57 protein-coding genes and 1 pseudogene (2 of these 58 cut by a window edge) are annotated in these 56,218 nt (G+C 62.7%); 24 read left to right on the top strand and 34 right to left on the bottom strand.

What is annotated here, in order from left to right; translation table 11 throughout:
- Positions 1–571, bottom strand: partial view of a glutathione S-transferase family protein gene (locus tag CO657_RS04875; RefSeq protein WP_054181707.1) — the 5' portion only. The gene continues 41 nt to the left of window position 1, outside the view; the window shows 571 of its 612 coding nt (coding positions 1–571); it begins with the start codon at positions 569–571; its stop codon lies off the left edge, out of view.
- 146 nt (positions 572–717) lie between these two features.
- Here CO657_RS04875 and CO657_RS04870 point away from each other — a divergent pair, with 146 nt between their 5' ends.
- Positions 718–1,644, top strand: a complete 927-nt coding sequence (locus CO657_RS04870) for a LysR family transcriptional regulator (RefSeq protein WP_054181706.1) — start codon at positions 718–720, stop codon at positions 1,642–1,644.
- On the opposite strand, the gene CO657_RS04865 is transcribed toward CO657_RS04870, so the two are convergent.
- Positions 1,614–1,982, bottom strand: coding sequence for a DUF983 domain-containing protein (locus tag CO657_RS04865; protein ID WP_003587713.1), 369 nt, complete (start codon positions 1,980–1,982; stop codon positions 1,614–1,616). The genes CO657_RS04870 and CO657_RS04865 overlap by 31 nt on opposite strands.
- 213 nt (positions 1,983–2,195) lie before the next feature.
- Complete coding sequence (locus tag CO657_RS04860) at positions 2,196–3,599, bottom strand: aminotransferase-like domain-containing protein (RefSeq protein ID WP_054181705.1); 1,404 nt, start codon at positions 3,597–3,599, stop codon at positions 2,196–2,198.
- A gap of 286 nt (positions 3,600–3,885) precedes the next feature.
- On the opposite strand from CO657_RS04860, the gene CO657_RS04855 reads away from it, so the two are divergent.
- Positions 3,886–4,791, top strand: a complete 906-nt coding sequence (locus tag CO657_RS04855; protein WP_003587715.1) for a S1C family serine protease — start codon at positions 3,886–3,888, stop codon at positions 4,789–4,791.
- 43 nt (positions 4,792–4,834) lie between these two features.
- Here CO657_RS04855 and CO657_RS04850 read toward each other — a convergent pair whose 3' ends face one another.
- Complete coding sequence (locus CO657_RS04850; protein ID WP_054181704.1) at positions 4,835–5,722, bottom strand: LysR family transcriptional regulator; 888 nt, start codon at positions 5,720–5,722, stop codon at positions 4,835–4,837.
- A 102-nt stretch (positions 5,723–5,824) separates the two neighbouring features.
- Here CO657_RS04850 and CO657_RS04845 point away from each other — a divergent pair, with 102 nt between their 5' ends.
- Both CO657_RS04845 and CO657_RS04840 read left to right on the top strand, forming a co-directional pair.
- Positions 5,825–6,442, top strand: a complete 618-nt coding sequence (locus CO657_RS04845) for an NADPH-dependent F420 reductase (protein WP_054181703.1) — start codon at positions 5,825–5,827, stop codon at positions 6,440–6,442.
- Positions 6,443–6,626: 184 nt separating this feature from the next.
- Positions 6,627–7,007: a VOC family protein gene (locus CO657_RS04840; protein WP_003587720.1), complete on the top strand. Its 381-nt coding sequence runs from the start codon at positions 6,627–6,629 to the stop codon at positions 7,005–7,007.
- Positions 7,008–7,092: 85 nt separating this feature from the next.
- Here CO657_RS04840 and CO657_RS04835 read toward each other — a convergent pair whose 3' ends face one another.
- Positions 7,093–8,055: a LysR family transcriptional regulator gene (locus CO657_RS04835; protein ID WP_054181936.1), complete on the bottom strand. Its 963-nt coding sequence runs from the start codon at positions 8,053–8,055 to the stop codon at positions 7,093–7,095.
- Positions 8,056–8,177: 122 nt separating this feature from the next.
- On the opposite strand from CO657_RS04835, the gene CO657_RS04830 reads away from it, so the two are divergent.
- Positions 8,178–9,578: an MFS transporter gene (locus CO657_RS04830; RefSeq protein WP_054181935.1), complete on the top strand. Its 1,401-nt coding sequence runs from the start codon at positions 8,178–8,180 to the stop codon at positions 9,576–9,578.
- 94 nt (positions 9,579–9,672) lie between these two features.
- On the top strand, positions 9,673–10,050 hold the full coding sequence (locus CO657_RS04825; RefSeq protein ID WP_174293559.1) for a hypothetical protein: 378 nt from the start codon (positions 9,673–9,675) through the stop codon (positions 10,048–10,050).
- Positions 10,051–10,648: 598 nt separating this feature from the next.
- On the opposite strand, the gene CO657_RS36600 is transcribed toward CO657_RS04825, so the two are convergent.
- Positions 10,649–10,960, bottom strand: coding sequence for a hypothetical protein (locus tag CO657_RS36600; RefSeq protein ID WP_054181701.1), 312 nt, complete (start codon positions 10,958–10,960; stop codon positions 10,649–10,651).
- 191 nt (positions 10,961–11,151) lie between these two features.
- On the opposite strand from CO657_RS36600, the gene CO657_RS04810 reads away from it, so the two are divergent.
- On the top strand, positions 11,152–12,213 hold the full coding sequence (locus CO657_RS04810; RefSeq protein WP_425349916.1) for a fatty acid desaturase: 1,062 nt from the start codon (positions 11,152–11,154) through the stop codon (positions 12,211–12,213).
- A gap of 89 nt (positions 12,214–12,302) precedes the next feature.
- On the opposite strand, the gene CO657_RS04805 is transcribed toward CO657_RS04810, so the two are convergent.
- On the bottom strand, positions 12,303–13,217 hold the full coding sequence (locus tag CO657_RS04805; RefSeq protein WP_054181700.1) for an SDR family oxidoreductase: 915 nt from the start codon (positions 13,215–13,217) through the stop codon (positions 12,303–12,305).
- Between the two features lie 89 nt (positions 13,218–13,306).
- Here CO657_RS04805 and CO657_RS04800 point away from each other — a divergent pair, with 89 nt between their 5' ends.
- Entirely contained in the window at positions 13,307–13,867 is a 561-nt protein-coding gene (locus CO657_RS04800) for a TetR family transcriptional regulator (protein ID WP_054181699.1), read from the top strand.
- 5 nt (positions 13,868–13,872) lie between these two features.
- Here CO657_RS04800 and CO657_RS04795 read toward each other — a convergent pair whose 3' ends face one another.
- On the bottom strand, positions 13,873–14,361 hold the full coding sequence (locus tag CO657_RS04795; RefSeq protein ID WP_054181698.1) for a YcgN family cysteine cluster protein: 489 nt from the start codon (positions 14,359–14,361) through the stop codon (positions 13,873–13,875).
- A gap of 195 nt (positions 14,362–14,556) precedes the next feature.
- On the opposite strand from CO657_RS04795, the gene CO657_RS04785 reads away from it, so the two are divergent.
- The 3 genes from CO657_RS04785 (at position 14,557) to CO657_RS04775 (ending at position 18,166) form a co-directional block, all read left to right on the top strand.
- Positions 14,557–16,743, top strand: coding sequence for a transglycosylase domain-containing protein (locus CO657_RS04785; protein WP_054181697.1), 2,187 nt, complete (start codon positions 14,557–14,559; stop codon positions 16,741–16,743).
- A 294-nt stretch (positions 16,744–17,037) separates the two neighbouring features.
- Entirely contained in the window at positions 17,038–17,625 is a 588-nt protein-coding gene (locus CO657_RS04780; RefSeq protein ID WP_003587738.1) for a DUF1214 domain-containing protein, read from the top strand.
- Positions 17,618–18,166, top strand: a complete 549-nt coding sequence (locus tag CO657_RS04775; RefSeq protein WP_054181696.1) for a DUF1254 domain-containing protein — start codon at positions 17,618–17,620, stop codon at positions 18,164–18,166. Before CO657_RS04780 ends, CO657_RS04775 begins: the two co-directional genes overlap by 8 nt.
- 13 nt (positions 18,167–18,179) lie before the next feature.
- Here the strand turns inward: CO657_RS04775 and CO657_RS36595 are convergent, their stop codons facing one another.
- Positions 18,180–18,347: a hypothetical protein gene (locus CO657_RS36595; RefSeq protein ID WP_003578079.1), complete on the bottom strand. Its 168-nt coding sequence runs from the start codon at positions 18,345–18,347 to the stop codon at positions 18,180–18,182.
- Positions 18,348–18,885: 538 nt separating this feature from the next.
- Here CO657_RS36595 and CO657_RS04770 point away from each other — a divergent pair.
- Both CO657_RS04770 and CO657_RS04765 read left to right on the top strand, forming a co-directional pair.
- Complete coding sequence (locus tag CO657_RS04770) at positions 18,886–19,092, top strand: hypothetical protein (protein ID WP_003569406.1); 207 nt, start codon at positions 18,886–18,888, stop codon at positions 19,090–19,092.
- Between the two features lie 250 nt (positions 19,093–19,342).
- A complete protein-coding gene (locus tag CO657_RS04765) occupies positions 19,343–20,392 on the top strand; it encodes a DUF2336 domain-containing protein (protein ID WP_082366238.1) in 1,050 nt (349 codons plus the stop codon).
- A 21-nt stretch (positions 20,393–20,413) separates the two neighbouring features.
- Here CO657_RS04765 and CO657_RS04760 read toward each other — a convergent pair whose 3' ends face one another.
- The 3 genes from CO657_RS04760 to CO657_RS04750 all read right to left on the bottom strand — a co-directional run bounded on the left by CO657_RS04760 (position 20,414) and on the right by CO657_RS04750 (position 23,346).
- Entirely contained in the window at positions 20,414–20,758 is a 345-nt protein-coding gene (locus CO657_RS04760) for a DUF1491 family protein (RefSeq protein ID WP_012557041.1), read from the bottom strand.
- 151 nt (positions 20,759–20,909) lie between these two features.
- Positions 20,910–21,833, bottom strand: coding sequence for a peptidoglycan-binding domain-containing protein (locus CO657_RS04755; protein WP_012557038.1), 924 nt, complete (start codon positions 21,831–21,833; stop codon positions 20,910–20,912).
- Positions 21,805–23,346 carry a sensor histidine kinase gene (locus tag CO657_RS04750; RefSeq protein WP_054181694.1) on the bottom strand — a complete coding sequence of 514 codons (1,542 nt, stop codon included), beginning with the start codon at positions 23,344–23,346 and terminating at the stop codon, positions 21,805–21,807. The genes CO657_RS04755 and CO657_RS04750 overlap by 29 nt, the downstream gene beginning before the upstream one ends.
- A 452-nt stretch (positions 23,347–23,798) precedes the next feature.
- On the opposite strand from CO657_RS04750, the gene CO657_RS04745 reads away from it, so the two are divergent.
- Both CO657_RS04745 and CO657_RS04740 read left to right on the top strand, forming a co-directional pair.
- The gene (locus CO657_RS04745) at positions 23,799–24,293 is read left to right on the top strand and encodes a DUF5330 domain-containing protein (protein ID WP_054181693.1); all 495 of its coding nucleotides are present in this window, start codon (positions 23,799–23,801) and stop codon (positions 24,291–24,293) included.
- A gap of 349 nt (positions 24,294–24,642) precedes the next feature.
- The gene (locus CO657_RS04740) at positions 24,643–25,065 is read left to right on the top strand and encodes a SufE family protein (protein ID WP_054181692.1); all 423 of its coding nucleotides are present in this window, start codon (positions 24,643–24,645) and stop codon (positions 25,063–25,065) included.
- A gap of 213 nt (positions 25,066–25,278) precedes the next feature.
- On the opposite strand, the gene CO657_RS04735 is transcribed toward CO657_RS04740, so the two are convergent.
- The 9 genes from CO657_RS04735 to CO657_RS04690 form a co-directional block, all read right to left on the bottom strand.
- The gene (locus CO657_RS04735; RefSeq protein WP_003569414.1) at positions 25,279–25,710 is read right to left on the bottom strand and encodes a Ros/MucR family transcriptional regulator; all 432 of its coding nucleotides are present in this window, start codon (positions 25,708–25,710) and stop codon (positions 25,279–25,281) included.
- Between the two features lie 440 nt (positions 25,711–26,150).
- Positions 26,151–26,483 (bottom strand): monovalent cation/H(+) antiporter subunit G, encoded by a 333-nt coding sequence (gene mnhG, locus CO657_RS04730; RefSeq protein WP_054181691.1) that lies wholly within the window; start codon positions 26,481–26,483, stop codon positions 26,151–26,153.
- On the bottom strand, positions 26,480–26,830 hold the full coding sequence (locus CO657_RS04725) for a cation:proton antiporter (RefSeq protein ID WP_012557036.1): 351 nt from the start codon (positions 26,828–26,830) through the stop codon (positions 26,480–26,482). Before CO657_RS04725 ends, mnhG begins: the two co-directional genes overlap by 4 nt.
- Positions 26,827–27,300, bottom strand: a complete 474-nt coding sequence (locus CO657_RS04720; RefSeq protein WP_054181690.1) for a Na+/H+ antiporter subunit E — start codon at positions 27,298–27,300, stop codon at positions 26,827–26,829. Before CO657_RS04720 ends, CO657_RS04725 begins: the two co-directional genes overlap by 4 nt.
- Entirely contained in the window at positions 27,297–28,850 is a 1,554-nt protein-coding gene (locus CO657_RS04715; RefSeq protein WP_054181689.1) for a Na+/H+ antiporter subunit D, read from the bottom strand. The genes CO657_RS04720 and CO657_RS04715 overlap by 4 nt, the downstream gene beginning before the upstream one ends.
- Before the next feature lie 250 nt (positions 28,851–29,100).
- On the bottom strand, positions 29,101–29,478 hold the full coding sequence (locus CO657_RS04705; protein WP_054181688.1) for a Na+/H+ antiporter subunit C: 378 nt from the start codon (positions 29,476–29,478) through the stop codon (positions 29,101–29,103).
- Positions 29,478–29,897 carry a Na(+)/H(+) antiporter subunit B gene (locus CO657_RS04700; RefSeq protein WP_054181687.1) on the bottom strand — a complete coding sequence of 140 codons (420 nt, stop codon included), beginning with the start codon at positions 29,895–29,897 and terminating at the stop codon, positions 29,478–29,480. Before CO657_RS04700 ends, CO657_RS04705 begins: the two co-directional genes overlap by 1 nt.
- Positions 29,897–32,257, bottom strand: a complete 2,361-nt coding sequence (locus tag CO657_RS04695; protein WP_054181686.1) for a putative monovalent cation/H+ antiporter subunit A — start codon at positions 32,255–32,257, stop codon at positions 29,897–29,899. The genes CO657_RS04700 and CO657_RS04695 overlap by 1 nt, the downstream gene beginning before the upstream one ends.
- 124 nt (positions 32,258–32,381) lie before the next feature.
- Positions 32,382–32,597, bottom strand: a complete 216-nt coding sequence (locus CO657_RS04690; RefSeq protein ID WP_003587763.1) for a hypothetical protein — start codon at positions 32,595–32,597, stop codon at positions 32,382–32,384.
- Positions 32,598–32,787: 190 nt separating this feature from the next.
- Here CO657_RS04690 and msrB point away from each other — a divergent pair, with 190 nt between their 5' ends.
- On the top strand, positions 32,788–33,201 hold the full coding sequence (gene msrB, locus CO657_RS04685) for a peptide-methionine (R)-S-oxide reductase MsrB (RefSeq protein WP_003587764.1): 414 nt from the start codon (positions 32,788–32,790) through the stop codon (positions 33,199–33,201).
- A gap of 190 nt (positions 33,202–33,391) precedes the next feature.
- Here the strand turns inward: msrB and CO657_RS04680 are convergent, their stop codons facing one another.
- The 4 genes from CO657_RS04680 to CO657_RS04665 all read right to left on the bottom strand — a co-directional run bounded on the left by CO657_RS04680 (position 33,392) and on the right by CO657_RS04665 (position 36,056).
- The gene (locus CO657_RS04680; RefSeq protein WP_012557029.1) at positions 33,392–34,093 is read right to left on the bottom strand and encodes a pentapeptide repeat-containing protein; all 702 of its coding nucleotides are present in this window, start codon (positions 34,091–34,093) and stop codon (positions 33,392–33,394) included.
- A 140-nt stretch (positions 34,094–34,233) separates the two neighbouring features.
- Complete coding sequence (locus tag CO657_RS04675) at positions 34,234–34,743, bottom strand: GNAT family N-acetyltransferase (RefSeq protein ID WP_054181685.1); 510 nt, start codon at positions 34,741–34,743, stop codon at positions 34,234–34,236.
- 97 nt (positions 34,744–34,840) lie between these two features.
- Positions 34,841–35,509 carry a PAQR family membrane homeostasis protein TrhA gene (trhA, locus tag CO657_RS04670; protein WP_003587768.1) on the bottom strand — a complete coding sequence of 223 codons (669 nt, stop codon included), beginning with the start codon at positions 35,507–35,509 and terminating at the stop codon, positions 34,841–34,843.
- A 127-nt stretch (positions 35,510–35,636) separates the two neighbouring features.
- Entirely contained in the window at positions 35,637–36,056 is a 420-nt protein-coding gene (locus CO657_RS04665) for a universal stress protein (RefSeq protein WP_003587769.1), read from the bottom strand.
- 190 nt (positions 36,057–36,246) lie between these two features.
- Here CO657_RS04665 and CO657_RS04660 point away from each other — a divergent pair, with 190 nt between their 5' ends.
- From CO657_RS04660 to CO657_RS04650, 3 genes are all read left to right on the top strand, one after another.
- On the top strand, positions 36,247–37,212 hold the full coding sequence (locus CO657_RS04660) for a VOC family protein (protein WP_172643248.1): 966 nt from the start codon (positions 36,247–36,249) through the stop codon (positions 37,210–37,212).
- A gap of 175 nt (positions 37,213–37,387) precedes the next feature.
- The gene (locus CO657_RS04655) at positions 37,388–38,554 is read left to right on the top strand and encodes an AI-2E family transporter (protein WP_054181684.1); all 1,167 of its coding nucleotides are present in this window, start codon (positions 37,388–37,390) and stop codon (positions 38,552–38,554) included.
- Between the two features lie 18 nt (positions 38,555–38,572).
- Positions 38,573–39,865: an NAD(P)/FAD-dependent oxidoreductase gene (locus CO657_RS04650; RefSeq protein ID WP_054181683.1), complete on the top strand. Its 1,293-nt coding sequence runs from the start codon at positions 38,573–38,575 to the stop codon at positions 39,863–39,865.
- Between the two features lie 40 nt (positions 39,866–39,905).
- Here the strand turns inward: CO657_RS04650 and CO657_RS04645 are convergent, their stop codons facing one another.
- Together CO657_RS04645 and CO657_RS04640 are read right to left on the bottom strand one after the other, a co-directional pair.
- Positions 39,906–40,694 (bottom strand): polysaccharide deacetylase family protein, encoded by a 789-nt coding sequence (locus CO657_RS04645; protein ID WP_054181682.1) that lies wholly within the window; start codon positions 40,692–40,694, stop codon positions 39,906–39,908.
- A 100-nt stretch (positions 40,695–40,794) separates the two neighbouring features.
- Entirely contained in the window at positions 40,795–41,184 is a 390-nt protein-coding gene (locus CO657_RS04640; RefSeq protein WP_003587774.1) for a DUF930 domain-containing protein, read from the bottom strand.
- Positions 41,185–41,437: 253 nt separating this feature from the next.
- Here CO657_RS04640 and CO657_RS04635 point away from each other — a divergent pair, with 253 nt between their 5' ends.
- Positions 41,438–43,546, top strand: a complete 2,109-nt coding sequence (locus tag CO657_RS04635) for a S9 family peptidase (protein WP_054181681.1) — start codon at positions 41,438–41,440, stop codon at positions 43,544–43,546.
- Between the two features lie 261 nt (positions 43,547–43,807).
- Positions 43,808–44,325: pseudogene (locus CO657_RS04630) on the top strand (DUF1697 domain-containing protein).
- 59 nt (positions 44,326–44,384) lie between these two features.
- Here the strand turns inward: CO657_RS04630 and CO657_RS04625 are convergent.
- Positions 44,385–45,827: an MFS transporter gene (locus CO657_RS04625; RefSeq protein WP_054181680.1), complete on the bottom strand. Its 1,443-nt coding sequence runs from the start codon at positions 45,825–45,827 to the stop codon at positions 44,385–44,387.
- A 260-nt stretch (positions 45,828–46,087) separates the two neighbouring features.
- Between CO657_RS04625 and CO657_RS04620 the strand changes: the two genes are divergently transcribed.
- Together CO657_RS04620 and CO657_RS04615 are read left to right on the top strand one after the other, a co-directional pair.
- A complete protein-coding gene (locus CO657_RS04620; RefSeq protein WP_054181679.1) occupies positions 46,088–47,590 on the top strand; it encodes a protein adenylyltransferase SelO in 1,503 nt (500 codons plus the stop codon).
- Positions 47,591–47,731: 141 nt separating this feature from the next.
- Positions 47,732–50,071, top strand: coding sequence for a glucose/quinate/shikimate family membrane-bound PQQ-dependent dehydrogenase (locus CO657_RS04615; RefSeq protein ID WP_054181678.1), 2,340 nt, complete (start codon positions 47,732–47,734; stop codon positions 50,069–50,071).
- 477 nt (positions 50,072–50,548) lie between these two features.
- Here the strand turns inward: CO657_RS04615 and bla are convergent, their stop codons facing one another.
- From bla to dmeR, 3 genes are all read right to left on the bottom strand, one after another.
- Positions 50,549–51,439 (bottom strand): class A beta-lactamase, encoded by an 891-nt coding sequence (gene bla / locus CO657_RS04610; protein WP_054181677.1) that lies wholly within the window; start codon positions 51,437–51,439, stop codon positions 50,549–50,551.
- 110 nt (positions 51,440–51,549) lie between these two features.
- Complete coding sequence (gene dmeF, locus CO657_RS04605; RefSeq protein WP_054181676.1) at positions 51,550–52,542, bottom strand: CDF family Co(II)/Ni(II) efflux transporter DmeF; 993 nt, start codon at positions 52,540–52,542, stop codon at positions 51,550–51,552.
- A 23-nt stretch (positions 52,543–52,565) separates the two neighbouring features.
- The gene (gene dmeR, locus CO657_RS04600) at positions 52,566–52,838 is read right to left on the bottom strand and encodes a Ni(II)/Co(II)-sensing transcriptional repressor DmeR (protein WP_003587785.1); all 273 of its coding nucleotides are present in this window, start codon (positions 52,836–52,838) and stop codon (positions 52,566–52,568) included.
- Between the two features lie 260 nt (positions 52,839–53,098).
- On the opposite strand from dmeR, the gene CO657_RS04595 reads away from it, so the two are divergent.
- Complete coding sequence (locus CO657_RS04595) at positions 53,099–53,593, top strand: GNAT family N-acetyltransferase (protein ID WP_054181675.1); 495 nt, start codon at positions 53,099–53,101, stop codon at positions 53,591–53,593.
- Between the two features lie 12 nt (positions 53,594–53,605).
- Here CO657_RS04595 and CO657_RS04590 read toward each other — a convergent pair whose 3' ends face one another.
- From CO657_RS04590 to CO657_RS04580, 3 genes are all read right to left on the bottom strand, one after another.
- Positions 53,606–54,520, bottom strand: a complete 915-nt coding sequence (locus CO657_RS04590) for a c-type cytochrome (RefSeq protein WP_054181674.1) — start codon at positions 54,518–54,520, stop codon at positions 53,606–53,608.
- Positions 54,521–54,656: 136 nt separating this feature from the next.
- The gene (locus CO657_RS04585) at positions 54,657–55,097 is read right to left on the bottom strand and encodes a c-type cytochrome (RefSeq protein WP_012557014.1); all 441 of its coding nucleotides are present in this window, start codon (positions 55,095–55,097) and stop codon (positions 54,657–54,659) included.
- 158 nt (positions 55,098–55,255) lie between these two features.
- Positions 55,256–56,218, bottom strand: the 3' portion of a protein-coding gene (locus CO657_RS04580) for a LacI family DNA-binding transcriptional regulator (RefSeq protein ID WP_054181673.1). It continues 72 nt past the right edge of the window; the window shows 963 of its 1,035 coding nt (coding positions 73–1,035); the start codon falls outside the window, past its right edge; the stop codon is at positions 55,256–55,258.

The following is a 56,218-nucleotide window of genomic DNA, read 5'->3' as shown; positions in this document are numbered from 1 at the left end:
AACCCGGCAGCGCCTCGATGCGGGCAAGCCAGGCGCGGACGCTCGGATAGGCCGAGATGTCGACATTGCCCTCCGGCGCATTGGCGATGTAGCTGTAGAGCGCGACGTCGGCGATGACAGGATCGCCGCCAAGCAGGAAATTGCGGCCGGCGAGCTCCGCTTCGATCAGCGCCAGAATACGGTGTGCCCGGGCGATCACCTCATCGGTGCGGAAATCGGCGCCGAAAACGGTAACCAGGCGGGCGGCGCAAGGTCCATAGGCGATCTCACCAGCCGCAACCGAAAGCCATTTCTGTATTCGCGCCGCGGCCAATGCCTGTTCCGGCAGCCAGTCGGTGCGGCCATATTTGCGCGCGAGATAGACGAGGATGGCAGAGGAGTCGGCAATGACCGTGCCGTCGTCGTCGAGGACCGGCACCTGGCCGAAGGGATTGAGCTTCAGAAATTCCGGCGCCTTGTGGGCGCGCGCCGCCAGGTCGACCTCGACCAGCTCATAGGGCACGCCAAGCAGCGACAGAAACAGGTGAACCCGGTGCGAATGGCCGGAAAGCGGGTGATGGTAGAGTTTCATGACGGTTTCCTTTGGTCTTCCCGATCGACGGGCCATGATTGACGATGGCCGCCTGCGAACCATCTGCGGGGGAATGTATTTCCTTCCATTTGATTGCAGTAGAATGCTAATCTGGAAGGCATATTCCCAATTTTCGGAAGGATAGAATGGACCGCCTCGACGCCATGACCGTGCTTCTTGCCGTTGTCGAACAGGGCAGCCTATCGGCCGCCTCCAGGCATTTGCGATCGCCGCTCGCCACTGTCAGCCGCAAGGTTTCCGAGCTGGAAGCCCATCTGAACGCCCAGTTGCTGCAGAGAAGCAACCGGAAGATCACGCTGACGGAGGCCGGCCGCTCCTATGTGGAGGCGGCGCGGGAAATTCTCGATCGGGTGGAAGAGGCCGAAAGGACAGCGGCCGGTGAATACAGCGTGCCGAAGGGCGCGCTGATAATGACCGCGCCGATCGTCTTCGGGCGGCTGCATGTCCTGCCTGTGGTGGTGGACTTCCTGAAGGCCTATCCCGATATCAATCTGAGGCTGATGCTTGGCGACCGGCTGTCGAACCTCGTCGAGGACCATATCGATGTAGCGCTGCGGATCGGCAACCTGCCGGACAGCAACCTGATCGCCACCAGGCTCGGCGCGATCCGCCGGACGGTCTATGCCAGCCCGGATTATCTCGCACGGCAGGTCAAGCCTCGGCATCCGGGCGACCTTGCTGCGCATGACTGCATCACCTTCGACAGCATGGCCTCGACGCTGAGCTGGACATTCACCGAGGGAAAACGCGATCTCACCGTGCCGATCCGCTCACGGCTAGCCGTCAACACCGCCGAGGCTGCGGTCGATGCGGCAGTCGCCGGCCTCGGGATCACCCGGGTGCTGTCCTACCAAGCCGCACGCGCCGAGACGGCGGGTCTGCTTACGCCACTGCTTGCCGATTTCGAACCGCCGCCGGCACCGGTGCATCTCGTCTATCCCGCGCCGGGATTGGTGCCCCTGAAATTGCGGGCGCTCATCGATTTCGCCACGCCACGGCTGCGCGCGACGCTCAACAGATCTCAGGCGAGTTTGCCCTCTTCCGCCTTATAGAAATACTGGCTGGCGACCAGCCAGCCCTTCAGCGGTCGCAACGGCGGAATACAGGTGGCGAGCATGAAAGGGCCGGTGACCAGAAGCTGCACCCAGATCGGCGCGGTAAACGCCACCTCCAGCCAGACGCCGAGCAGCACGCTCGGTATGCAGGCAAAGCAGATGACGAAAAAAGCCGGACCGTCAGCCGGATCGGCAAAGGAATAATCGAGGCCGCAAGCCTCGCATTCCGGCTGCAGTGTCAGGAAGCCCTTGAACATATGGCCCTGGCCACAGCGCGGGCAGCGCCCCCTGATGCCGGTCTGCAGCGGAGGAAGCGGGGGATATTCGGTTTCCATGATGATCACACCTTGTTCTGCACGGGCATCAAGTCAATCAATGCTCAGCAATGTATGCATTCAATATAAATACATTGCTGAGGCATTGCCAGTCAACTCGTCAGAATGCCGCAGAGTTCCGCGGCCGGGCCGACCGCGGATTGTGCAAACTTGAATTGAAGGGGTCGCAAGAACCAATCACTTGCCTGAAGGGTCAGCTGCGGCGTTGGCGGCTCAGAAAAACGAAGCCGCCATCTCCGGCGGACCCTCAAGCGCATGAGCCATGAAATCCAATGCACCCTGCAGCTTCTCCCGGGCGATCGGGCCGCCGAGGCAGACACGCACGGCCTCGGGCGCGGCGCCTTCGACCGTGAAGGCATCGCTTGCCACGACGCCGATGCCGGCGGAACGCATGTGGCTGCCGAAGGTAGAGCGGGTCCAGCCATTGGCGAGCGGCAGCCAGATGTTGAAACTGAGCGGATCGGCGCGGTAGCTGCCTTCAGGCAGGAGGGCGGCAACCATCTGCTGACGCGCGGCGGCTTCCGTGCGGATGAAGCGCAAGATCGCGTCGGCCGTGCCGTCCTCGATCCAGCGGGTGGCGAGCGCCAAGGTCAGCGGCGAGGCCATGACATTGTTAGCGCGCATGGCGCTGACGAAGGGCCACACGGCCTTGCTATCCGGCGCCACGACATAGGCAAGACGCAAGCCGGCGCCGATACTTTTCGCCAGCCCGCCGATATGCCAGGTGAGATCGGGCGCCGTTGCCGCAAGCGGCGGCGGGCCTTCCAGCGGAATGAAGCCATAGGCATCGTCTTCGACGATCGGCACGTGATATCTACGGGCAACCGTGACGATTTCCTCGCGGCGCCTGGCCGGGATAGTCAGCGTCGTCGGGTTCTGCAGCGTCGGATTGAGATAAAGCGCCTTCGGCTGCAACCGCTCGCAGGCTCTCGCAAAGGCGTCCGGCAGGATGCCGTCCTCATCCATCGGCAGACCCGCCAGATTGAGCCGCAGCTGGGCGGCTATCGAGCGCATGCCGGGATAGGTGATGATTTCCGAGAGCACGGTTTCGCCTGGTTTTGCCAGCAAGCCGAAGATCGCCAGCAGGGCCGGATGGGCGCCAGGCGTGACGAAGATCCGCTCCTGCGGGGGCGCCAAGCCGCGACGGCTGAGCCAGGTGGCGGCGGACTCCTTGTCCACGCCGGAGCCGCCGAAGCCCTGATAGCGCAGAAGCGGAATGAGGTTTGCCGCCACCGTCGCCATGCCGTCACGCATGCGGGCGATCAGTTCCGGATCATCCGGTTCCGGCGGCATGTTCATCGAGAAATCGACGACAGATGCCCGGCGCGGATCGGGCGCCGCGCCAGGCGCGAAGCCCCGGCTCTCCCTGGCCGCGCCACCGGTGACGAAGGTGCCGCGGCCGACATGCGAATCGACCAACCCGCGCTTCTGCGCCTCGACATAACCTCTCGCCACCGTGGTGAAATCGACATTCAGCCGCTTGGCGAGTTCGCGTTGCGGCGGCAGCCGGTCCCCGACCACGAGGTGGCCGCTGCGCAGATCCATTTCGATCACATCGGCGATCGCCATATAACGCGGGCTGCTGCTGCGCCCGAGATCGGGATGCCAGTCTTTCATGTCGTCATCCGTGCAGCCTGAGTCCTGATGGGATTGACTGTATATTGTTGCACGGTGACGCTGTCACGAAAAATGTCGTGTGCACGACTTTGGTGCCAGCAGTGAATGGCGTGGTGCAGCTCTTTCCAAGCGTTTCATTGCCCATTGAATGCATTGCGCATCGGGGTCCGGGTTTGGAAATTCCATCGGCCATAGCCTTGCCTCCGCCCACCCATCTTCTTACCTATTCAAGACAGAGCGCGTCAGATTTCGGCCTTTCGAGCCGGCGCTCTGTCAGGATGAAAGCATGAATATCGATCCAATTTTGCGGTCAATCGTGGCCGTTCGTTCTTCCATCCCGGAAGATGCCTTCACAGCGGAGACGCTGGGCACTGTCCGGGAGGGCAGCGGCGTGGTCATTCGCGACAATGGGCTGGTGCTGACCATCGGTTACCTCATCACCGAGGCCGAAGAGGTCTGGCTGACCACCCATGACGGGCGCGTCGTTCCCGCCCATGCGCTTGCCTATGATCAGGAATCCGGCTTCGGCCTGGTGCAGGCGCTCGGGGTTCTCAATGCACCGGCCGTGGATCTCGGCGATGCGGCAAGCGCCAAGGCCGGCGATGCCGTCGTGCTTGCCGATGGCATCGGAGAATTCGTCGAGGCCAATATCGTCGCCCGGCAGGAATTCGCCGGCTACTGGGAATATCTGCTGGATGAGGCGATTTTCACGGCGCCGGCCCATCCCTCATGGGGTGGTGCGGCGCTGATCGGTTCGGACGGCAAGCTTCTGGGCATCGGCTCGCTTCGCCTGCAAATGAGCCAGGGCGACGAGGTCGCCGATATCAACATGGTCGTGCCGATCGACCTTTTGACTCCGATCCTCGACGATCTGTTGAACCGCGGAAGCGTCAACAAACCGCCGCGGCCCTGGCTCGGCGCATTCTCCGCCGAGAGCAATGGCGGCGTGGTGGTGATGAGCGTCGCCGAAGGCGGCCCGGCCGCCCAGGCGGGTCTGCGGCAAGGTGATATCATCTCGGAGATCCGCGACGAAGAGGTCGATGGCCTGGCCGATTTCTACCGCAAGGTCTGGAGTAGCGGCCCGGCCGGCGCCGAAATTCCGATGCGGATTCTCAGGAACGGCCGGGAAGCCTGGCTGCGCATCAAGTCCGCCGACCGCAACAATTTTCTCAAGAAGCCGCAGCTGCAGTAAGGTCGCCGACCGCCACCGGATGCGCTTTCTGTTTGCGTGAATCCTACCGGCGGAGATCTCCGGCGATCCAGCCGATCGCGGCCTTCACCCGTCGCGGCACGAATTGCCGCGACGGGTGAACCGCATGGATCGGCAGGCTGTACTTTTCCCAATCGGCAAGCACCTCGGTCAGCCGCCCGGCGGCGATGTCTTCCTCTACCAGCACCAGCGGCGCATAGACGAGGCCGGCGTCTTCTATCGCGGCAACACGCATGGCTTCGCCATTGTCGATACCGATATTGCTGCTGATCTTTGCCGCCAGCACTCGTCCATTTTGATCTTCGAAATGCCATTGATCGCGCGGGACGAGGTTGAGGCTTAGGATGCAGCGGTGCTCTTGCAACTGCTCGGGATGGGTCGGGGTGCCGTTCTTGCCGAGATAGTGGGGAGAGGCGCAGCAGACGAAGCGATAGGTGCCGATCTTTCTTGCGATCAGGGAAGATGGCCGCAGATGCGCCACCCGAATGGCAAGGTCATAGCCTTCGGCGATCAGATCGACGTTCCGGTCGGTCAGATTAAGCTCCAGACTGACCGCGGGATGCTGATTGGCAAAGCGAGCAATGGACGATGCCAAGCGCTTCACGCCGAGCGTCGTCGGGCCGCTGATGCGGAGGTGGCCGGATATTTCGTGGTTGTCGGGGCCGGCAATATCGTTCAATTGCTCCAGCTCATCGATGACCCTGCTTGCTCTCTCCAGAAATCTGCGACCGATCTCGGTGAGCCTCTGGCTTCGCGTGGTGCGCTCGATCAGCTTGACCCCATAATCTGTTTCCAAAGCCTGGATGCGCCGGCCCACCATGGCGGGCGACAGGTTGAGCCTGGCGGCAGCTTTGGCGAAACTACCGGCCGTCGCCACGGCTACAAAGGTCTTCAAATTGGTGAGATCGGTCATTCGATACTTTTATGCAATTATATTCCGCCATTCAATGCCATTTATGATGGGATCGCGGTCGGCTATATCGACGTCATTCAACTCGATGAAGGAACCGACCACATGAAAACCGCGATTATCGGAATTGGAAACATGGGCGCCGGCTTGGCGCGTCGCCTGGCAGGCAAGCGCGAACTCATCCTGGCGTCGCGGAATGAGGCCGCGGCAAAGTCGCTTGCCGAGGAGATCGGCGCAACGAGCGCATCGATCTCCTCCGCCGTGGCCGAAGCCGATATTCTGGTCCTCGCGCTGCCTTATGCTGCGGCGCTCGAATTTGCCGAAACGGCAGCATTGCGGGGCAAGATCGTCGTCGACATCACCAATCCGCTCAAGCCCGATTTCTCCGGCCTGCTGTTCGGTCACGACACGTCGGCAGCCGAGGAAATCCAGCACAGGGCCAAAGGCGCCAAGGTCGTGAAGGCCTTCAATACCATCTTTGCCGAGCTGTTTGCGGCTTCCCCAAAGCACAGCTCCACCATACCGGTCTTCCTGGCCGGGGACGATGATGCTGTCGAAACCGCCGCAGCGCTGGTGGAGGACGCCGACTTTGCTGTCGAGAAAACCGGCTCGCTCGATGCCGCTCGCCTGCTCGAACCCCTGGGGATGCTGAATATCCGCCTTGGTTACGGCCTGGGTCGCGGCACCGGGATTGCCCCGAAATGGGTTGCCGTCGACGGCTGAGATCACGGCTGGTCTCGCCCATGCGGGACCAGCTATTCCTATCGCCTGAAATGAATGGGCTGCCGGGCCGCAGCAACCAGCGCCATTCGTTGACTTGAGACGGCGGTTGAAAGATGGTGGCGTCGTACCATCTTGAGGATGGAAATCCGTCTGGAACGAGCGGTGATAAGGAGTTTTGCGGCCCATGTTCGATCACGTCTCCATCGGCGTCAAAGACCTCGACAGAGCCCGCCGTTTCTATGATGCGGCGCTGGCGCCGCTCGGCTATGAGCGGCTCTCCAATTCCGACACCATGATCGGCTATGGCCCGGAACGGGTCGGGCTCTGGGTGATGCAGGTCGAGCAGCCGGTTCTTGCCGATCTGCGGTCCGGGCTGCATTTCTGTTTCGTCGCGCCTGATGAAGCCGCGGTCGATGCCTTTCACGCGGCAGCCGTCGCCTCCGGCGGCACGGATAATGGTGAACCCGGCATCCGGCCGGATTACGGGCAGTTCTATTACGCCGCCTTCATCATCGACCCGGACGGCTACCGTCTCGAAGCCTATTTTCACAAAGGCGAGCTGTAATAGGCTCTAGCTATAACGCAATTCCCGGCAAAAGCGCTTCGCGCTTTGCCTGTGAAAACCGCTTCACACTTTTCCTGGAATTGCTCTACGCCGCAGCTCTCGAGATCGAGACGCGGCAGCCGGAGGCGACGAGCGCCTCGCCGGCGACGTCGAGGAACAGCCGGCGGAACCAGCGCGCCCGGCCGTCGGCCTGGTCGACGCGGCGATAGAGCATGGTCACCGGATCGGCCGGCAGCGAAAGCGGCGGCGCACAAATCGTCAGCCCGTGCAATTGCGCCATGCAGCGGCCGATCGATTCCGGCACGACTGATATGGCCGGCATCGCCCGCAGCGCCGTCGGCAGGGCGGAAAAGCGCGGCACCGTCGCTACCACAGGCCTGACATGGCCGGTGCGGCTCAGCGCAGTGTCGATGCTTGTGGAAGCATTGCCCTCGAACGAGACGGTGACATGAGCGACATTGGCGAAATCCTCGAGGCTTAATGGCGCCTTCAGCTTGAGTTGAGCCTCGTCGTAAATGCAGATCGAGGCCTGGTTGAACAGCGGCGCGCGGATGTGCCAGGAGGCCGGTTCGTCATGCACGGAAACGCTGAAATCGAAGACCCCCTCGTCCAGCCGGCGCGCGGCATCGCGCTTTTCGGAAGCGATGCCGATCAGCCGGGCGCCGGGTGAAAGCTGCAATAGGCGGGCGGCAAGCGGACCGAAAAAGGCCGTTTCGAGATTGTCGCACATGCCGATGCGGAACTCGCCCTGCCAACTTGCCGGATCGAAGTCGGCCTGCGGGCGAATGGCGCGTTCGATGCCCGACAGCGCATCCTCGATTGCCGGGGCAATGGAAAGGGCGCGCGGCGTCGGCTGCAGGCCGCGACCGACCCGCACGAAAAGTTCGTCATCAAGCGTCTCGCGCAGCCGTCGCAACGCGGCCGACAGGCCCGGCTGGCCGAGCAGCAAGCGCTCGGCGGCGCGGCTGACATTGCGCTCCTGCATCAGCACCGAAAAGGCGAGCAGAAGGTTCAGGTCGATTTTTCGAAGCGTCGCATCATTCATCATCATGAGTAATACCTGGCATGGCTACTATCAATTTGCAATGAGGTAGGAAGATGTACATTTTTTCGTTCCCTGCCGTCCGCGCAACCTCCCTCGACGAGGCGGCAGCAAAAAGGAACGTTTCGATGACACTTTCCAAATCGAAAGGCGGAGCGGGGCTGGCATTGCTGCTGCTCTGCGCCGCCAATTTTCTCGACGCCATGGACGTCTCCACCATCGGTGTCGCGCTTCCCGCCATCCAGGCCGAACTCGGCATGGAGGCGACGTCGCTGCAATGGGCCGTCAGCGCTTATGTGCTCGGCTATGGCGGCTTTCTGCTGCTCGGCGGCCGGGTGGCCGACGTCTTCGGGCACCGCCGCGTTTTCCTCTGGTCGCTGGCGATTTTTGCCGCCGCCAGCATCGCCGGCGGCTTCGTCGACAGCGGCCCGACGCTGATCGCCGCCCGACTGATCAAGGGCATTGCCGCCGCCTTCACTGCGCCTGCCGCGCTGGCGCTGCTGCTCTCCGTCTTCGGCGAGGGATCGGCACGGGCCAAAGCGCTCGGCGTCTTCGCCTCCACCGGCGCCACCGGCTTCGTGCTCGGCATGGTGCTTGGCGGTGCGGCGACGATCTTCAGCTGGCGGGCAACGCTGGTCATGGGTGCCCCGGTCGCCATCCTGACGCTCTTTCTTGCGCCCCTGGCGCTGCCGGCCGACCCGAAAAGGACAGGACCGCGGCCTGCTTTCGACTGGGCCGGTCCGCTGACGATTACCCCCGGGCTGCTGCTCTTCGTCTTCGGCATCACCAATGCGGCGGCCGCCGGCTGGCAGGCTTTTGCGACCTGGGGCTCGCTACTGGCATCGCTGGCGTTGATCCTGCTCTTCCTCGCGGTCGAAGCGCGTCACGCCGATCCGATGGTGCCGCTCGGCATGTTCCGCCGGGCAAAACTTAGGCACGCCAATGCAATTGCCGCCCTCTTCCAGGGCGCCTATGTCGGCTTCCAGTTCTTGGCGACGCTCTATTACCAGAACGTCCTCGGCTGGTCGGCTTTCACCACCGGCTTCTGCTTTGCGCTTGGCGGCGTCTTCGTGATGTTCCTGGCGCCGCGTTTTGCAACGCTGGCACAAAACCGCGGCGCCACCGGGCTGATGGCGGCAGGTGTCGGCCTGCAGGCCTTCAGCTACATCTTCTGGGTGACCGCACTCGGGCATGTCGACCCGATCCTGCTCGTGCTGTTCTCGCAGATCCCGCTTGGCCTCGGTTATGCACTGACCTACCCTTCGGTGCAGGTCGCGGCCCTTTCCGACGTCGAGGATGACAAATCGGGGCTCGCTTCCGGACTGCTCTTCGCCTCCTTCCAGATCGGCGGCGGCATCGTGCTCGCAGCCGCCTCGGCAGTGTTCGGCGCGGCACCGCATTTCGGCTGGGACCCTTATGTCGCCGGCATCGCCTTCGTGGCGCTGCTTGCGGTCGCGATCACCCTGCTTGCCGCCGCCGGTCCGCGGACATCGACCACCCGGACGCCGGCCTATCAGGCCGCGGAATGACTGTTGCGCCCGCATCCTGACCGGTGCGGGCGCTTCATAAGATAAAACGAATATTAGCGACAGAATCCCATTGCCTTGCCCCGGCGAAAGGAGCATGGTCTCGCCTTCGGCAGCCATTGTACGGGCGCTGCCGACTGAGGGTTTTCATTCCCTCGCCCCGACGAAAGGAGGGCCCATGTCTTCCACTTCCGAAAAGCCGCATCTGACCTCGTCCGATCTCGACATGCTTCAAGGCGTGCTCGACGAGGCCGGCTACGATGCCAGAATTCCGACCGACGACCAACGGGTGTTCAACGTCGCGGCCGTGCTGCTGATCAAGCTGTTCCAGGAGGGCGTCACCTCGCCGGCCATGCTCTCACGGGCGCTCGAATACCATTTCGGCAAGCCGAAGGCCCCGCCGAAACCGGTCGTGCCCGTTTGTAACCGATATGCGATACAGGGATTGCCCCGCGAAAAACGCGCCGCCGGCTGACGCGCGGCGCGTCTTTAGATGCGCCAAAGGAGCCCAATCACCTTGAACCTGCGGTATCGGCGTTGCAGCGGCCGGTTATATCGTGCGGATCGGCGCTTACCAGCAACGGCAGCATGCCAAGGATCTTGTGGAGATTGGGGAGTGTCGGGTGGCGCTCCTCGAAGCGGACGGCTGCCTGGCGCGCGGCATCATGTCGGCATCCGGCCACGCGAAAATGCAAAGAACCACACTGATCGCCTGTTTCCCATCAACGCGTCCCGCTTGTGGAAATATGGCTTTCTTGCGGCAATGGCCTTAATGGCACCGCAATTTCATCGTAAGAGAGTGGTTCGCTGATTTGGCCGATGCGGCATCTGCGGTGACCGGAATCCGGCCCGCCATTTTCCCGATCGCGAAAGCATGGTGACGTCCCGCCTCAACGTCGGGTTTGGCTTTTGGTGACCTCTCAGGTCATCCGCCTCCAGACTTCGATGCGGTTTCAGCAGGCATCATTTCATTCAATTCCTGCGGCCCGGCGTTGTCGGGTCGCCCTCATGACGATCCTGCGATCTCCGGTCGCGATCGACAAACGGGCGAACACCGCGCAGGCTACGGCTTTTCAGTTTTCGATCAAAAGGGGAGATTTATCCATGGCAAAAGGACAGGTAAGAAGCAATCGCGAGGTCCGGAAGCCGAAGAAGGACAAGCAGGCGGCGAAGGTGGAAAGCACGTTCGCCAACCAGATGAAGACGGCGACCACGACCGCCCCGCATGGCAGTGCTCCAAAGAAATAAAACATCTTATCGAGCCTCCGCCCCTTCGCAGAGACAGCGCAAATCGGCATCGATTTGCGCATAAAATCATGCGTGAACTGAAGGCGACTGTGCGTCCCGTCGGCCGCGCTGCGCTCCGGCGTGACATTATCACCCATTGACATGTTTCCACAAAAACAGGAAGTGCTGCAGCCATGGTCTCTCTTCACACAATGTACCGTTTCGACTATCCGCTCTTTCTCATTCGCTCGGCTGTGGTGATCGCACTCGGCCTTTCGAGTATCGCGGCCCTTCATGGCGCTATTCTGTGATCGAATCCGCGCGCCGCAACGAGAGCAAGGAAATCCAAGTGGTCCCTTTGGGCGAACCCGCCGCAAACTCGGAGTCCTCCGAGGGGCACAATGCAATTTTGGCTGAGAAGCGCTGGTTGAAGATCCTTGCCGGATATCGTCAGCCGAGAGCCGGACGCAGCGCTTTCGAGCTTGCCGTCACGGTCGTCCCCTTCGCGCTGTTCTGGGCTGCCGCATGGGCCGCGGTTCACTACAGCTTCTGGCCCGGCCTCATCCTCGTCGTTCCCGCCGCCGCCTTCCTGTTGCGGCTGTTCATGATCCAGCACGATTGCGGCCATGGCTCGTTTTTCGCACGCCGCGGCGTCGACGACTGGGTTGGACGAACGATCGGCATCCTGACGCTGACGCCGTACGACTATTGGCGCCGGGCGCATGCCGAGCATCACGCCTCGGCGGGGAACCTGGACGAACGCGGCGTCGGCGACATCGAAACGCTGACGATTGCCGAATATAATGCGCTGTCGCGCTGGGGCCGGCTCGGCTACCGGCTCTACCGGCACCCGGCGGTGATGTTCGGGATCGGGCCGGCATGGCTGTTCATCTTCAAGCAGCGCCTGCCCTTCGGCATGATGCGCTCCGGCGCCCTGCCCTGGGTCTCCACAATGGCGACCAATCTTGCCATCGCAGCGGTCGCCGCACTGCTGATCTGGGCCGTCGGGATCGTCCCCTTCCTGCTGGTGCATCTGCCGACCGTGCTTCTGGCCGGCGCTGCCGGTGTCTGGCTGTTTTACGTCCAGCACCAGTTCGAGGAAACGCACTGGTCGAAGGAGCCGGACTGGCAGTTCCAGCATGCAGCCCTCCACGGCGCCTCGCATTACGACCTGCCGCCGGTGCTGCGCTGGATCACCGGCAATATCGGCATCCACCATGTCCATCATCTGTCGAGCCGGGTGCCCTATTACCGGCTGCCGGAGGTGCTGCGAGACCATCCTGAGCTTGCCGACCTCGGCCGCATCACGCTCATGGAAAGCCTGCGCTGCGTCAAGCTGGTGTTGTGGGACGAACAGACGAAACGGCTGGTGTCGTTTCGCGATGCGGCGCGGCTCGCAGCCGCGCAGTAAGCAGCGGCCTCAAAGCGCGTCGCCGCAAATCCGATTGATGCGGCGCGCTTAGTCCTTTGTTTTGGGCATGTGCCCCTGGGCGACAGGTATTAGCGGTATCCCGTTACATCTGCCGGCTTGCCCGGCTCCTGCACTTCCACCATGTAGCGCCAGCAATCCGGCCGCGAACCGTCGATGTCGTCGAAGCCGTAGACCTTGGCCAGTCCGCCGCTCGACAGCGACTGGCCGTTCCAGCGGGCGCGGTCGGGATCGGCGGCAATCGCCGCCACCGCGCGGCCGACGAAGCGCGGCGTTTCGGAAATGGCGAAATGCGGCTGCACCTTGGTCGCCTCGCGCCAATTCTCCTCGCTGACACCATAGGCATCTAGCATCATTTCGGAGCGCAGCCAGCCGGGCGTGATCGCAACCGCCATGGCGCCGTGTTTTGCCAGATCCTGCGCATGCGCCCAGGCCATGCGGGTGACGCCGGTTTTGACGAGGTCGTAGAAGGGCGAGAGCCGATAATGGGTGGCATTGTAGTCGGCCGTGCCGTCGGTCACCTCGACCAGCAGCCCGCCCGGCCGCTCGATCATCAGCGGCAGCGCGTAATGGGCGGTGATCAGATGCGTGTCGATGCCGAGCCGCAACAGGCGCAGACCCTTCTCAAGCGAATGTTCCCAGACGGCCTTATCCCATTCGAACAGTTTCTCGCCGCCCCAGATGTCGTTGACGAGAATATCGAGCCGGCCGGCCTCTGCCCGGATGCGGGCGACCAGCGCCTCGACCTCAGCCTCGACGAGATGGTCGACCCGCACGGCGATACCCCTGCCACCCGCAGCCGTAACACGTTCGGCCGTCTCCTCGATCGTCTCCGGCCTGGCATATTCGGATTGCTGCGCGCGCGTCGTGCGCCCCGTCACATAGACGGTGGCGCCGGCAGCGCCGAGTTCGACTGCAATGCCGCGGCCGGCGCCGCGCGTTGCACCGGCGACCAAAGCCACTTTCTCCCGCAAGTCCGTTGTCACTTCTTCATCCTCCAAGCTAGAAATGAAAAATCCCCATTGTATATAAACGAACGTTCGTTCATAAATAAGGCAGATGCAAGGGGAATTTCATGCCACGCCGCCGCACGCTTTCCGATGAACAGCTCCTCGCCATGGTGTTGGCGCTGATCCATGCCGAGGGGCCGGATGCGGCGACCTTTGCGGCGGTGGCCAAAGTCAGCGGCCTTTCCGGCTCGACGCTGGTGCAGCGTTTTACAACGAAGGCGGCGATGCTGCGCGCGGCACTGCTATACGCCTGGGACAGGCTGGATGCGGAAACGGCAAGGCTTACCGGCAGCGTGGCGAACACACCGGACGGCGCCGTCGCGCTGCTCGTCGGACTGTCGCAGGATCACGGCGACAATGCCGCCGCCTATGGCGAGGGACTGCTGGTGCTGCGCGAGGACTTCCGCGATCCAGTGCTGCGCGCCCGGGGGGCGGTCTGGGGAACGGCGCTGACGGCGGCGATCGCACGCTGTTTCGGATCGGCAAGCGCGCCGGAGACCATCGCCCGGCTGATGCTGTCGCAATGGCAGGGCTCGCTCACCTGGTGGGGCTTTGGCGCTGAAGGGCCGGTGGATAAATATGTGGAGATGGAACTGCGCCGCTTCCTCGCAGCGGTAAAGAGCTGAGCCGCTTACGCCTCTTCCTCTTCCTCTTCCTCGTCCTTTTCTTCACCCACGGTCAGCGGCCAGTCGACAACGTAGTCTTCGAGATCGTCGATATCGATCTCGTTTTCGTTGATCGTGCGGCCGCGCGCGGAAATGCCGGCGGCATGAACGGTTTCCGGATCGCCGGAGATCAGCGGATGCCACCAGTAGAGATCACGGCCTTCATTGACCAGCCGGTAGCCGCAGGTGGGCGGCAGCCAGGCGATATCGGGCACGTTCTCCTTGGTCAGCTGCACGCAATCGGGAACGAAATCCCAGCGGCTCTCATAGCTGGAGCAGCGACAGCTTTCGCCGTCGAGCAGCTTGCAGCTGACCGAGGTGAAATAGATATCGCCGCTATCCCATTCCTCGATCTTGTTGAGGCAACAGAGACCGCAGCCGTCGCAGAGGCTTTCCCACTCGGCGACAGTCATTTCGGCAAGCGTCTTGCGCTTCCAGAAGGGCAGATCGTTCATCGTCGTTTCTTGCAACAGCGGCCCGCAAATTGACGTGACCGCCATCTATCTCTCTTGTTATCAGCCGCAAAATCAATCAATTCTTCAGCATGCTCCTGGTATCGGAGAGCTTTGCGGCCATATGGCGGCCTCGCGCTTTCGCCGCTTTCCGAGGGCCGGAGATGAGCGAAACGCGATCAGGCGGGAATACAGGACGTGCAGGATCCGGACAACCCCGAAAGAGGTCCCGAAGCGGGCCTCAAAGAAACGGCGAGTAACGCGGCGGACAAGCGGCCGGCGAAAAGCCGCCACATCCTGCTGCGCATCGATTCATGGATCGATTCGACCGTCTGGAACGCCGGTTTCCGCGCCGCCGAGATCTGGGAAGACATCACCATCTTCTTCCGCCGCTTCCGCGTGCGCGGCTGGAAGCGCATGGTTTTCGAACTGGCCGGCGAAGGGCTGACGCTCGGGGCGGCCGGCTCGGTGCTGATGCTGCTGCTTGCCCAGCCGGCCTTCGAGGCGACCAAGGAGGACTGGCGCAACCGCGGCGATTTCGCCGTCACCTTCACCGATCGCTACGGCAACGTGATCGGCCATCGCGGCGTCATCCACCAGAACTCCGTGCCGATCGACGAGCTGCCGGATTCCCTGATCAAGTCGGTGCTGGCCACCGAAGACCGGCGCTTCTTCGACCATTTCGGCATCGACGTGATCGGCCTCTTCCGCGCCATGGTCACCAACGCCCAGGCCGGTGAAGTCGTGCAGGGCGGCTCGACGCTGACCCAGCAGCTCGCCAAGAACCTGTTCCTGTCCAACGAGCGCTCGATCGACCGCAAGATCACCGAAGCGTTCCTCGCCTTGTGGCTGGAGTCGAACCTTTCGAAGAAGGAAATCCTCTCCACCTATCTCGACCGCGCCTATATGGGCGGCGGCACGTTTGGCGCAGCCGCGGCGGCGCAGTTCTATTTCGGCAAGAACATCACCGATGTGAACCTGGCCGAATCCGCCATGCTGGCCGGCCTGTTCAAGGCGCCGGCGAAATATGCGCCGCATGTCAACCTGCCGGCGGCACGTGCTCGCGCCAACGAGGTACTGACCAATCTCGTGCAGAGCGGGCTGATGACCGAGGGACAGGTGATCGCCGCCCGGCGCAATCCGGCAACCGTCGTCGACCGCAACGAGGTGGAATCGCCCGACTTCTTCCTCGATTGGGCTTTCGACGAGGTGCAGCGGCTTTCGCCGCGCTTCCACCAGCATTCACTGATCGTGCGCACGACGATCGACATGGGTATCCAGCAGGCGGCCGAGGAATCGGTCGAAACGTCGCTGCGCGAATATGGCGAAGCCTATCACGCCAAGCAGGGCGCCATGGTGATGATCGAGAACGGCGGCGCGGTGCGCGCCATGGTCGGTGGGCGGGACTACGGCGAAAGCCAGTTCAACCGCGCCACCAGGGCGCTGCGCCAGCCGGGCTCCTCCTTCAAGGTCTATACCTATTCGGTGGCCATGGAGAGCGGGATGACGCCGCAGACAACGATCGTCGACGCACCGATCTCCTGGGGCAACTGGAGCCCGCACAATTATGCGAACCATTATGCCGGCCGCATAACCCTTGAGACGGCGATCGCCCAATCGATCAACACGGTGCCGGTGCGGCTCGCCAAAGAGAAGCTCGGCATCCAGCCGATCCGGGCCATGGCGAAGAACCTCGGCGTCGAAACGCCGATCCGCGACGACGTCACCATCCCGATCGGTACATCCGAGGTGACGGTGCTCGATCAGGCGACGGCCTATGCCACCTTCCCGGCCGGCGGCTACCAGTCACGCCGCCACGGCATCACCCAGGTTCTCGATTATGACGGCGACGTGCTCTATGATTTCGACCGCGACGAGCCGGCGGCCAAACGCGTGCTGTCCGAACAGGCCGACGCCTATATGAACCAGATGCTGTCGCGCGTTCCCTATGTCGGCACGGCGCGCAAGGCGGCACTCGACAACGGTATCGTCACGGCCGGCAAGACCGGCACGACGCAGGCCTATCGCGATGCCTGGTTCGTCGGCTTCACCGGCAACTACACTTGCGCCGTCTGGTTCGGCAATGACGACTATACCTCGACCAACAACATGACCGGCGGCTCGCTGCCGGCGATGACCTTCAAACGCGCTATGGACTATGCCCATCAGGGTGTGACGCTGCGCGCCATTCCCGGCATCGAGAATCCCCTGCCCTCGGAAAAGGACCTCGCCAAGACCGTCGCAGCCAAACCCCAGGACGGATTGCCGCAGCTCATCCGGCCGCGCATGCTCTCGGTGCAATCGACGAATATCCTCAAAGCCCTCGGCGCAAAGCTGAAAAATGCCGCCCCGCTGGCGCCCGCGAAGGTGGCGAGTGCGGAATAGATCCTGAGCGGATGCGTCGAACGATGCCGGGAGATCGGCGAGGGTAGCCCCTCATCCGGCTGCCGCCACCTGCTCCCCGCACGCGGGGCGAAGGGGCCAAGCCATGACCTCTCGGTCTCTCGCTAACGTCTGGTAGGGCACGTCCCCTCTCCCCATCAAAACGGGGAGAGGGTTAGGGTGAGGGGCAGGCATCGGCGTTAACCGGACAGATCGGCGTCCATGTCGTCGCATGGCATTCCACCCTGCCAGAATCAGTGGTAACCCTTCATCTGATATGGTTTCCAAGGTCTTGACGTGTTTCGATTCCCCCTCTTCATCCTGGTCACGCTGATCGTCGCCTTCGGCGGCGGGATCATGATTTCGCTGTATGCGCTGGATGCGACGCAGGGTTTCGGGGCGATCAAGCTCGGTGCCTGGGAGGCCTTTCCGGCGCTGCAGACGGTCGATGCCGATCCTTATGCCAAGTCGCACCGGGCGCGCGCCGGCAAGCTGCTCTATGGCAGCGCCGAGGGGCTCACCTTCACGGCGAGCGTCGACGACGACGGTGCGCGGCTGAATGCCGGTTGCCGTTACCGCATCAGCGGGCAAACGCCGCCTGCCCGGCTCTGGACCCTCTTTACCGCCGACAATGGCGGCAATCCGGCAGCGGTGAAGACCGGGCATCCCGCAGCGCTGAATTCCTGGACGGTGCTGCGCCAGCCGGACAGCAGCTTCTCGATCGACATCTCAGCCGCGGCTCAGCCCGGCAACTGGCTGGCCTTGCCTGAAGCCGGCACCTTCCGGCTGGTGCTGACGCTGTTCGACACGCCGACCGCAGGCAGCTCCGGGGTGATCGACCTTGCCATGCCGAAGCTCACCAAGACCGGATGCGGCAATGCTTAGGATCTTCTTCGCCATTCTGACCGGCCTTTTCGGCGCAGCGCTGTTGCACCTCGTCATCATCCTGTCGCTGCCGCATTTCACCGGCAAGGATGCGGCGACCCGCGTGGAGGCGGAGGGCGACATCAACAATTTCACGCTGCTCGGCGGCCAGTATGACGAGGCGGGCCTTGCCAATGGCGACCCCTTCGTGCGCACCGCCGTCTGCTCCTTCGACGTCGAGGATGCGCCGGTGCACTTCACCGCCAAGGGCAATGTGCCTTTCTGGTCGATCGCGATCTACGACAGCGCCTCCAACGAGGTCTTCAGCATGAACGACAGGACCTCGGTCGGCGGCGCGCTCGATGTCCTGGCCGGCGGCCCGATCCAGCTTACCGACCTGCGCAAGAACCTGCCGCAGGAATTGCAGCAGGCGATCCTAGTGGAAATGGCGCGGCCGGACGGCTATGCCGTGCTGCGGACGCTGGCGCCACAGGCAAGTTTTAATGAGGCGGCGCGGAACTTCCTGACGGAAGCCGGCTGCGAGCAATTTAGCGCCCGCTAAAGTTGAGCGGACGTTACTTCTTGTTGACGCGCGGCGCGGGCGCCGGGCCATGCCTAGGGCTCTCGGCCAGCCGCTCGTAGCGGACGCCGGTGAACCAGAGGATCTTAGCTTCGCGGGGCTCTTTGTCCGGGCGGCGCGGCGCCCGCGGCTGCCGATCCGCCAATGCGACTACTATTGCCATTCTCGTCTCCATGCACTGCCCGAGACGGATGAACTTACGATGGATTTCACCCTGCCCGCCAATGTGCGAGCCGGCGCGTCCTGCGGTGGCTGAGTGACCGAACCGAGGGCATTCGCGCCTTTCCCACGGCACCTGGTTGAAATACCGTGATCAGGAGTTTCAACGATCCAAACACTCAAATCGCGTCGTTCCCATCCGAATTGAGACAGATGACAGTTAACAGTTTACTAATATTCGGCGGAGCCAAACACAGTTCACGTTACTTCCTCTGTAACGCGCGAAGAGTTGATTTGGTTTCACGCCGCCCGCCCAAGGCCCCAACCGAAACTCGAAGTATAAAACAAGAAGTAAATCATACAGTTGAGAAGAGTTCGGCATACTTACCCGGTGGCAAAGGGGCAATGTTGCAAAAATGCTTCATGAAAATATTTAATTGCAGCCGACTCCGATACGCGTATGGTTGCTCCAGTCGATCACGCATTTCCGGCCCCGATCGATCGCGGATATTCACGCTCTTGCCGGAATGCGGAGGCTAGCGATGTCTTTGCTGGTGAATTCATATTTCTCGCCTGACGATCTCGACGTTCTGCGCGGTGCGCTCGATGCCTGGTGCGCGGAACGGCGCGTCGACATCAAAAGCGTCGAGGCGCAGTATGCGGCATCGGCAGCACTCGACCTTTATCAGGCCGGTCACGACAGCCGCGAAAAGCTGCTGGACGCGCTGCGCGATCGCAAGGCCGCCTGACCTTTTCCCTTGTGATGCCAGCGATGAGCAATCGTCGCGGTGCCTCTTCAAACCAGACTTATGATGTTGCCGGCTACTCATGCAGTAACACGCGCCGCGTGCATATTTCTGGCGCATTTTAATAAAATCTTCAGCATGCATTAACCCTACCGGTGTAGGATTTGTTCATAAACCATGTGGCCCGGCATGCGTTCCGCCAGCGCATATCGGCCCGTGGTTCCCCTTGGTTCGGCGTTTTCGGGGTGTTCTTGTGCGTGACCGGTTTCGAGACCTAGAGGGCCCATTGGCCGTCAGGAAAAAGGACGTGGTATTGATGGCGACCGTCAGCAGTTTCGAGAACCTGTCTCATCCGACACGGTCCGAACTGCGCCAATTTGCCGAACTTTTCATGCCGCTCTTCCAGGCCTCCTCCGACGAGGCCAAACGCCAGGCGGTCGCAGCACTCTCCCAATGCGAAAACATGCCGGCGGCCGTGGCGCTGTTCATTGGCAACCAGCCGATCGAGATCGCCGCCCCTTTTCTTGCCGCCTCCAAGGCCATCGCCGACGATACGCTGATCACCATCGCGCGCATGCAGGGTGCAGCGCATGTCAAGGCGATCGTCAGCCGCGATTCACTCTCGCCGAAGGTCATCGATGCGCTGGTGGCACTGCGCCAGAGCCAGCCGCGGTCGGCCGCCGCACCGGCGCCGATGGCAGAATCACAGACGGTGCCGCTTTCGCCGGCGCATGGAGAGAGCAACGAGGCGGATGCGCTGCAGGAACAGCGGGTTGCCAATGAAGAGGCGTTGCGCGAGCGTATTCTCGGCCTGGCCGGCCATCTCGGCCGGGCCGACGAGGACAGGCTCGGCCTGCGCACGCTCACCGACATTCAAGAGGCGCTGCTGGTGCGCTTTGCCCGCTCACGCGAGGCAATGCATTTCGCAACGGCGCTGGCCGATGCGCTGTCGGCCAGCCGCTGGCTTGCCGAGCGCATCATGCTCGATCTTTCCGGCCAGCAGCTGGCGACGACGCTGACGAGCCTCGGCATGGGCTTTCTCGACGCCGTCTTCGTGCTGGAAAAGCTTTATCCGCATCTTGCCGAACAGCAGCACAATGTCACGCGCGGCTGGATGGTGCTCGATGCGCTCGATCCGGAGGAATGCCACGAACGGGTGGAAGCCTGGCGCCGCGCCGATCGCTACACCTACAAGCCCGAGGTGGCCAATGCGCCCGCCCCTCAGGAAACGCCGAACCACCGCTTCCTCAATCAGGCGCCGGCGCAGCGCGACATGCGCGTCTTGGGGCGGCGGTCCCGCTGAGATCGGCAGACCCGCCGGCCCTCAGCCATCCCGCGCAAGCGGGATCATGTCTCCCAGTTCCTCCGCCTCGAGCTCGACGATCCAAAGATCGGGGTCGAACCGGCGTTCCCGCTCCAGCATGGCGCGCACCGCTTCCGGCTCGCTGCGCGACAGGCGGATCTCGAACAGACGGTCGCCCGCCTCACCTTCGCCGAAGGCGGTCTGCGGCGCCGGCGCATAGAGCGTTTCCAGGCCGTCGCGAAAATGCTGGCGGATGAAGATCGCCCCCGCCTCCTCGGCACCCTTCTTCTCGACGGCGGCAAAATCGCCGCTGGCGAAGACACGGCGCAGGAGGGCGGAAACGAAGATGTCGGCGCGTAATCTCATCGGCGCGGTATAGACCGGACGGCCAGCGGCGGCAATGCGGTTATCCACCAAAGCGCGCCGCATGAAACTTGGTTCATGCGACGCGCTTTAGCCCTTTGTTTTGATGCATGTCGTTCTCCCGGAACCGCTGCACACTTCCGGGCGACATGCATTAAATCGCGCCGATTTCCTTGAGTTTTTTCAGAACCGCCTGGGTCGGCTCGCCGTTTTCGGGCAGGTTGTAGTGCTTCTGGAAATGGCGGATGGCGGCGCGGGTCTGCTCGCCGGCGACACCGTCGACGCCGACATTGGCATAGGCCATGTTGGAAAGGCCCTTCTGGATCTTCAGCACCAGATCGACATTGGTAATTTCGCTTGAGGGAACCTGCTTTGCGGATGACGGAGCGGTTTTGACCGTCTTTTCGGCGCTGCGGATCGCCGCTGCGACCGGGTCTTCCGCCGCCGCCTTCGAGCTTACATCCTCGGGCGGCTTTTCCGCGGGAACGGTCGAAGGGCCTGATGCATCGGTCTTCAGCGCCGCCAGCACCTCCGGCGTCGGATCGCCGGTCTGGGCCATGCCGACGGTTTCCTCGAAGAAGAGGATGGCTGCACTGGTGCGTGGGCCGATGACGCCGTCGGGTATGCCGTTATAGAGGCCACGGCGCACCAGTTGCTGCTGGATGTCCATGACGAGCTGGCTCGGCTGCTGGCCGGGCGCGGCTGGCGCCGGCGTTGCGTTGGTTGTGGTCGCGCCATCCTCCGGCCGCTCGATGCGGAAGGTGGTGACGTCGCCCTGCTGCTCCTCGGCTGGGCGGCGGGCGCCGAGCACGTTGGAAGACTGCGGATCGCGGGTGCGGAAAATCGGGTGGGGATGCAGGCCCGGCTGATACCAGAGCGCATTGGCGGCGACGAAGGAGAAGATGACGACGAAGGTGATCGTGCCGCCGGCAACCGAGGGATTGCGGCCGATGACGCCGCCGAGCACCGAGGCGCCCTGCAGGCTGAGGCCGCCGAGGGCCGCTGCACCCGACATCAGGAGGCCCGGCTGCTGCCGGCCTCTTTTTCCCTTAGGCGATTTTCGCTTGCGCGCGGCCATCGAAACGCCCCTCCCCCAATTCTGCACCTGCATTGACCGCGCCCTTCAGCCGCGGCGGGAACTCGACAGTCGCGCCCTGGCCGGCGTCCTCGGCGCGCACGGCGCCCGAGCCGTCCACCGCGATCTCGATGGTGATGATCGTGCCTTCGCCGGGCTGGCTGGCGATGGCGAAATGCCCGCCATGCAGCGCCACCAATCCCTTGACCAGGGAAAGACCAAGGCCGGTGCCTTCGAAGCGGCGGGTATAGTCGTTCTGGATCTGGACGAAGGGCTGGCCGAGCAACGCCAGCTTGTCGGCCGCAATGCCGATGCCGGTATCGCTGACCGTCAGCTTGAGGATGCCGTCGCGCGCCGCCGCATCGACCGAGACGACGCCGCCGGCCTCGGTGAACTTTATGGCATTGCCGACGAGATTGATGAGGATCTGCTGGATGGCGCGCTGATCGGCGACGATTTCGCCGAGGCCGCGCTGGATCCGGCTCGTCAGCGTCAGGCCCTTGGTCTTGGCCTGCAAGGCCAGCATCGATTCGCAGGATTTGACCGAGCTCGCTATATCGAAAGGTTCAAGGATCAGCTCATAGCGGCCGGCTTCGATCTTGCTCATGTCGAGCATGGTGTTGACGACGGACAGGAGATGGGCGCCGGATTCGCGCACGAGGCCGACATATTCGCGCTGACGGTCGTTTTCGAACTTGCCGAAATATTCACCGATCAGGATATCGGAAAAACCGAGAATGGCGTTCAGCGGCGTGCGCAGCTCGTGGCTGACGGCGGCGAGGAAGCGCGACTTGGCATCGTTTGCCGATTCGGCATCGGCGACGCGGTTCTGGGCCTCGGCCCGCAGCTGCTGCTCGACGGAGACATCACGCAATTGGGCAATGACGGCGGCAAGTTCGCCGTCGGCGTCGCGCCGGGCCGTCATGTCCATTCTGAGATAGGCGAACTGGCGTTGATCGCGCGCGACCGGGGGCCGGTCGATGCGCAGATCGACGCACTCGGCATCCTCGCCCCGGCGCAGGCTATCGAGCGCCTGCAGGAAAAGGATGCGGTCGGAGACGTGCACCTGCTCCAGGAAGCCCCTGCCCTTGGGATCGCGCATCCAGGCGAGGAAATCGCGCCGGTCGCGGCCGCCGATCGTCGCCACACTGCCATGCGGATCGAGGAAGAAGACGAGGCCGGGGGTGGCGTCAAGGAAGAAATCCTCGGCCGATTGTGTCGCGATCCCGGCGGACGAGCCCTGACGCGCAAGTGCGATGCTGCCGACGGCGGAGAAGAGAAAGGCGGCGAAGACCATGGCGACCCCTGCCGGCAAGGCGACGGCCGGGCTGGTGACCGCCGAAAGGCCGATGGGAGCGGCAAAAAGAGCAGCCGACGAGAACAGCACGAGGCGGCGCAGGATCGCAAGCTCGCGCTGGCGCACGGCTTCACCGCCGCCCGTCCGGGAGAGCCAGCTTGTCGCCGCCCGGTCTACGAGCGCCGTCACCCAGCCGCCAATGTTACTCAATACTCGCACGCAATACCCGCCCAAAAAGGCTGTCTATCGATCCGGACAATAGGCCCCGGCGGCTTAAAGAAAGGCTAAGGCAAAAGCGCTGTTCACAGCCGGAAAGGCCCGAAAATCCCGTTTTGAAGCATCTGAAAGGCCCTTTGCCTTTTGTGGTTAATGGCAGGTAAGCGACGGATTTTCCTCATATTTCAGCATTGCGTTAACTCCTGTGGCAAGGCGAGCCGGCAAAAGCCCTGCAATTGCAAGCAGGTGCTGCCCTGATGCTTAACGGCGATCGCTCGCATTCGACTAAAATGTCCGTCAAATGCCGTTCGCTAAAATTTGAACTAAATTTGCCGCAAATGCGCGTGAGTTTCGAAAAGCGGCATTCGCAACTTGGCGGTAGGGTGAAATCACACCGGACAACCGGCCTGATTCGGCGACAAGAACCGAACGGGAAAACAGGATGGGCAACGACAATGTGGTTTCTGATCAAAGGATCCTTCTGGTTTGGCCTTGTGCTCGTGCTTCTTTCCGTCTTCAGCACCGAGAGTTCCGACAAGTTCGCCAGCGGCCCGCGACTGCAGCTTTCCGACGCCTTTACGGCGGCAAGCGGCGCCTATGACTACCTCACCGGCATGTGCTCGGAAAAACCCGAGGTCTGCGCCAAGGGCGCCGAAACCCTCACCGCACTCGGCTACCGGGCGCGTGAAGGCGCCCACGTCGCCTATGAACTGCTCGACAGCCAGTTCCAGGACGAGACGCCGGCGACGGCAAAACATACCGAACCGCAAATGCCGGTGGCTCTCACCATGCCCTCGCTTACCGCACCCGCCATCCAGGAAAAGGTACGCGAGGCAAAGGCCGCGCTGAACCAGCCAATGCCCTACCGCCCGCCGGTCGAAGATGACGCCTCCGCCGAGACGGTTGTCACCGGCGCGATCCCGCTGCCGACGCCGAAGCCGGCGATCTGAATTTTCCAAGCTTGCATCGGTGGCCCGCATGACGCGGAAATGCCCCATGCCTGACGTGCCTGCCCTGTTTAATTCAGCATGTTGCTGCGCCGTGAGGATGCCCATCCCTCACGGCGTTTCTTTTTCATGCATGTCATCAGCAAGCGGGCCGCGGTTTGGAGATCACGACGTGCATAAAAACAAAGAATTGAAGCGTGTCGCATCAATCCTGTTCGACGTGACGCGCTTTAACGGTTCAAATCCGCCGGTCTTTCACCTATATGCAGTTTAGAGCTTTTCCTGGCGCATTCCGGACGCAAAACCGCTGTGCACTTTTGCTGGAAGTGCTTTAATAGTGAAAGGCTTTCCCATGGCATCCCTCGACCAGATCATCGACGACTTCGCTTTCCTGGACGATTGGGAAGACCGCTACCGCTATGTCATCGAACTCGGCAAGGCGCTGCCGGACCTGGCCGAGGAGAAACGCACCTCCGAAAACAAGGTGATGGGCTGTGCCAGCCAGGTCTGGCTGGTGACGCATACGACAGGCGATCCTGACGACCCGGTCATGAGTTTTGAGGGTGATTCCGACGCCCACATCGTCCGCGGCCTCGTCGCCATCGTGCTTGCCACCTATTCCGGCAAGGCGGCGTCGGAGATCGCCGGCCTCGATGCCTTCGAAATCTTCTCGAAGATCGGCCTGGTCGAGAACCTGTCATCGCAGCGTTCGAACGGACTGCGATCGATGGTCAACAGGATCCGCGAGGAAGCAAAGCTTCGCGCCGCGGCCTGAACGCGCTGGCGATCAAGGGTTCTGAGCGATGCCGCGCGCACCGCGATTCGGAGAGCGCTACGATCAACGAATCAGTACATTAACACTTGCTGATAGTATAGGAATACATTCAACGGCTGCTGGTAAAGCATAGCGCGGCGGCGGCGCCGCAAGCACAGACAGAAAAGCCGGGCACAAGACCCGGCTTTTGTCGTTGATGGCTTTCGAAAAAGCTCAGCCGCGGCCGCGCTTGCGGCGCTGACCCAGGCCCATTTCCTTTGCCAGGCGCGAACGCGCTTCGGCATAGGCGGGCGCTACCATCGGGTAGTCGGTCGGCAGATCCCACTTCTCGCGGTATTCTTCCGGCGAGAGGCTGTGATGCGTCATCAGGTGACGCTTGAGGGACTTGAAGTTGCCGCCGCATTCCAGACACGTGATCTGCTCGTCCTGTACGGACTTGCGGACAGAGACTGCAGGCTTCTGTTTCTCGACGATGGCCGCAGCAGGCTGCGGTACGGACGTGTTGCTCAGTGCCGAATGCACGTCGGAAATCAGATTTGCCAGGTCGCTGACCGGGACAACATGGTTGCTGACATAAGCCGCGACGATGTCGGCTGTCAGTTCCACAAGCAGCTCCGGCGCATTGCCGGTCGCCATTTCCGTCATATTTTTTCTCCTGTTAGCATGCTCAAACGGCCTTTGACTGTTACGTCAAAGACCCGCCTCGTAGAAGCGAACAGCAAAAGCACGGGAAGCGACCTTCTGTTTCGAAAAACGCGAAATCCACCCCTAGATTCCGAAGAGCGAGACCTGTTCTAATACTGCCTGGCTGCAAATCACTACGTCATGCCCCAGGCGATGGCCCCAGTTTAGACATAAAAAATCAAAACTGAGAGACTTGGAAGCAGTACGATTGCGATTCACAATCAGAACTCTACTTGCATTTTCAAATACCATCGTTTGGTCGAAAGGCCAATTATTATTTGTCGTTTTTCTTGAGAAAAAATGACAGATGAAGAATTAAGGCGCGTTCTGGCAAGCTTTACTCACAGCTTCCTGTGCATAAGTTTTGCATAAATCTGGTAAAGCAGGCAAACAGCACAGGCTCAGCGCTTGCGCATATCGTCGCGGACCGAGACGGCGCCGAGCGCATATCCCGAAAGGTGGGCGGCTCTGGCCAGCAGATGGGCGGAGACCGGCGCCGTCAGCAGCAAGAAGACGAAGCCGGCAATGGCGCGGGCGAGAATCGCCAGTTCCTGCGAAGAGAGGCCGGCGGCAAGAAGCAGCAGACCGGAACCGACCGTCCCGACCTTCGAGGCCGCGTGCATGCGCGTATAGAGATCCGGCAGCCTGACCAGACCGATCGCTGCCGAAAGAGCAAAGAGCGCACCTGATATCAGCAGCAAAGCAGTGATGCCGGCCAGGATATAATCCATCATCGCTTCTTCCCTCCCGCACGCTTTTTGGCGTTAGCCTTTGCCGGAGATGCGGACGCCGGCGATTTGATGTTGCCGCGCGACAGCACGAATCGGGCGAAGGCGACCGTTGCCAGGAAACCGACGAGGCCGAGCGAAATGGCGATATCGATATAAAGCGAAAAGCCGGTTTTGACCGCGATGACGGCGATCAAACCGATAGCGATGCCGGTCAGCATATCGAGGGCGAGGATGCGATCCGGCAATGTCGGGCCGGCAACGACGCGCCAGACCGTCAGAATCAGCGCCAGGCCGAGGATGATGAGGGCGGCCGAGGATGCGGCCGCGACGATGGCGGCAGGTGTGATCACCGGAAAGCCTCCATGATCTTGCGTTCGAAACCATTGGCGATATCGCGCCTGGCTGTCTCGGGATCGGAACAATCGAGTGCGTGGACATAGAGCGTGCGGCGATCTGTGGAGACATCGACCGAAAGCGTGCCGGGTGTCAGGGTGATGAGGTTTGCCAGCAGCGTGATCTCGAAATCGCTCGTCACCGTCAGGGGGAAGGCGAAGATGCCGGGCTTCAGCTTCATGTCGGGCGAGAGAATGGTGAGCGTGACCCTCCAGGCGGACAGCGACAATTCCTTCAGGAACAAGAGGGCGAGCGAGAACACCAGGCTGGCGCGGCGCAGATATCCCTTGCCGCCGAAGGGCTCGCGGATGATGGCGAGCGAAAGGGCGGCAAGCAGGAAACCGAGAACGAGATTGTGCAGCGAGGCGCTGCCGGTGACGGCGACCCAGGCAATGGCGAGCAGCAGATTGAAGACAAAGGCGATCACCTGATGCCTCCGGGAAAGACCGAATGAACATAGGCTTCCCGATCGGCAAGACCCGCAGCGGCCGATTGCGACAGCGCCAGCAGCTGTTCCGGCAGGATGCCGAAGCCGACGACCAGCGCCGTCAGCGCGGCAAGCGGCAGGCCGGCGCGCCAGAGAGCTGCCGCCGGTTTCGCGGCCATCGGCGCCGGCCGCCAATAGGCGAGCAGAAAGAGGCGGCCGAAAGCGATCGTCGTCAGAAAACCGCCGGCGAGGATGACAGCCGCCAGCCACCAGGCGCCGCTATCGAGCGCGGCCTTGACGAGAATGACCTTCGGCCAGAAGCCGGAAAAGGGCGGCAGGCCGCAGGCGGCAAGGAAGAGCACCAGGGAGAGCGCGGTAAAGCCGCCGCTTTGGCGATAGAGGCCGCCGAGCCCCGACAATAAAAAGCCGCCGCCGCGCCGGGCGATTTCACCAGCGGCAAGATAAAGCGCCGTCATCAGCACCATGGAATGTAGCGCGTAAAAGACTGCGCCGCTGATGCCGCCGCCCGTGCCGCCAAGTGCGACGCCGGCAAGCATATTGCCGATGCCCGATATGACGATATAGCCGAACAGCCTGCGGATATCGTTTTCGGCAAGCGCGCCGAGCGCGCCGACGAGGATGGTCGCGGCGGCGATAAACGCAATCAGCAGGCTCAATTCCTGGCGCTCCACCGGCAGCAGCATGACCACCACCCGGATCAATGCGTAAATGCCGACCTTGGTGAGCAGGCCGGCAAACAGCGCCGAGACCACAATGCGCGGCGTATGATAGGCGGCGGGCAGCCAGAAATTGACCGGGAAGGCAGCCGCCTTCATGGCGAAGGCGAGCAGGAAGAGGCTTGCCAGCGTCATCAGCGGCGCCGTGGTGCGCAAATCCCTCGCCCTTGCCGCGATATCGGCCATGTTGAGGGTGCCGAAGACGGCATAGAGGATGCCGACGCCAACCAGGAACAGCGTCGTGGCGATGAGGTTCAGCACCGCATATTTCAGCGCGCCATCAATCTGCCGACGTTCGGAGCCGAGGATGATCAGCCCGAAGGAGGAGATCAGCAGCACCTCGAACCAGACATAGAGATTGAAGACATCGCCGGTGAGAAAGGCGCCGCTGACACCGGCCATCAGCAGCATCAGCAGCGGAAAAAACCCGTATCGCCGGCCGCTGTCACCGATATCGGTCAGCGCATAGATGCCGGCGGCGAGCGCCGCAAGGGCCGAGGTGAAGGCCATCAGCGCCCCGAAGAGGTCGATCGTGAAGGCGATGCCGAAGGGCGGCAGCCAGCGGCCCATGACCATGGTGAGCGGCCCTTCGGCCACGACCTTGGCCAGCAGCGCCGCATCGATCAGCGCCAGCAGCGCAAGCCCCGATATGGCCAGCCAGGCCTGCAGGCGGGGGTAGGCGCGCAGCATCAGCAGGACGGCGCCGAGCGTGATGCAATGGGCGACCGGCAGGATGGCGAGCCAATGGCCGAGCGGCACCGGGACGGTGATCAGGGCGGCGGAGAGATCGACGGCGGAGGTGGGAGCGGCCATCAGGCGTGGCCTCTGGGAACGCAGGGGGCGGGCCGTGAGGTACCCCCCTCTGCCCTGCCGGGCATCTCCCCCACGAGGGGGGAGATCGGCAAGACGCGCGCCCTTGCCGATATATCAATTGCACCGCAAGCCACTTCGCTTATCTCAGGGACCTGACGAGGGTGAGACGTCGCCCCCAGCCGATCTCCCCCCTCGTGGGGGAGATGCCCGGCAGGGCAGAGGGGGGTAACCACCAGCACCGACATGATCCTCAATACCCCAATGGCGGCAGCGGCCGGTCGTCGGGTTCGGCGGCGCGCATTTCGCTGGTATCGTCGGTGCCGAGATCCTGGTAGGCGCGGTAGGTCAGCACCAGCAGGAAGGTGAGGAAGGAGAAGGAGATGACGATCGCCGTCAGGATCAGCGCCTGCGGCAGCGGGTTGGCGGTGCCGGCGGGCAGGCTGTCGAGACCCGCCGGGATGATCGGCGGCACTTCGCGCGTCAACCGGCCTGATGTAAAGAGCAGCAGGTTGACGGCATTGCCGAGAATGGCGATGCCGAGCATGATGCGGATCGTGAATTTCGACAGCATCAGATAGATGGCGGCCGCGAAAAACAGGCCGACGAGGATCGCCAGAAGCGGCTCCATCATTCCACCTCCTTTTCTTCCAATGTCAGCGCAATCGAGGTGATGGCGCCGAAGACGACGAGATAGACGCCGACGTCGAAGAGCATGACGCTCGACAGAGGCACTTCGAGACCGAAGAGGTTCGGATAGGCCCAGAGGCCGGTCATGAAGGGAACGGCAAAAAGGATGGAGAGAAGACCTGATACCGTCGACAGCAGCAGGCCGAAGCCGGCGATCGACAGCGGGTGGAAGAAAAGCGCGCGGCGAACGGCGGCAACGCCAAGAGCAATGCCATAGATCGCCAGTCCCGAAGCGGCGATCAGCCCGCCGATGAAGCCGCCGCCCGGCTCGTTATGGCCGCGCAGCAGCACGAAGACGGAAAAAAGCAACATCAGCGCGGTGAGGAACGGGGCGACGGTGCGGAAGATCAGGGTGTGCATCAGCCCTCGGCCTCCACTGGATCATTGGCGGCAAGCTTGCGCTCCGTGCCGGCGCGGATGCGGATCAGCGCCAGGATTGCGAGGCCGGTGACCGCGACGACGGCGATTTCGCCGAGCGTGTCGGTGCCGCGGAAGTCGACGATGATGACGTTGACGACATTGGCGCCATGGGCAATCGTTTTCGAATAGGCGTTGAAGAATACCGTCAGCGCATCGTTGAACGGCACCTGCGTTGCCCGCATCAGCAGAAGCGTGAAGCCGAGGCCGCAGACAAGCGCAAGCGTACCGTCGAAGAGCCTGCGGCCGAGCGGGCGCCGATCGGCCGGCGAGAGGCGGAGCCTGGTCATCACAAGGGCGAGGATGACCACCGACAGGGTTTCGACCATGAACTGGGTGAAGGAAAGATCCGGCGCCCCGAACAGCAGGAAGATGATCGCGACGGCAAAACCCTGAATGCCGAGCGAGACGATCGCCGTCAGCCGGTCGCGGGCGACGAGCACGGCGGCAAGGCCGACGGCAGCGATCAGCAAAACCGCCCATTCATAGAGCCTGACATCGACCGGCCAGGCGGGAAGGTGTGGCAGTTCACCATAGACGATGGGGGGAATGATGAGGATGGCGGCGACCGAGAGGAAGGTGCAGGCGATATAGATCTGCAGCCGCCCCGGCTGCAGAATACGCATGGTGCGGGCGGCGAAGCGGACAAGGCCCGATATGGCAAGATCGAATCCGTGATCCGGCCCGCGCCCGGCGGCGCGCAGGAAGATCGCCATTGCCGCGCGGGCGCGGGCGAGCTGCCAATACACGCCGATGCCGAGCAGCACCGTCAAAGCGGAGAGCGCCAAGGGCACGCCTGGATGCAGCGCCAGCGAAATGTCGATCTCAGCAGGGGTCTGGCGGATGGCGGCTGATATCGGCGACGACAGGGCAGCGTGCGTGAAGCTCGAAAAGATCGCGGCAAGCAGGCCGAGGGCAGCGAGAACGGCCGGACCGAGCCAGAGCAGGACGGGCGCTTCGTGCGGATGTTTCTCCGTCTCCACCGGTCGGCCGAGAAAGGGCTTCAGCGCCACGGCGAAGGCGACGGCAAACATCAGCGCATTGCCGAAGACGGTGATGGCGGTGAAGGTTATCGCGCGGATATCGCCGCCGGTGAGCGCCGTATAGATCTCCTCCTTGGCGAGGAAGCCGAAGAACGGCGGCAGGCCGGCCATGGAGAGGGCCGCCGCCAGGGCGATGACCCATGTCAGCGGCATCGCGCGCCCGAGGCCGCCGAGCCTGGTGACATCGCGCGTGCCGGTCTCGTGATCGATGATGCCGGCGACCATGAACAGCGCACCCTTGAAAAGGCAGTGCGCCACCAGATAGAGCGCTGCCGCCTCCACCGCATGTTCGGAGCCGAAGCCGATCAGCATGACGAGCAGGCCGAGCGAGGAGACGGTGGTATAGGCGAGCTTGAGCTTCAGGTCGGCCTCGCGGATGGCGAGCGTGGCGCCGACCACCAGCGTCAACCCGCCGAAGAAGGGCAGAAGGATTTCCCAGGCAGGGGTCGCCCCCATGACGGGATTGAGCCGCATCAGCAGATAGACACCCGCCTTCACCATGGTGGCCGAATGCAGGTAGGCCGACACCGGCGTCGGCGCCTCCATGGCGTTCGGCAGCCAGAAATGAAAGGGGAACTGCGCCGACTTGGTGAAGGCGCCGGCAAGAACCAGGATGAGGGCAGCGAGGTAGAGCGGGCTTTCACGCACGGCATCGCCAAATGCCATAAGCTGCGACAGCTGCGTGACGCCTGAGATGTTCCAGAGCAGCAGCAGGCCGGCCAGCAGGCAGAGCCCTCCCCCGCCGGTGACGACAAGCGCCTGCAGCGCGGCGCGGCGTGCGGCCGCGCGCTCATGGTCGAAGCCGATCAGCAGGAAGGAGGTGATCGACGTCAGTTCCCAGAAGATGAAGAGCATCAGGAAACTGTCGGAAACGACGAGGCCGAGCATCGCCCCCATGAAGAGGAAGATGAAGGAGAAGAACCGGCCCTGGTCCTTGTGTCCCTTGAGATAGCCGCCGGCATACAGCACGATCAGGGTGCCGATGCCGGTGATCAGCAGTGCGAAAGCCAGCGACAGGCCGTCGAGGAACCAGGAGAAGGAGAGATTGTAGCTCGGGACCCAGGCATAACCGCCGGCGACGACCTCGCCGCGCGCGATCGCCGGCACGAAACGCAGGAAATGCAGAAAGGCGAGCAAGGGCGCGAGCGCCAGAAGCCAGGCACCGTTGGCGCCGAAGACGCGGATGATGAAGGGAGCTGCAAGAGCGCCGGCAAGCGGCAGACACAGGGCCAGAAATGTCAGAGCCGTGACATCGGCCATGTCTCCTCCTCTACCGGCAACAGACGAAAGCCGGAGAAAACCGGCTGCCTTCTGACTTAGGCGAAATGGTAGAGCGCCTCAAGCAATTTCGATCGGAGGGCGAAAGGGCGCGATGGCGGGCGGATCAGGCCGCCGATCGGGAACGACGCGTCAGCAGCCGGGCGACGCAGCCATGCAGAATGAAGAGCAGAATCGTCAGCGGCCAGAGCATGCAGGCAAAGAGCCCGGCCAGACGATGGAGCGTCAAGCCGTCATGATTGGTCCAGCCCTCCAGCAGCGTGACCGCCATGGCGGCCACGGCTACGAGGCCGTAGAGCAGGACGATTGCTGCTTCAAACACTGTTGATCCCTCAATACACGCAACGTTAACCCTAACAGGAAACCCTTAACGGATGTAAAAAGCAAGCGTCCTCACCCCATTGAGGTATGCAGCCAATTTCACGGTGCGCTGTTTCAGACTTGATGAACGGACGACGGCGCACCACATTTTCTGGCAAAATGGAACCGCCCCTCGGCAAAAGGAGCATGGCATGTCCGACACTGCAACCACCGCCAAGATCCACAAGACCGACGCTGAATGGAAAGAGCAGCTCACCCCCGAACAATACCGCATCACCCGCCAGCACGGCACCGAGCGCGCCTTCACCGGCCCCTATTGGGATTCCTTCGAGACAGGGCTTTACCGCTGTGTCGGATGCAATGCCCCGCTTTTCCGCTCCGACACGAAGTTCGACGCCGGCTGCGGCTGGCCGAGCTATTTCGAAGCCGTCTCGCCCGATGCGGTGACCGAGCATCGCGACACGGCCTTTGGCATGGTGCGCACCGAAATCCGCTGCGGCAGCTGCGAAGCCCATCTCGGCCACGTCTTCCCCGACGGCCCGCCGCCGACCGGCCTGCGCTACTGCATCAACGGCCATTCCATGGTGTTCGAGCCGGGGAAATAGCCTTTCGGCGCAGAAGCCAGCCTGCCCCTCATCCGCCTGCCGGCACCTTCTCCCCGCTTGCGGGGCAAAGGAGGTGTGCCGCGCCCTCTCCGTTCCCCACGAACCTATCGTATGGCAAGTCCCCTCGCCCCGTCTTTACGGGGAGAGGGTTAGGGTGAGGGGCAACCTTCGGCGTTAAACGAACCCCCGATCACTCATGCTCCGCAGGGCATGGCCAGGTTGTCGGCGCCGAGAGGCCGGCCGGGAGTTTGGTCGAGGTGTCGCCGCAGGCAAGGTCGATCTGGGTCTGTTCGAGGCCGGATGCGGCCGAGAGGTCAAGGCCTTCGATGCGGGTCAGGAACATGAAGGCGCGCTCGAAGACCGCCGGGCCTTCGAAACTTGCGCCGGAGAGATCGGCACGGGAGAGATTGGCGAAAGAGAATTTCGTGCCGGTCAGCACTGCCTTGTCGAAATCGGCGCGGCCGAGTTCGGCTTTTTCGAAGCTCGCGCCGGCAAGCCTGGCCCCGGCGAAATTGGCCCGCTGCAGCTCGGCGCCGGCGAAGGAAGCGCCTTCGGCAATGATATTGGCGAAGCTGGCGCGATAGGCTTCGATCTTGGCGAAGCTGGCGCCTTCGGCGTGTGCGCCCTCGAGCGAGGCGCGCACCAGTGTCGCCTTCTCGAGATTGGCGGATTTGACATTGGCGCCGGCGAGATCGGTCAGCGAGAAATCCGTGCCGACGAGATTGGCGCCTTCGAGGTCACTGCCCTGCAGCATCAGGTTCTTCTTGGTGCATTCCTGCCAGTCGAGCTTCGGCGAGGCCAGGCTGCCGCAATCGGCGGCCCGGGCGGCGACCGGCGGAAATGCCAGAAGGACGAGGGCAAGGAGACCGAGCGACGATCCGTGCTTTGCCATTGAACTGTTCACCTCCATACCATTCTGAAGCCACCCGCGAAGCAGGCCGCCTCGACTTTCTTACACAGCTCAGACTACAATAAAAAGATGGAGAGCGCCGTTCACAATGGCAATGCCCCAGGGGGTCAGGGCCCGCCGGATCAGGCCGAAGGCAGGCGAAGCTCCATGCAGGTGAGGTCCAGCCAGCGGCCGAATTTGGTGCCGACCTCGGAAAATCTGCCGGCGATGCGGAAACCGAGCTTTTCATGCAGCCGGATCGAAGCGGTGTTCTCCGCCTCGATGCCGGCGATCATCACATGGATATTGCCGGCTGTGGCGCGGACGATCAATTCGCGCATCAGCCGCTCGCCGATGCCGGCGCCGCGGCAATCCTTGTCGACATAGACGGAATGCTCGACGGTGTGGCGGTAGCCGTCGAAGGCGCGCCAATCGCCATAGGAGGCATAGCCGGCGACCCTGCCCGACAGCTCGGCGACGATGACGGGAAAGCCGCGGGCTTTACGCGCCTTCATCCATTCCCGCCGGTTTTCGAGATCGACCAGCGTCTCGTTCCAGATCGCCGTCGTGTGTTCGACGGCGTGATTGTAGATATCGCGGATGGCGGGAAGATCGGTTTCGCCGGCGTCGCGGAGGAGGACGGGGTCTGTCATGATTGCCTGTTCGTATTGTCTGCGTGAGGCGGCATACGCCCTGCCCCAAAAGATGTAAACGGCGGATCCACCCGCAGAGACGTCAGGCGCGATCTTATCAGACGCCCGGCGCCGACAGGCTGAAACAGGTGAAGACGGCCGAATAATGCACGGCCGCGGCGGTGACGACGAAACCGTGCCAGATGGCGTTCTGGAAGCGCAGCTTCTCCCAGACATGAAAGATGACGCCGAGCGAATAAATGACCCCGCCGATGACGATCAGCAGCATCGAGGCGGAGGGAATGCGCGAGGCGACCGGTTCGGCCACCAGCACGCCGCTCCAGCCCATGGCAAGATAGAGCAGAATGGCAAGACGGTCGTACCGGCCGGGAAAGACGCATTTCAAGATAATGCCGGCAGCGGCGAACAGCCAGATCGCCACCAGCATGAACAGGAGCAGCGGATCGTCGGCGCCGCGTTCGAGGAAGGGCGTGTAGGTGGCGGCGATCAACAGGAAGATCGCCGAATGATCGAAGCGGCGCAGATACCATTTGGTGCGCGAGACCGGCCAGGCATTGTAGGAAAAGGAAATGGCAAGCGTCAGCACCAGCCCGACGCCATAGATCCAGGCGGCGGCGAGCGCGCCATAAGAGCTCCAGAGCGTGGCGTAGAAGATCAGCACCGTGGCGCCGATCAGCGCCAGCACGAGACCGACGCCATGGACGATACCGTCGGCGATCAGTTCATATTTGTCGTAAGCCCAGCGAACGCCGTTGAACTCGGCCATGCACGCCAATCCGTTTCATACCCCGATTGCAATCGTCGCATCGAACGGTAGGGCACGCAACTGCGGCAAAGCGCACAGGCGGTAAATCTTCGTGACAGGCTGTCTGGCGGCGAGACGGCCGCGCAAATCAAACCTTTTGCCGGTCGACGAGCACCGAGCATTTGGCGTGGCGCACGACCCGGTCGGCGGTGGCGCCGATGAAGTAGTTGGAAAAATCCGGAACATGCGAGGCGACGATGATCAGGTCGGCGCCGTAGCTTTCGGCGGTCGAGATGATCGCCTTGGCGGGCGGGCCGTTGCGGATCTCGACGGTTGCCGCAATGCCGGTTTCTGTCAGCAGCGCCTTCAGCTTGTCACGGCTGTCCTGCATGGCGTCCTCGACCATATTGGCCGGCAGTTCGATCGCGACATAGGTCGGCACATCCTCGATGACGTTGAGCGCGACGATCTCGCCGCCGTCATCGAGCAGAGACGCGGCCTTGCGGAGGATTTTCTCTCCCTTTTCGATGCCCCCGAATGCGATCGCTACGATGATCTTCCTGTACATGGCTCCCTCCATGACTGAGATGTATAAGTATCCTCTAAAGAAGATATGGACGCATTGACGGCGATCAAGTGGGCGCACAGTCATCGTCAACAGCCGTTCAACAGTTCATCCTCAAAAACGGGTCTTCTGTGAACAATCGCGATCCGCCATATAGAGATCAAGTACAGCGGCTGAGAGGAGACAGAGGCGAATGAACCGGCGACACTTCCTCGGCCTTGCTGCAGGCGGCACTTTTGCCGCCACCGCCGGCACGCCTTCCCTTCTACAGGCCAGATCACAGGCAGGAGACCAATCCATGACGACCGAAACTTCCTACGCGCTGACGCGGCCCGCCTATATCGACCAGTCGCATCTCGTCGTGAAGGACCTAGCTCTTGTGTCCGGCTTTTACCAATCGATGCTCGGCCTGAAGGTCATCGAGGAGACGGCGAGCGGCCAGGTGCTGGGTGTCGGCGATCTGCCGCTGCTGACGCTGACGACGGCCAATGATGCCGCGATCGCGCCCCGCAATGCCGCCGGCCTTTTCCACACCGCCTTCCTGATGCCGGATCGCGCCGAACTGGCGCGCTGGCTGCGCCACGCGGCGCAGAACAATGTCGTGCTCGACGGCGCCTCGGACCATCTCGTCAGCGAGGCGATCTATCTGTCCGACCCGGAAGGCAACGGCATCGAAATCTATGCCGACCGGCCGCACGAACAATGGAAGTTCCAGCAGGACGGCATGGTGGAGATGGCGACGCTGCGCCTCGACCTGCAGGCGCTCTACGACAGTGCGCCCGATGAGCGCTGGGGCGGCATGGCTGATGGAACGGCGATCGGCCACCTGCATCTGCAGGTCGGCGATATTCCACAAGCTGACGCCTTTTACCGCGACGTGCTCGGCCTCAAGCTGATGGCGAGCCGTCCCGGCGCCAGTTTCTTTGCGACCGGCGGCTACCATCACCATCTCGCCGCCAATATCTGGAACAGCCGGGGTGCTGCCGCCCGCGCCGACAATATGACCGGCCTTTCGGACTACAAGGTCCGGTTTAACGACAAGGCGACCCTGGATGCGGCGATCTCCAAGCTCGATGCGCTGGAGATCAAGAGCGAGAAGCGCGATGGCGGCACCTTCCTCAAGGATCCGTGGGGTATCGGCCTGACGCTTTCGGCGTAATTTCCGAGGCGCGGATCAGGCCGAAACGACCGAAAACATTCGTGTTATGCGGGCAAAATCATGCGTGTGAAGACGTGCCGCGTGCGGTTTGCCGGTTGGCCCTTTGCCTCAGGGAACCGGAACCGCGTCGGCGCGTTTCCGTGACGAAGCAATGGGCTTCGGGGGACCTCACCGCATGGGCATCGCCAATGGCATCCGCAAACAAGCCAAGAAGATTGCGATCGGCGAACGCCGCACCAGCGCCTGGGCGCAGTCATTGAAGGAGACAGCCGAAGAGCTGCCGCCGACACCGCTGCACCGGCTCGAGAAGGACGGGCTGGATATCAGCATGGCCTGGGCGATCATCGGCATCTTCGGCATTCTGGGGCTTGCCGCCGTCTACCTGATGTCGCTGATCCTGATCCCGATCACCCTTGCCGTCGTCGTCGGCATGATCCTCGGCATGGCGGCGGAAAAACTCAGCAGGATGGGCGTGCCGCGGCTTGCCAACGCCTTCATGCTGTCGAGCAGCGTGGCACTGGTGATCTTCCTGGTGATCAACTCGCTGGCCGGCCCGCTGATGACCCTTGCCAATGAGGGACCGGCTTTTGCCGAGCGGACCATCAACCGGGTCATGCCCTATCTCGAGCGCATCGAATGGCTGCATATCACGCCCGCGACCTTCGAAAGCGGGCCGATGTCGATCGGTGCGCTGCTCGAAAACACCGGCAACGTGCTGCATGTGGTGACCACCAGCCTGACGCCGGCACTGGTGCAGGGGATGATCTTCTTTGCGGCGCTGCTGCTCTTCCTTGCCAGCCGCGTCAACCTGCGCAAGACGATCATCATGACCTTCCGCACCCGCACGCAGCGGCTGGCGGCCATCCGCGTCATCAATGCCGTCGAGCAGGTGCTCGGCTTCTATTTCGCCACAGCCTCGCTGATCTATGTCGGGCTCGGCGTCGTCATGACCGTGATCGCCTATGCCGGCGGGCTGGCGGCGCCGGTGCTCTGGGGCTTCTTCGCCTTCCTGTCGAGCTTCATTCCCTATCTCGGCATCACGCTGATGACGTTTGCCGTCGCCGTCGCCGGCATTCTCACCCATGATGACATCGTCATCGGCCTGATGCCGGCCGCGGCCTTCTTTACCGTGCATCTGGTCATGGAGAACCTGATTTTCCCGGCGGTGATGGGACGGCGGCTGGAAATCAATCCCTTTGTCGTCTTCCTCGCCATCCTGTTCTGGACATGGATGTGGGGTGCCGTCGGCGCCATGCTGGCCCTGCCGCTGTCGCTGATCGTCATCACAATCATCGAGGAATTGCTGATCGAGGAAAAGCCGCAGCCGCAATTGCCGAAATGATCAACCGGGGAGATAGTGGTGGCATCTGATCTCGCTCTCAACGAAGCCGATCACGACCAGATGGTCAGCGGTCGATCGCTCTGGGGGAAAAGCGGCATTCGGCCGGAATGGCGGCCGATCGAGCAGAGTTTTTCCACCGACATCATCGTGATCGGCGGCGGCATCACCGGCGCCCTGGTCGGCGAACATCTGACGGCGCGCGGTTTTTCCGTTGTTATCATCGACCGGGAGGAGCCCGGTTTCGGCAGCACCGCGGCAAGCACGGCGATGCTGCAATGGGAAATCGACAGCACGCTCACCGAACTTGAGGATTATTACGGCTTCGAACGCGCCGCCGGCATCTACCGCCGCAGCGGAGCAGCGGTCGCCGGCCTTTCCAAGCTGATCGCCGCCCACGGGATTGCCTGCGGTTTCCGGCCGCGCAACACGCTCTATCTCGCCGCCAACCAGGAAGGCGCGCGCGAACTGCTGGAGGAGCGCCAGCTTCGCCGCCGCGCCGGCCTGCCCGGCGTCTATCTCGAACATCCCGATCTCTACACCCAGTTCGAGCTCGACCGGGATGGGGCGATCTATTCGCCGGGTTCCGCCGAGGCCGATCCGCTGCTCCTGACCTGGGCATTGATCGAAATGTCCGTCCGGCGCGGCGCGCGGTTGGTCAATGCTTCCGCCACAGCGCTTCACAGCGAAGGCGATCACGTCACAGCGGAGACGGACGAAGGCCACGTCATCGAGGCGCGGCATGCCGTGCTTGCCACGGGCTATTCGATGCCGGGACTCGACATGCCGAAGCTGCACCGCACCAGTTCGAGCTGGGCGCTCGCCACCCAACCCCAGGACCCGGCAAATTTCTGGCGCGACAGGGCGCTGATCTGGGAGGACAGCCACCCCTATCTCTACATGCGCACGACCGAGGACAATCGCATCGTCGCCGGCGGCGAGGATGACGGCACGGCCGATCCCGAGGCCCGCGACCTCAAGCTGCCGGCAAAGATCATGGCAATTCGCGAGAAGATAAAGCGTCTATGGCCGAAAGCCGATACGCGGGTGGACCACGCCTGGTGCGGAACCTTCGGCGAAACGGCCGACGGCTTGCCGCTGATCGGCCCGGTGCCCAAGATGCCGCATGTGTTCGCAGCCTATGGCTACGGTGGCAACGGCATCACCTTTTCCTATCTCGCCGCCCAGATGATCGGCGCCATGCTGGCCGGCATGCATCGCGACTGGTTCGAGGATTTCGCGCTGGACCGGGATGGGCCGGGGCTGCGGCGGTTTGGGGAGGATAGGTTGGGGGCTGGGAGTGAGCTGCGGTAGAGGCTTCGTGGCTGTTGTGCCGTGGCAGCCCTTAAAGAATTTACTCAGTCGTCCGATCGTCACCCATATCCTCGACATCCTCCAGACGAACGAACTCCGTGCCCTTGGCTTTCAGATCGACCAGCGCCTTCGCCACCCCCTCGCCCGCCGCATGGGTCGGTTGGTTGATGTGGGAGATAACGACGTCGCCGTCCTTGGCCGAGGCGATGCGCTTTTCGGTGATGACGGCGCCGAGCAGCGAGCCGCCGTCGCCGTTCACCGAATAGCCGGCGATGCGATAGCCCATGGCGCGGATCTCGCCGATGGCGGAAAGATCATATTTGGCGGTCGAGCCGCGGAACCAATGCGGCGCGGGAATGCCCGCCGCAGTCATGGCCGCAGCACCGCCCTCGACTTCCTGCTTCACCGCCTGCGGCGAGCCGGCCGAGGCGATGCCGTAGATCAGCGTCGGCGTGTCGACGGCCGGGATATGGTTCTCTCCGTGATTTTCGAGTTCGAAGAGATCGGGGTTCTGCAGGAACACGGCAAGAGCCGCGGGATTGTGTTTTAGCCAGCGGGCGGTGACGAAGATGGTCGCCGGGATGCGTTCCCGCACCAGCGTCGACAGGATGCGCTCATCCGCCTGCCCCATGCAGGCATCGAAGGTCAGCGCGATGCGGGCATGGCCGGCGATATTGGAACGGGCAATATGCAGATGCGGCTCGACGAGCTTAACCGCCGGCGTCTTCGCGGCCGGACGTGCGGCCGGCGATGCTGACGGCAACTCGTCCGCCGATGCGGCGGAGAGGGTAGCGAAAAGGAACGCCGAAGCGAGGAGGATACGGTTCATATGGGACTTCTACGATTTCGTCGGCCGATTTTAGCGGCTGCTTCTGCATGGCGCCATGTGGCCGGATGTCACCGCGGCTGCCGCAACCCATCCAACGGCATCAATCGTAGAGATAATACTTGTCCCACTTCTCGCGCGGCACCTTGTCGCCGATCTGGTAGTTGAGCTCGCGCACGTTGATATGCTGCGGGCCGGTGATGCAATTGTAGGAGAGATGGTACCAGTCGCCCTTGCTGCGGAAGACGGCGCCCGGCGCCTGCAGCGAATTGTCGCCGGGGATCGGGTCCTTGAAGGTATAGGCGATCACCTTGTCGGGCTTGAAGCCGGCGCTGTCCTGGTTGATGCGGCTCATTGCCTCAGTGTCGCAGCTCTGTTCCAGGCGGGTGGAGGGATCGAGTTTTTCAAGCTGCTTCTTGATGGCGGGATCGACGGCAAAGGCAGGGGCAGCAAGGCTGACGAGGGATACAAACAGGAGCAGATGTTTCGGCATTGCGGAGAAATCCCTTGCTGTTGTCCATTCTTCACCCTGCCACAGGCAGCTTGCCGGGGGCTTGGCACGTGTAAATTTCGCTCTGCGATAGCGGACATTCTTAAATATTGTGGTGACATCAAGGCAAGCTCGGCAGGGCGGCCTCCAAGCCTGTGGAAGCTTATCTACCGCCTTGGCGCAGCCTTGCCGCTTGATCCGGCGGCGACGCGCCTCTATCTCTTGCCAACCCGATATCCCGATCCGGAGCCATTCCTTGTCCGTTTTCAACAGCCTGCCGACACCGCCCGCCGCACCGAAGAAGCCCGTCTCCGATACGCGTCACGGCATTACCCGCATGGACGATTATGCCTGGCTGCGCGCCGATAACTGGCAGGCCATGTTCAAGGATCCTTCGATCCTCGACCCGGAGATCCGCCGGCATCTCGAAGCCGAAAACACCTATATGAACGCGGCGATGGAAGACACCAAGCCGCTGCAGAAGCTGCTGTTTTCCGAAATGCGCGGCCGCATCAAGGAAGACGACAGCTCGGTGCCGGTGAAAGACGGCGCCTATGCCTACGGCACCTCCTACGTGACCGGCGGCGAACAGCCGCGCTATTTCCGCATCGCCCGCGACGGCGACGTCGCCGACGAGACGATCCGCACGGTGCTGCTCGACGGCGACAAGGAGGCATCGGGTAAGGCCTATTTCCGCCTCGCCGGTCTCGACCATACGACCGATCATAGCCACGGCATCTGGGGCTATGACGATAAGGGCTCGGAATTCTTCACGCTGAAAGTCCGCGACCTCGCGACCGGGCAAGACCTCGAAGACCGGATCGAGAATACCGGCGGCGGCGGCGTCTGGGCGCCCGACGGCAAGAGCTTCTTCTATTCCGCACTCGACGAGAACCACCGGCCCTCGAAGGTGTTCCACCATATTGTCGGCCGGCCGCAATCGGAAGACCGGCTGGTCTACGAGGAAGCCGATGCCGGCTTCTTCATGGGCGTCGGCGGCTCGCTGCTCGACGATGTCATCTATATCGACATTCATGATCACGAAACCAGCGAATACCGGCTGCTGTCGACCAAGGATCTGACAGCCGAGCCGAAGCTGGTGGCGGCGCGCGAAGAAGGCATCGAATATTCGCTGACCGAGGGCGGCGACATCTTCTATATCCTCACCAATGACGGCGGCGCCAAGGATTTCAAGATCATGGAAGCGCCCGTCGACAATCCGGGCAAGGAAAACTGGCGCGAAGTTGTCGCCCACAAGCCCGGTACGCTGATCATCAGCCACATGGCCTATGCCCGCCATCTCCTCTGGCTGGAGCGCAAGGACGGGCTGCCGCAGATCATGATCCGCGATCGGGCGACCGGCGAGGAACATGCGATCGCCTTTGCCGAGGAAGCCTATTCGCTGGGGCTTTCGGGTGCGGCGGAATACGACACCGATGTCATCCGCTTTTCCTATTCGTCGATGACGACGCCGTCGCAGCTCTACGATTACAATATGGTGACGCGCGAGCGCACGCTGCTCAAGACGCAGGAAGTGCCGTCGGGCCACAATCCCGACGACTACATCACCCGCCGCGTCTTCGCGCCGGCGTGGGACGGCGAGACGGTGCCGGTCACCCTGCTCTATCGCAAGGACACGCCGCTCGACGGCACCGCACCCTGCCTGCTCTATGGCTACGGCGCCTACGGCATCACCATTCCGGCCGGCTTCAACACCAATTGCCTGTCGCTTGCCGATCGCGGCTTCGTCTATGCCATCGCCCATATCCGCGGCGGCAAGGACAAGGGATTTTCCTGGTACGAAGACGGCAAGATGAACAAGAAGACGAATACCTTCAAGGACTTCGTCGCTGCTGCCGATTATCTGAATCAACAGAAGTTCACCTCTTACGCGAAGATCATCGCCGAAGGCGGCTCGGCCGGCGGCATGCTGATGGGCGCGGTTGCCAATATGGCGCCGGAAAAATTCGCCGGCCTCATCGCCGCCGTCCCCTTCGTCGACGTGCTCAACACCATGCTCGACGACACGCTGCCGCTGACCCCGCCGGAATGGCCGGAATGGGGCAACCCGATCGACAGCCGGGAAGAATACGAGCAGATCGCCGCCTACTCGCCCTATGACAATGTCGGCGCCAAGGCCTACCCGCCGATTCTGGCGCTCGGCGGCCTGACCGACCCGCGCGTCACCTATTGGGAGCCGGCCAAATGGGTGGCGAAGCTGCGCGACCAGACGACCGGCGCAGCGCCGATCCTGCTCAAGACCAATATGGACGCGGGCCATGGCGGCGCGTCCGGCCGCTTCCAGCGGCTGGAAGAGATTGCGTTCGAGTATGCGTTTGCGATCAAGGTAGCGGGGAAGATGTGAAATCTTTGAGGGGTGTGCCGTGGTCGCCCCCCTCTGCCCTGCCGGGCATCTCCCCCACGGGTGGGGAGATCGCAAGTGGCCAGACCTTCGCGTCCGTCTAGCGTTTCGCAGAGCTATGACGTCAATTGTTTGGGGAAGCCAGTGAGCCCAGCCAATCTCCGCACCTGTGGGGGGTCCGAAGGACGGGCGAGACCCGTGGCTCGCCCCGGGCCCGGCAGGGCAGAGGGGGGCTTACACGGCACAACAGCGAGGGAGAAACAAATGGCAGTCTACATCGCCCTCCTGCGTGCCGTGAACGTCGGCGGCACCGGCGCCCTGCCGATGGCCGAACTCAAGACCATCTGCGAAGGCCTCGGCTTCGCGGATGTGAAAACCTACATCCAGAGCGGCAACGTACTTTTCCGCTCGGATGCATCCGAAACGGCCGTGGAGGAAAAGCTCGACGCGGCGCTTGGACAGAAGATGGGCAAGCGGCCGGGCGTGATGGTGCGGACCCGCAAGGCGCTCGACGCGATTGCCGCCGACGCGCCCTTTCCCGATGCCAAGCCGAATTTCCTGCTCGTCTATTTCCTGCCCGAAAAGCCGCCCGGCGATGCGCTCGATAAAATGGTGGCGCCCGATGGCGAGGAGGCGAAGCTCGCCGCCCGCGAAATCTATGTGCTTATCCCAAGGGGTCCGGCCGCTCGAAGCTGAAGCTACCGGCGCTGAAGTCCGGCACCTCGCGCAATCTCAACACCGTGCGCAAGCTCGCGGACATGGCGGCCGCGATGGAAGGCTGAGAGTCCAACGCAGAATTTGATTCAAGCGAGGGATCTCAAGCCTTTGTTTTTATAGATCGTCAGTGCCTTGTCGTCTGTTTGGCCTTGTAGCCGCTGATCTCCTCGCCGGCGGTCTTGGAGAAGCGCAGGTTCCAGATGGTGGCGGTGATCGAGATGATGGTGACGACAATGAAGGCTATGGAGAAATCGCCAAGCGACGGCGTTTCGACATTGTTGAAAGCCATCGAGCCGTGCAGCGCCAAGGCGCCGATGCAGATGCCGAGCGACAGCATGAGCTGCTGGAAGGTGGTGTAGAAGCTGGTGGCCGAGCTCATCCGTTCTTTGTCGATCTCGTCATAGGCAATGGTGTTATAGGCGGTGAACTGGAAGGACAGGAAGAAGGCGCTGAGTATCAGGACGATGAAGATCAGCGGCATCGGCCAGTCCGGCCGGAAGGCGGCGCAGAGGCCATAACCGACGGTGCCGAAGATGCCGTTGAGGACCAGGCTTCGACGGAAACCCAGCCGGCAGAAGACGAACTTCGCCATCGGCTTCATGGCGAGCGCGCCAAGTGCCGTGGCAATGACGATCTGGCCGGCTGCAACCGCCGACAGGCCGAAGCCGATCTGGAAGAGCAGCGGCAGCAGGAAGGGCTGCGCGCCCTGGGTGATGCGGGTCAGCGAACCGGCGATCACCGAGGTGCCGAAACTCGGCACCTTCATCAGCGAAAAATCCATGATCGGCGACGGATGCCTGCGGGCATGCCTGAGATAGCCGATGCCGAAGATGAGGCCGACAGCGATCAGGAAGATCGAGAAGGCGCCCTCGCCTTCATGGCTCGACATTTCGAAGCCGAAAAGCAGCGAGCCGAGCGAGAGGCCGGAAAGAATGAAGCCGATCGTATCGAAGGGACCGCTCGCCTTGCCCTTGACCTCGTCGATATAGATCGAGACGAAGATCATGCCGATGATGCCGACCGGCACGTTGATGTAAAAGATCCAGCGCCAGTCGAGATAGGTGACGAAGAAGCCGCCGAGCGGCGGGCCGACGATCGGGCCGATCAGCGCCGGCACCAGCAGCCAGGACATGGCGCTGACCATATCCTTGCGGGCGACGCTGCGCATCAGCACCAGGCGCCCGACCGGCATCATCATCGCCCCGCCTATGCCCTGAAGCAGCCGCGCCAGCACCAGAAATGACAGGGTCGGCGCCAGCGCACAGAGGATCGAGCCGACGACGAAGACTGCAATCGCCGAGCGGAAGACGGTGCGGGAGCCGAAACTGTCGGCCATCCGGCCGCTCGCCGGAATGAAGATTGCCAGACTGAGGAGATAAGAGGTCAGCGCGATCGACATGGCCGGGGCGCTGACGTTAAAATCGCGCGCCATGGTGGGCAGCGCGGTCGCCAGCACGGTTGCGTCGATGTTTTCCATCAGCATCGCACTCGCGACGATCATCGCGATCACCCGGAAATTGGGCGCGGCGCGCCGAACCATCGGCGCCTGGTAAATCTGATCCGACATCGTCCGGGATCACTCACGGTGGCGCGGCGGAGCACACGAGGCTGCAGGGCCGCGGGGGATGACATGGCGTAACGCCAAGGGGAGACGATTTTCTATACGCCCGCGATCATGGCGGCGCTATGTCCTTTATGGCAAAGCTGCTTTGCCGAGAGGTAAAGGCAGATCACGATTCCTTGCATCGGCCTGTTCTTCGTGAAGGGTTTCTGGCTCTTCATCCGAACCGGCTTGCGCCGCAGCCACCCCGGCCCTACCTATGAAGCATGACCTCCACACTGCAGAAAAACCGGGCCGGCGCGGCCTTTCCGTTCGACAACAGCTATGCCGGCTTGCCCGCCCGCTTCTTTGCGGCTCAGGCGCCGACCGCGGTGGCGGAACCCTGGCTGATCAAGCTCAACGAGCCGCTGGCGGCCGAACTCGGGCTCGATGTCGAGGCACTGCGCCGCGATGGTGCGGCGATCTTTTCCGGCAACCTCGTTCCCGATGGCGCCGAACCGCTGGCGATGGCCTATGCCGGCCATCAGTTCGGCGGCTTCTCACCGCAGCTCGGCGACGGCCGGGCGATCCTGCTCGGCGAAGTGGTCGACCGCAGCGGCAGGCGCTACGACATCCAGCTGAAGGGCGCGGGCCCTACGCCTTTTTCGCGCCGCGGCGACGGGCGGGCCGCAATCGGGCCGGTATTGCGGGAATATATCATCAGCGAAGCGATGTTTGCGCTCGGCATTCCAGCCACACGGGCGCTTGCGGCAGTGACGACGGGCGAGCCTGTTTATCGCGAAGAGGTGCTGCCGGGCGCGGTCTTCACCCGCGTCGCGGCCAGCCATATCCGGGTCGGCACCTTCCAGTTCTTTGCGGCAAGGGGTGATACCGAGGGTGTGCGAGCGCTCGCCGATTATGTGATCGACCGGCACTATCCCGCGCTGAAAGACGCTGACAATCCATATCTTTCACTGTTTTCGGCCGTCTCCGAGCGGCAGGCGGCGCTGATTGCCCGCTGGCTGCATGTCGGCTTCATCCATGGGGTGATGAACACCGACAATATGACGGTCTCCGGCGAGACGATCGATTTCGGCCCCTGCGCCTTCATGGACAACTACGATCCGGCGACGGTGTTCTCGTCGATCGACCAGCACGGCCGTTATGCCTATGCCAACCAGCCCGGCATCGGCCAATGGAACCTGGCAAGGCTCGGCGAAACGCTGCTGCCGCTGATCGACGAAGAACCGGACGGCGCCGTCGACAAGGCGAATGCGGTGATCCGGGCCTATGGCGAACGCTTCCAGGCGCATTGGCTGGCCGGCATGCGGGGAAAAATCGGCCTTGCCGGCGAAGAGGACAGCAATCTCGAGCTGGTGCAGGCGCTGCTGTCGCTGATGCAGGCGCAGGGCGCCGATTTCACCCTGACCTTCCGGCGGCTGTCGGATCTTGCCGGCGATGCCGCCGCAGAGCCTGCTTTTGCCGCAAGTTTCCGGGAGCCGGAGGCCTCTGGGCCCTGGCTTGCGCAATGGCGCGAGAGATTGTCGCGTGATCCGCAAACCGCCATTGAGCGCGCCACGGCCATGCGCCGCGTCAATCCGGCCTTTATCCCGCGCAATCATCGGGTTGAGCAGGCGATCGAGGCGGCGGTCGAGAACGGCGATTTCTCGCTGTTCGAGGCGCTGCTGACGGTGCTGGCGAAACCCTATGACGACCAGCCCGGCTTTGCCGCTTATCTGGAGCCGCCGAAGCCGAGCGAGCGAGTGCTCGCGACCTTCTGCGGGACGTGAGCGGCTTCACTACAACCGTACCGTGACGTCTGCCTGCGGCAAATGCGGCCGTTGAAAGGCATCTCCTTCGCGCTATCTGGCTGATCGGCGGGGCTTTTCCGCCGCATCTTCATCCGGCTAAATCAAGCGGGAGACAGCCATATGGCGATCGTCGTCACCTCCATCCTCTTCATCATCATCGGGCTTACGCTCGGTGGCGGCGGGCTCTGGCTCGTCACACTCGGCGGCAGTATTTTCTACCTGTTCGCCGGGCTGATGTTCCTGATCACCGCCGGGCTGCTTCTGATGCGCAAGGCGGTGGCGCTCTGGGTCTATGCGGTGCTCGTCGTCGCAGCACTCGCCTGGGCGATTTGGGAGGTGGGTTTCGATTGGTGGCAGCTCGGCCCGCGCGGCGGCATGATCATCCTGCTCGGGCTCTGGCTGCTGACGCCGTGGATCCGCCGGCCGCTCGGCTTTCGCAGCCCGACGGGCATCACCTACGGCGCCAATCCCTGGCCGCTCGCAGTGCCCGTCATTCTCGCCGTCGTCGTCGCGCTCTATTCGATGACGACGGATCCGCACGATCTTGCCGGCGAACTGCCGAAGGATGCGGTCGCCGCCAACCCCGCCTTCGGCGGCAACGTGCCGGATGGCGAATGGCACCAATATGGCCGCACGCCGTTCGGCCAGCGTTATTCGCCGCTCGACCAGATCACGACCGCGAATGTATCCAGCCTCAAGGAGGCGTGGCGATACCAGACCGGCGACATCAAGCGGCCGGATGATGTCGGCGAGACGACCTATCAGGTGACGCCGCTCAAGGTGAAGGACACGCTCTACCTCTGCACGCCGCACAACTGGGCGATCGCGCTCGACGCCAAGACCGGCAAGGAGAAATGGAAATATGACGCCAACTCCGGCATGAACCCGGACCGGCAGCACCAGACCTGCCGCGGCGTCACCTATTATGCCGATCCCGATGTCGCCGCCGGCCAGCCCTGCGCCGAGCGCGTCTACCTGCCGACCTCCGACGCCCGGCTGATCGCGCTCGACGCGGCGGACGGCAAGGTCTGCACCGGTTTTGCCGATCAGGGCGTGCTGCATCTGGAAACCGGAATGCGCTACAATCCGGCCGGCTATTATTACTCCACCTCGCCGCCGGTCGCGGTGGCGGGCAAGATCATCGTCGGCGGGGCGGTGAACGACAATTATTCCACTGAGGAGCAATCCGGCGTCATCCGCGCCTTCGACATCAAGACCGGCGCGCTGATCTGGAACTGGGATTCCGGCAATCCCGACGTGACAACGCCGCTTCCCGCAGGCCAAACCTATACGACCAACTCGCCGAACAGCTGGTCGGTCTTCAGCGTCGATGAGGCGCTCGGCATGGTCTACATCCCGCTCGGCAACCAGGTGCCCGACCAGCTCGGCATCAACCGCAGCGACAATGTCGAGAAATTCTCCTCCTCCATCGTCGCGCTGGATATCGCCAGCGGCCAGTTGCGCTGGGTGCGCCAGACTGTGCATCACGATCTCTGGGACATGGATGTGCCGGCCCAGCCGGCGCTGATCGATCTGACCAAGCCTGATGGCACCGTCGTTCCCGCCCTCGTCGGCCCGACCAAGCAGGGCGATCTCTACGTGCTCGATCGGCGCAGCGGCGAGCCGATCATCCCGGTCAAGGAAATCGCAGCGCCCGGCGGCGCGGTTTCAGGCGATCACACCGCGCCGACGCAGCCGACCTCCGACCTCACCTTCTCGCCGGAGCCGCTGAAGGAAAAGGACATGTGGGGCGTATCGCTGTTCGACCAACTCGCCTGCCGCATCGATTTCCACCGGTACCGCTACGAAAGCCGCTACACGCCGCCATCGCTTGGAGGCACGATCGTCTATCCCGGCAATTTCGGCACCTTCAACTGGGGCTCGGTGGCAGTGGACCCGGAGCGGCAGATCATGTTCGGCATGCCGACCTACCTCGCCTTCACCTCGCGCCTGGTGCCGGCCGCCGACATTCCGCCGCGAGGCCAGGACGAAAAGGGCAGCGAACAAGGGCTCAACCGCAATGACGGCGCGCCCTACGGCGTCTTCATGGGGCCCTTCCTCGGGCTCTTGAAAATCCCCTGCCAGGCGCCGCCATGGGGCTATGTCGCCGGCGTCGATCTGCGCACCGGCAAGATCGCCTACATGCACAAGAACGGCACCGTGCACGACATGACCCCGCTGCCCCTACCCTTCAAGGTCGGCGTGCCCGGCATCGGCGGCCCGATGCTGACCAAGGGCGGCGTCGCCTTCCTCGGTGCTGCGGTCGACAACTACCTGCGCGCCTACGACGTGACGAACGGGCAAGAACTCTGGGAAGCCCGGCTTCCGGCCGGCGGCCAGGCGACGCCGATGACCTATACGACAAGCGACAACAAACAATATGTCGTCATGGTCGCCGGCGGCCACGGCTCGGTCGGGACCAAGCCTGGCGATTATGTGATTGCTTATACGCTGCCGTGATGGAGGGGCTGGCGTCTCAACGCAGTGCTTTTGGCTGTGGGCCTTCGGGTCAAGCCCGAGGACGACAGAAGGTGGGGGAGCCTATGTGGCAAGGACCGTAAGCGAGCGGTGATTTTGTTGGCGTTGCCGCCTATTTTTTACGCGATCCCAACGCGAAATCGTTGAGGCATTTTGCTGGATTCCTCCAGGCGATCTCGCCTCTTGCCCATACGCTCCCCCACCCTCCGTCGTCCTCGGGCTTGACCCGAGGACCCATGGCCGCAAGCGCTTCGTTTTGTTGGACTGATCAGGCGACCACCGTCGAACAAATTCAAGCAAAGTGCTTGCGGCGTGGATACTCGGGTCAAGCCCGAGTATGACGGAGAGTGGGGAAAGCTATGCGGCAGGAGCCGAGACGCCTAGAGCAATTCCCGATCCGTATGCAACCGGCCAGGGGTTTTCCCGTGGGAACCGATCCGGCCCTCGCGCCTCCTCGATTCACACCATCTCGACAATCATCCGCCCAACCTCGGCAAAGACTGGGTTAAGCTCCTTCACCGGCGCGGTCGCCTCGGCGATGTAGACGGCGGCGACGATTGGGCCGCGGTTGGGGGGCCAGATGACGGCGATGTCGCCGAGGGAGCCGTTCGGGCCGGTGCCGGTCTTGTCGCCGACTTTCCACCCCGCCGGCAGGCCGGCTCGCAGCCGCTCGCTGCCGGTGGTACTGGCCACCAGCCAGGCGACCAGCCTGTCTGCGGAGGCTTCGGTGAGGATCGAGCCGAGCGTCAGGTTGCCGAGCGTGTCGAGCATCGCATCCGGCGTGGTCGTGTCGCGCGGATCGTCCTTCCTGCCCTCGTTCAGTGTCGGTTCGGTGCGGTCGAGGCGGGTGGTGCCGTCGCCGATCGAGCGCAGCCAGTCGGTCAGCCCCGCCGGGCCGCCAAAACTTTCGAGCAGCAGGTTGCCGGCCGTGTTGTCGCTGACCGTCACCGCCGCCTCGCAAAGCTCGGCGATGGTCATGCCATCGGCATCCGCGTGTTTTTCGCTGAGCGGCGAATAGTCGACCAGCTTGTCCTTGCCGTAGGTCACCCGCCGGTCGAGGCTCTCCTCGCCCCTGTCGGCGCGGGCAAGCACGAAGCCGGCGGCCAGCGCCTTGAAGGTGCTGCACATCGGAAAGGCCTCGCTGCCGCGATAGTTGAAGGAAATGCTGGTGTCAGTGTCGAGCACCGAGACGCCGAAACGGCCGCCGGTGCGTTTTTCCAGCGCCGCAAGACGCTTCTGGATGTTGTCGTCGTCCTCCCCGGCCTTGTCCTCGGCATTGGCGGACAGGCCCAAAACAGGCAGGCAAAGCGCCGAGCCGATCAGCATGCGGCGGGTAAGACTGAGATCCATGATATCCTCCGGCGGTAAGGAGGACAGAGCTAAGGCGCGATTGCGGCGGCATCTCGTCCGCCGCGGCGACTTCGTCGACCGCCGTGCAACCTCGTTGTCCGCCGCGGCGATTACGCCGCGCGCGTAACCTCGACGGTCACATGCGACAATTCCGTCAGCGCCGAAAGCCTGCCCTTGTAGAAGGCCGGTTCGCGCGGCGTCGGGGTGACAACGGCGACGATGGCGGCGTGATGGCCGGGGCCGACCTGCCAGACATGCAGATCGGTGATCCGGTCTTCCTCCGTCTCGATCGCGTGGCGGATTTCCGCCGGCAGCGTCTCGCCGTGCGGCACGACGTCGAGAAGGACGCCGCCCGAGGATCGCATCAGGCTCCAGGACCAGTTGGCGATAACCAGGCCACCGACGATGCCCATGATCGGGTCGAGCCAGAGCCAGCCGTAGAGGCTGCCGAGGGTCAGCGCCGCGATGGCGAGCACGGAGGTCATGGCATCGGCGATGACATGCAGATAGGCGGCGCGGATATTGTTGTCGCCGGGCTTTCCGTGATGATCGTGGCCGTGGTGATCATGGGCGTGATGGGCATGATCACCGTGATGGTGCGCATGATGACCATGCGCGTGATGGCCATGCGCGTGGCCGCCGCCAAGCAGCCAGGCGCTGACGAGATTGACGGCAAGGCCGATGACCGCGACGGCGATTGCCTGGGCAAAACCGATCGGCACCGGATTTGAAAGGCGCAGCCAGCTTTCCCAGGCCATCAGCAGGGCGATCAGCGCAAGAATGATGGCGCTCGCGAAGCCGGCGAGATCGCCGAGCTTGCCGGTGCCGAAGGTGAAACGCGGATTGCGCGCCTGCTTGCGGGCAAAGAGATAGGCGAGCGCCGAAATCAAAAGCGCGCTGGCATGGGTCGACATATGCCAGCCATCGGCGACCAGCGCCATGGAACCATAGGCGGTGCCGGCGGCGATTTCCGCCACCATCATCACCGCCGTCAGCGCGATCACCAGCCAGATGCGCCGCTCGTTCACCGCGTGATCGGCGCCGAGGAAGATATGATCATGTTCCAGCGCGTCTGCTCCAGCATTCTCGATCCCGGTACTCATTACAGGCTCCTTCGTCACGGCACTCAGCGGATATAGGTTCGCAAGACTTCCGATATTTCCTCGACCGCCTCGGCCCTGGCGGCGTCGTCCTCGGCATTCAGCACATGTTCGCGCAGATGATCGTCCAGCACCTCGCCGGTCAGTCCGGTCAAGGCGCCGCGAACCGAGGCGAGCAGCTGCAGGATTTCGCCGCAGGGGCGCTCGGCCTCCAGGGCTCGCTCGACGGCCTCCATCTGCCCCTTCAGGCGACTGACGCGGGCGATGAGCTTCTTTTTCTGCAAGGTGGTGTGAGACATGGCCCCTTATGTAGCATAGGGGGGTATACTATCAAGAGAGAAAACGGGATCGATACCGATCTGCGCGATCGGCCATTGACAAACACGGCATTTGCGACGATTGATGCGCCATGATCAAAAACGCGCACCAGAGCCGCTCGTATTTTTGGCTGTACCTGTAAAGGGCGGCTGGACAGATCATATTGTCAACAAGCCGCCGTCAGGCGGCTTTGTTGTATCGGCAGCGTCCTGACGGCAGACTATCAAAGGACGCGAAGACCATGACCGAAATCGAAGACAGCGAAATTTCACTGATGCGCCCGTCTGTGGTGACGATCCGCGCCGCGAAGCCGCGCGACCTGCCCGAACTCAATGCGATGATCGCCCTCTTGGCCGCCCATCACGGTGATGCGGCGGCAACGACGCCGGAGCAGTTGGAGCGCGACCTGTTCGGCCCGCTGCCGTGGATCCATGCACTGGTCGCCGAAACCGGCGACGGGCTGATCGGCTACGCCATTCTCGTGCCGCTCTACAGGGCGCAGGAGGGAAAGCGCGGCATGGACCTGCACCATCTTTTCGTGCGCGACGGCCATCGCGGCCACGGCACCGGCCAGCTGCTGGTCGACCGGGCCCGCGAGACGGCGCGCAAGGCCGGCTGCGGCTACCTCTCCGTCAGCGCCGCCACCGGAAACGTGCTGGCGCATCGCTTCTACGAACAGCTGGATTTCACACCGCGGCCGGTCACCGGCATGCGCTACATGCAGTCGATCGCTTGAGGCAGGTCTGTCCTACCGTCCCGGCACCGCCTTCAGATAGGCGGCGATCGCTTCGCGGTCGGCGGCCGGCAGATGAGCGATGTTCTGCTGCACATCGACCATCGAGCCGCCGACGCTATCGAAATCGGGGGTGAAGCCGGTTTCGAGATAGCTGGCGATATCGGCCTCGCTCCAGCCGCCGATGCTTTTGGAGGCCGGCGTGATATCGGGTATGCGGCCCTTGCCTTCCGGATTGGGGGCGCCGGCGAGCCACTGATCTGCCTGGAAGCCGCCGAGCACATCGCGCGGTGTGTGGCATTCGCCGCAATGGCCGGGGCCTTCGACCAGATATTGCCCGCGCTTGATCTTGTCATCGCTCTTGGCGAGCGCAACACGCGGCTGATCGTTGAAATAGAGGAATTTCCAGCCGCCGAGCGCCAGCCGGATATTGTATGGGAACGGCAGTTCGTGCGGGGGCGCGACATTTGCGCTCTTCGGCAGCGTCTTCAGGAAGGCGAAGAGATCGTAGACGTCCTTGTCGCTCATGCGGGAATAAGAGGCATAGGGAAAGGACGGATAGAGGTGCTGGCCGCCCGGACCGACGCCGCGCTTCATCGCATTGCCGAACTCAGCCAGCGACCAGCCGCCGATACCGGCCTTTTCATCGGGCGAGATGTTCGGCACGTGGAAGGTGCCGAAAGGGCTTTTCAGCGCCAGGCCGCCTGACAGCGTCAGCTTGGCATCGCCTTCGGAACCGGGGGCGGAATGACAGCTGACACAGCCGCCCGCCCAGAACACCATCTGGCCGTTTGCCGGATCCGGCGCGCCGAGACCGGCCCAATGGCTTTCCGGCAGCGGATCGGGTGCGGTGACGAGATAGAAGGCACCACCGCCCAGCACGGCGACGCCGATCAGACAGAGCAGTAACCGAATGAACCTGCGGATCATGCCCCGCCTCCCCTTTTGCCGAGATTTTCCTATAGGGACCGATTCTGCGACCAGCCCCGAACAGCCGGAGAATAAGGTGATCCGCGCCGGCGGCAAGGCTGGCGCGGATCGGTGTCGGAGGGGAATGACCTATCGCTCACTCCTTGATGCGATAGGCCTTGTGACAGCCGCCGCAGCTGGCGCCGAGCGTGTTGACCGTGGCGCCGACAGCCGCGGCATCGGCCGGAAGCTGGGCGAGCGCGGTTTCGGCATCGGTGGAGAGCTTCGCGGCGCGCGCCTTGAAGTCATCCATGTTTTCCCAGATTTTCGGGCTCGCTTCTTGGTCGCCCGTTTCCGTGCCCGGCTTGAACTGATCGGGGAACACCTTGGCCGTCGCGGCGATCGTCGTCAGCGCCGCTTTCACCGCTTCGGCATCATAGGGCTTGGTGCCCTTGGCGATGGCTCCCAAAGCGCCGGCCGCACCGCCGATCTGCTTCATCAGGGCAATGCGCGAATCATGCGTGCCGTCGGCGGCGGTTACCGAACCGAAGGCTATTCCTGCCATCGCTGCGGCGGCAGCTACTGCTTTCCAATTCATATTCCTCTCCATTTCTTTCTGCATTTTCCCGAGCCAAGGCGGCCGACGGCCAATCTGCACCGGGAGCATGACAAAATCCATGCCCTCCGGGCAGTCACGTTTTGCCGGATCATCATAAAAACAATGTGATAAGCAGCTGAACTGAGTGCAGAGAAGCTTCAAATATTCGTGGCCGTGTAAAATTCAAATGGGACAATGTGCTGCGAAACTATTGGCGATCGGCCGGTATCGAGAGCTTCCGCCATGGCGCGCACTAGAGTCTCTCCCAGCAGCTTTGCCGGATGAGACAGGACAACCCTGATCAGCCCCTCAGCAAGACCGACTCTCGTTTCGTTCGTGAGCTCGTGTGCTATGACCACCAGGCGTTTGGCTGCCGGCCCACCATCCTCTCGCAAGGCTCGCATCACACCCGTAATGCCGCCGCCGGCAACGTAGAGTCCGACCCAATTCGGCTCCGTCTGCAGAAGGCGGCGCGTCGCCTCATAGGCAATTTCGGGCTCTTCAAGAGTCGCAACCGTCTCCAGCATCTGGAAACCCGGCGCACTCTCCCGGAAATACGACCGAAACCCCATTTCGTTCAGCTCTTGGGCTAGATATCGGTGACTTCCGACGAAGACGGAAACCTTGCCGCCATTGCCATTCAGCCCGGCTATGAACCACGCGGCCGTGCGGCCCTTTTTGACGCAGTCGTTGCCGACATAGGCCGCACGGGAGGCGGTGGAAATATCGGAAATCATTGTCACGACCGGAATGTTTTCCGACGCCAGACCATCGACGGCGTGGTTCACCTGCGGGTGGTCGGAGGTAATCATGCCGATGACGTCGGCTTCGCGACTAAGAGCGTAGATCGCCTCGGCAGCCTTGTCGGGCGCAAGGTCGTCCATAAATCTCACGATCGCTCTTCCATGGGCGTCGGGGAACGCCTCGGTCGCCGCAACGAGAATGTCGTTCCACATTTGATAAAGCTTGCGGTGAGACTGCTTGAGAAGAAAACCGAATTTGATCACCGGCTTGTCGTGCTCAAGTCGGCGAGCGATGGCTGTCGCCCCATGAAAGCCGATCTGGCGGGCGGCGTTGAGAACCCGCTCGGCCGTCTGTGGACGCACTGGATCGCGACCGTT

Source organism: Rhizobium acidisoli (genome assembly GCF_002531755.2).
GTDB lineage: Bacteria > Pseudomonadota > Alphaproteobacteria > Rhizobiales > Rhizobiaceae > Rhizobium > Rhizobium acidisoli.
This window is presented reverse-complemented; position numbering and strand designations above follow the sequence as displayed.

Coding starts and splice junctions, on each gene's coding strand:
- CO657_RS04870 (WP_054181706.1), top strand. CDS start 718: ATGGACCGCCTCGACGCCATGACCGTGCTTCTTGCCGTTGTCGAACAG.
- CO657_RS04865 (WP_003587713.1), bottom strand. CDS start 1,982: ATGGAAACCGAATATCCCCCGCTTCCTCCGCTGCAGACCGGCATCAGG.
- CO657_RS04860 (WP_054181705.1), bottom strand. CDS start 3,599: ATGAAAGACTGGCATCCCGATCTCGGGCGCAGCAGCAGCCCGCGTTAT.
- CO657_RS04855 (WP_003587715.1), top strand. CDS start 3,886: ATGAATATCGATCCAATTTTGCGGTCAATCGTGGCCGTTCGTTCTTCC.
- CO657_RS04850 (WP_054181704.1), bottom strand. CDS start 5,722: ATGACCGATCTCACCAATTTGAAGACCTTTGTAGCCGTGGCGACGGCC.
- CO657_RS04845 (WP_054181703.1), top strand. CDS start 5,825: ATGAAAACCGCGATTATCGGAATTGGAAACATGGGCGCCGGCTTGGCG.
- CO657_RS04840 (WP_003587720.1), top strand. CDS start 6,627: ATGTTCGATCACGTCTCCATCGGCGTCAAAGACCTCGACAGAGCCCGC.
- CO657_RS04835 (WP_054181936.1), bottom strand. CDS start 8,055: ATGATGAATGATGCGACGCTTCGAAAAATCGACCTGAACCTTCTGCTC.
- CO657_RS04830 (WP_054181935.1), top strand. CDS start 8,178: ATGACACTTTCCAAATCGAAAGGCGGAGCGGGGCTGGCATTGCTGCTG.
- CO657_RS04825 (WP_174293559.1), top strand. CDS start 9,673: ATGGTCTCGCCTTCGGCAGCCATTGTACGGGCGCTGCCGACTGAGGGT.
- CO657_RS36600 (WP_054181701.1), bottom strand. CDS start 10,960: ATGGGTGATAATGTCACGCCGGAGCGCAGCGCGGCCGACGGGACGCAC.
- CO657_RS04800 (WP_054181699.1), top strand. CDS start 13,307: ATGCCACGCCGCCGCACGCTTTCCGATGAACAGCTCCTCGCCATGGTG.
- CO657_RS04795 (WP_054181698.1), bottom strand. CDS start 14,361: ATGAACGATCTGCCCTTCTGGAAGCGCAAGACGCTTGCCGAAATGACT.
- CO657_RS04775 (WP_054181696.1), top strand. CDS start 17,618: ATGCTTAGGATCTTCTTCGCCATTCTGACCGGCCTTTTCGGCGCAGCG.
- CO657_RS36595 (WP_003578079.1), bottom strand. CDS start 18,347: ATGGCAATAGTAGTCGCATTGGCGGATCGGCAGCCGCGGGCGCCGCGC.
- CO657_RS04770 (WP_003569406.1), top strand. CDS start 18,886: ATGTCTTTGCTGGTGAATTCATATTTCTCGCCTGACGATCTCGACGTT.
- CO657_RS04760 (WP_012557041.1), bottom strand. CDS start 20,758: ATGAGATTACGCGCCGACATCTTCGTTTCCGCCCTCCTGCGCCGTGTC.
- CO657_RS04755 (WP_012557038.1), bottom strand. CDS start 21,833: ATGGCCGCGCGCAAGCGAAAATCGCCTAAGGGAAAAAGAGGCCGGCAG.
- CO657_RS04745 (WP_054181693.1), top strand. CDS start 23,799: ATGTGGTTTCTGATCAAAGGATCCTTCTGGTTTGGCCTTGTGCTCGTG.
- CO657_RS04740 (WP_054181692.1), top strand. CDS start 24,643: ATGGCATCCCTCGACCAGATCATCGACGACTTCGCTTTCCTGGACGAT.
- CO657_RS04735 (WP_003569414.1), bottom strand. CDS start 25,710: ATGACGGAAATGGCGACCGGCAATGCGCCGGAGCTGCTTGTGGAACTG.
- mnhG (WP_054181691.1), bottom strand. CDS start 26,483: ATGATGGATTATATCCTGGCCGGCATCACTGCTTTGCTGCTGATATCA.
- CO657_RS04715 (WP_054181689.1), bottom strand. CDS start 28,850: ATGGCCGCTCCCACCTCCGCCGTCGATCTCTCCGCCGCCCTGATCACC.
- CO657_RS04705 (WP_054181688.1), bottom strand. CDS start 29,478: ATGGAGCCGCTTCTGGCGATCCTCGTCGGCCTGTTTTTCGCGGCCGCC.
- CO657_RS04700 (WP_054181687.1), bottom strand. CDS start 29,897: ATGCACACCCTGATCTTCCGCACCGTCGCCCCGTTCCTCACCGCGCTG.
- CO657_RS04695 (WP_054181686.1), bottom strand. CDS start 32,257: ATGGCCGATGTCACGGCTCTGACATTTCTGGCCCTGTGTCTGCCGCTT.
- msrB (WP_003587764.1), top strand. CDS start 32,788: ATGTCCGACACTGCAACCACCGCCAAGATCCACAAGACCGACGCTGAA.
- CO657_RS04680 (WP_012557029.1), bottom strand. CDS start 34,093: ATGGCAAAGCACGGATCGTCGCTCGGTCTCCTTGCCCTCGTCCTTCTG.
- CO657_RS04675 (WP_054181685.1), bottom strand. CDS start 34,743: ATGACAGACCCCGTCCTCCTCCGCGACGCCGGCGAAACCGATCTTCCC.
- trhA (WP_003587768.1), bottom strand. CDS start 35,509: ATGGCCGAGTTCAACGGCGTTCGCTGGGCTTACGACAAATATGAACTG.
- CO657_RS04665 (WP_003587769.1), bottom strand. CDS start 36,056: ATGTACAGGAAGATCATCGTAGCGATCGCATTCGGGGGCATCGAAAAG.
- CO657_RS04660 (WP_172643248.1), top strand. CDS start 36,247: ATGAACCGGCGACACTTCCTCGGCCTTGCTGCAGGCGGCACTTTTGCC.
- CO657_RS04655 (WP_054181684.1), top strand. CDS start 37,388: ATGGGCATCGCCAATGGCATCCGCAAACAAGCCAAGAAGATTGCGATC.
- CO657_RS04645 (WP_054181682.1), bottom strand. CDS start 40,694: ATGAACCGTATCCTCCTCGCTTCGGCGTTCCTTTTCGCTACCCTCTCC.
- CO657_RS04640 (WP_003587774.1), bottom strand. CDS start 41,184: ATGCCGAAACATCTGCTCCTGTTTGTATCCCTCGTCAGCCTTGCTGCC.
- CO657_RS04625 (WP_054181680.1), bottom strand. CDS start 45,827: ATGTCGGATCAGATTTACCAGGCGCCGATGGTTCGGCGCGCCGCGCCC.
- CO657_RS04620 (WP_054181679.1), top strand. CDS start 46,088: ATGACCTCCACACTGCAGAAAAACCGGGCCGGCGCGGCCTTTCCGTTC.
- CO657_RS04615 (WP_054181678.1), top strand. CDS start 47,732: ATGGCGATCGTCGTCACCTCCATCCTCTTCATCATCATCGGGCTTACG.
- bla (WP_054181677.1), bottom strand. CDS start 51,439: ATGGATCTCAGTCTTACCCGCCGCATGCTGATCGGCTCGGCGCTTTGC.
- dmeF (WP_054181676.1), bottom strand. CDS start 52,542: ATGAGTACCGGGATCGAGAATGCTGGAGCAGACGCGCTGGAACATGAT.
- dmeR (WP_003587785.1), bottom strand. CDS start 52,838: ATGTCTCACACCACCTTGCAGAAAAAGAAGCTCATCGCCCGCGTCAGT.
- CO657_RS04595 (WP_054181675.1), top strand. CDS start 53,099: ATGACCGAAATCGAAGACAGCGAAATTTCACTGATGCGCCCGTCTGTG.
- CO657_RS04590 (WP_054181674.1), bottom strand. CDS start 54,520: ATGATCCGCAGGTTCATTCGGTTACTGCTCTGTCTGATCGGCGTCGCC.
- CO657_RS04585 (WP_012557014.1), bottom strand. CDS start 55,097: ATGAATTGGAAAGCAGTAGCTGCCGCCGCAGCGATGGCAGGAATAGCC.